Source organism: Pseudomonas sp. NPDC087639 (genome assembly GCF_044743385.1).
In the GTDB taxonomy this organism is placed as follows: Bacteria; Pseudomonadota; Gammaproteobacteria; order Pseudomonadales; family Pseudomonadaceae; genus Aquipseudomonas.
This window is the reverse complement of record NZ_JBIUWI010000024.1, coordinates 33,976-74,765: the sequence shown is the minus strand read 5'-3', so window position 1 is coordinate 74,765 and position 40,790 is coordinate 33,976. Positions and strand designations below refer to the sequence as shown.

37 protein-coding genes and 1 pseudogene are annotated in these 40,790 nt (G+C 60.3%); 20 read left to right on the top strand and 18 right to left on the bottom strand.

Annotated elements, in window-relative coordinates; all coding sequences use genetic code 11:
- The 6 genes from ACIOVB_RS12945 to fdhA all read left to right on the top strand — a co-directional run.
- The coding region (locus tag ACIOVB_RS12945) for an FAD-dependent oxidoreductase (protein WP_401268214.1) at nt 1-258 on the top strand (258 nt) is incomplete at its 5' end.
- Nucleotides 259-272: 14 nt separating this feature from the next.
- Nucleotides 273-602, top strand: coding sequence for a sarcosine oxidase subunit delta (locus ACIOVB_RS12940; RefSeq protein WP_401268212.1), 330 nt, complete (start codon nt 273-275; stop codon nt 600-602).
- Nucleotides 599-3,616, top strand: coding sequence for a sarcosine oxidase subunit alpha (locus ACIOVB_RS12935; RefSeq protein ID WP_187679648.1), 3,018 nt, complete (start codon nt 599-601; stop codon nt 3,614-3,616). Before ACIOVB_RS12940 ends, ACIOVB_RS12935 begins: the two co-directional genes overlap by 4 nt.
- Nucleotides 3,617-3,673: 57 nt before the next feature.
- Nucleotides 3,674-4,306, top strand: a complete 633-nt coding sequence (locus ACIOVB_RS12930) for a sarcosine oxidase subunit gamma (protein WP_401268209.1) — start codon at nt 3,674-3,676, stop codon at nt 4,304-4,306.
- 223 nt (nt 4,307-4,529) lie between these two features.
- Nucleotides 4,530-5,387 (top strand): formyltetrahydrofolate deformylase, encoded by an 858-nt coding sequence (gene purU / locus ACIOVB_RS12925; RefSeq protein WP_401268206.1) that lies wholly within the window; start codon nt 4,530-4,532, stop codon nt 5,385-5,387.
- 153 nt (nt 5,388-5,540) lie between these two features.
- Complete coding sequence (fdhA, locus tag ACIOVB_RS12920; protein ID WP_042561444.1) at nt 5,541-6,740, top strand: formaldehyde dehydrogenase, glutathione-independent; 1,200 nt, start codon at nt 5,541-5,543, stop codon at nt 6,738-6,740.
- Nucleotides 6,741-6,789: 49 nt separating this feature from the next.
- On the opposite strand, the gene ACIOVB_RS12915 is transcribed toward fdhA, so the two are convergent.
- The 3 genes from ACIOVB_RS12915 to ACIOVB_RS12905 form a co-directional block, all read right to left on the bottom strand.
- On the bottom strand, nt 6,790-7,110 hold the full coding sequence (locus tag ACIOVB_RS12915) for a hypothetical protein (protein WP_401268204.1): 321 nt from the start codon (nt 7,108-7,110) through the stop codon (nt 6,790-6,792).
- Between the two features lie 142 nt (nt 7,111-7,252).
- Nucleotides 7,253-7,927, bottom strand: coding sequence for an anti-sigma factor domain-containing protein (locus ACIOVB_RS12910; RefSeq protein WP_401268202.1), 675 nt, complete (start codon nt 7,925-7,927; stop codon nt 7,253-7,255).
- Nucleotides 7,924-8,559: a sigma-70 family RNA polymerase sigma factor gene (locus ACIOVB_RS12905; RefSeq protein WP_401268199.1), complete on the bottom strand. Its 636-nt coding sequence runs from the start codon at nt 8,557-8,559 to the stop codon at nt 7,924-7,926. Before ACIOVB_RS12905 ends, ACIOVB_RS12910 begins: the two co-directional genes overlap by 4 nt.
- A gap of 149 nt (nt 8,560-8,708) precedes the next feature.
- Between ACIOVB_RS12905 and ACIOVB_RS12900 the strand changes: the two genes are divergently transcribed.
- Nucleotides 8,709-9,266 (top strand): DUF2780 domain-containing protein, encoded by a 558-nt coding sequence (locus ACIOVB_RS12900; protein WP_401268198.1) that lies wholly within the window; start codon nt 8,709-8,711, stop codon nt 9,264-9,266.
- A 1-nt stretch (nt 9,267) separates the two neighbouring features.
- Here ACIOVB_RS12900 and ACIOVB_RS12895 read toward each other — a convergent pair whose 3' ends face one another.
- Nucleotides 9,268-10,155 carry an acyltransferase gene (locus ACIOVB_RS12895; protein WP_401268195.1) on the bottom strand — a complete coding sequence of 296 codons (888 nt, stop codon included), beginning with the start codon at nt 10,153-10,155 and terminating at the stop codon, nt 9,268-9,270.
- 275 nt (nt 10,156-10,430) lie between these two features.
- Between ACIOVB_RS12895 and ACIOVB_RS12890 the strand changes: the two genes are divergently transcribed.
- The 4 genes from ACIOVB_RS12890 to creD all read left to right on the top strand — a co-directional run bounded on the left by ACIOVB_RS12890 (nt 10,431) and on the right by creD (nt 14,653).
- Nucleotides 10,431-10,937, top strand: a complete 507-nt coding sequence (locus ACIOVB_RS12890; RefSeq protein WP_187680766.1) for an ATP-dependent zinc protease — start codon at nt 10,431-10,433, stop codon at nt 10,935-10,937.
- A 73-nt stretch (nt 10,938-11,010) separates the two neighbouring features.
- Nucleotides 11,011-11,691 (top strand): two-component system response regulator CreB, encoded by a 681-nt coding sequence (gene creB, locus ACIOVB_RS12885; RefSeq protein ID WP_401268192.1) that lies wholly within the window; start codon nt 11,011-11,013, stop codon nt 11,689-11,691.
- Complete coding sequence (gene creC / locus ACIOVB_RS12880; RefSeq protein WP_401268189.1) at nt 11,691-13,109, top strand: two-component system sensor histidine kinase CreC; 1,419 nt, start codon at nt 11,691-11,693, stop codon at nt 13,107-13,109. Before creB ends, creC begins: the two co-directional genes overlap by 1 nt.
- 173 nt (nt 13,110-13,282) lie before the next feature.
- The gene (creD, locus tag ACIOVB_RS12875; protein ID WP_401268186.1) at nt 13,283-14,653 is read left to right on the top strand and encodes a cell envelope integrity protein CreD; all 1,371 of its coding nucleotides are present in this window, start codon (nt 13,283-13,285) and stop codon (nt 14,651-14,653) included.
- A gap of 178 nt (nt 14,654-14,831) precedes the next feature.
- Here creD and ACIOVB_RS12870 read toward each other — a convergent pair whose 3' ends face one another.
- The 8 genes from ACIOVB_RS12870 to ACIOVB_RS12835 form a co-directional block, all read right to left on the bottom strand.
- Entirely contained in the window at nt 14,832-15,461 is a 630-nt protein-coding gene (locus ACIOVB_RS12870) for a glutathione S-transferase (RefSeq protein WP_401268184.1), read from the bottom strand.
- A 175-nt stretch (nt 15,462-15,636) separates the two neighbouring features.
- The gene (locus tag ACIOVB_RS12865; protein WP_401268181.1) at nt 15,637-15,816 is read right to left on the bottom strand and encodes a hypothetical protein; all 180 of its coding nucleotides are present in this window, start codon (nt 15,814-15,816) and stop codon (nt 15,637-15,639) included.
- Nucleotides 15,813-16,943 carry a PepSY-associated TM helix domain-containing protein gene (locus tag ACIOVB_RS12860; protein ID WP_401268179.1) on the bottom strand — a complete coding sequence of 377 codons (1,131 nt, stop codon included), beginning with the start codon at nt 16,941-16,943 and terminating at the stop codon, nt 15,813-15,815. Before ACIOVB_RS12860 ends, ACIOVB_RS12865 begins: the two co-directional genes overlap by 4 nt.
- Before the next feature lie 74 nt (nt 16,944-17,017).
- Nucleotides 17,018-19,444: a TonB-dependent siderophore receptor gene (locus tag ACIOVB_RS12855; protein WP_401268176.1), complete on the bottom strand. Its 2,427-nt coding sequence runs from the start codon at nt 19,442-19,444 to the stop codon at nt 17,018-17,020.
- 208 nt (nt 19,445-19,652) lie between these two features.
- On the bottom strand, nt 19,653-20,627 hold the full coding sequence (locus ACIOVB_RS12850) for a FecR domain-containing protein (protein WP_401268174.1): 975 nt from the start codon (nt 20,625-20,627) through the stop codon (nt 19,653-19,655).
- Nucleotides 20,624-21,100, bottom strand: coding sequence for an RNA polymerase sigma factor (locus tag ACIOVB_RS12845; RefSeq protein ID WP_222944273.1), 477 nt, complete (start codon nt 21,098-21,100; stop codon nt 20,624-20,626). Before ACIOVB_RS12845 ends, ACIOVB_RS12850 begins: the two co-directional genes overlap by 4 nt.
- Nucleotides 21,101-21,258: 158 nt before the next feature.
- Entirely contained in the window at nt 21,259-21,966 is a 708-nt protein-coding gene (locus ACIOVB_RS12840; protein WP_401268171.1) for a PolC-type DNA polymerase III, read from the bottom strand.
- Nucleotides 21,963-23,903 carry a putative nucleotidyltransferase substrate binding domain-containing protein gene (locus ACIOVB_RS12835; protein WP_401268169.1) on the bottom strand — a complete coding sequence of 647 codons (1,941 nt, stop codon included), beginning with the start codon at nt 23,901-23,903 and terminating at the stop codon, nt 21,963-21,965. Before ACIOVB_RS12835 ends, ACIOVB_RS12840 begins: the two co-directional genes overlap by 4 nt.
- Nucleotides 23,904-24,156: 253 nt before the next feature.
- Between ACIOVB_RS12835 and ACIOVB_RS12830 the strand changes: the two genes are divergently transcribed.
- Complete coding sequence (locus ACIOVB_RS12830; RefSeq protein ID WP_401268167.1) at nt 24,157-24,618, top strand: response regulator; 462 nt, start codon at nt 24,157-24,159, stop codon at nt 24,616-24,618.
- A gap of 248 nt (nt 24,619-24,866) precedes the next feature.
- Here ACIOVB_RS12830 and ACIOVB_RS12825 read toward each other — a convergent pair whose 3' ends face one another.
- A complete protein-coding gene (locus ACIOVB_RS12825) occupies nt 24,867-27,044 on the bottom strand; it encodes a malate synthase G (RefSeq protein WP_401268164.1) in 2,178 nt (725 codons plus the stop codon).
- A gap of 639 nt (nt 27,045-27,683) precedes the next feature.
- Between ACIOVB_RS12825 and ACIOVB_RS12820 the strand changes: the two genes are divergently transcribed.
- Entirely contained in the window at nt 27,684-28,202 is a 519-nt protein-coding gene (locus ACIOVB_RS12820; protein ID WP_187680780.1) for a glycine cleavage system protein R, read from the top strand.
- 222 nt (nt 28,203-28,424) lie between these two features.
- On the opposite strand, the gene rarD is transcribed toward ACIOVB_RS12820, so the two are convergent.
- The 5 genes from rarD to ACIOVB_RS12795 form a co-directional block, all read right to left on the bottom strand.
- Nucleotides 28,425-29,312, bottom strand: coding sequence for an EamA family transporter RarD (gene rarD / locus ACIOVB_RS12815; protein WP_187680781.1), 888 nt, complete (start codon nt 29,310-29,312; stop codon nt 28,425-28,427).
- Between the two features lie 161 nt (nt 29,313-29,473).
- Nucleotides 29,474-30,448, bottom strand: a complete 975-nt coding sequence (locus tag ACIOVB_RS12810; RefSeq protein WP_187680782.1) for a serine/threonine protein kinase — start codon at nt 30,446-30,448, stop codon at nt 29,474-29,476.
- A 166-nt stretch (nt 30,449-30,614) separates the two neighbouring features.
- Nucleotides 30,615-32,516: a PhoX family protein gene (locus ACIOVB_RS12805; protein ID WP_401268161.1), complete on the bottom strand. Its 1,902-nt coding sequence runs from the start codon at nt 32,514-32,516 to the stop codon at nt 30,615-30,617.
- A gap of 70 nt (nt 32,517-32,586) precedes the next feature.
- Complete coding sequence (locus tag ACIOVB_RS12800) at nt 32,587-33,351, bottom strand: TOBE domain-containing protein (RefSeq protein ID WP_187680784.1); 765 nt, start codon at nt 33,349-33,351, stop codon at nt 32,587-32,589.
- Between the two features lie 192 nt (nt 33,352-33,543).
- The gene (locus ACIOVB_RS12795; RefSeq protein WP_401268158.1) at nt 33,544-34,284 is read right to left on the bottom strand and encodes a ComF family protein; all 741 of its coding nucleotides are present in this window, start codon (nt 34,282-34,284) and stop codon (nt 33,544-33,546) included.
- 91 nt (nt 34,285-34,375) lie between these two features.
- On the opposite strand from ACIOVB_RS12795, the gene bioB reads away from it, so the two are divergent.
- The 7 genes and pseudogenes from bioB to ACIOVB_RS12760 all read left to right on the top strand — a co-directional run.
- Nucleotides 34,376-35,431, top strand: a complete 1,056-nt coding sequence (gene bioB / locus ACIOVB_RS12790) for a biotin synthase BioB (protein ID WP_064388191.1) — start codon at nt 34,376-34,378, stop codon at nt 35,429-35,431.
- A 138-nt stretch (nt 35,432-35,569) separates the two neighbouring features.
- Nucleotides 35,570-36,748 carry an 8-amino-7-oxononanoate synthase gene (bioF, locus tag ACIOVB_RS12785; RefSeq protein ID WP_401268156.1) on the top strand — a complete coding sequence of 393 codons (1,179 nt, stop codon included), beginning with the start codon at nt 35,570-35,572 and terminating at the stop codon, nt 36,746-36,748.
- Complete coding sequence (locus ACIOVB_RS12780) at nt 36,741-37,472, top strand: alpha/beta fold hydrolase (RefSeq protein ID WP_401268154.1); 732 nt, start codon at nt 36,741-36,743, stop codon at nt 37,470-37,472. The genes bioF and ACIOVB_RS12780 overlap by 8 nt, the downstream gene beginning before the upstream one ends.
- Nucleotides 37,465-38,277, top strand: coding sequence for a malonyl-ACP O-methyltransferase BioC (gene bioC, locus ACIOVB_RS12775; RefSeq protein WP_401268151.1), 813 nt, complete (start codon nt 37,465-37,467; stop codon nt 38,275-38,277). Before ACIOVB_RS12780 ends, bioC begins: the two co-directional genes overlap by 8 nt.
- Nucleotides 38,274-38,954: a dethiobiotin synthase gene (gene bioD, locus ACIOVB_RS12770; protein ID WP_187680789.1), complete on the top strand. Its 681-nt coding sequence runs from the start codon at nt 38,274-38,276 to the stop codon at nt 38,952-38,954. The genes bioC and bioD overlap by 4 nt, the downstream gene beginning before the upstream one ends.
- A 108-nt stretch (nt 38,955-39,062) precedes the next feature.
- Nucleotides 39,063-39,359: a pyrroloquinoline quinone biosynthesis protein PqqE gene (locus tag ACIOVB_RS12765; protein ID WP_187680790.1), complete on the top strand. Its 297-nt coding sequence runs from the start codon at nt 39,063-39,065 to the stop codon at nt 39,357-39,359.
- A 277-nt stretch (nt 39,360-39,636) separates the two neighbouring features.
- Nucleotides 39,637-40,790 (top strand): annotated as a pseudogene (locus ACIOVB_RS12760) (phenylacyl-CoA dehydrogenase); the annotation flags it as partial.

Below are 40,790 nucleotides of genomic sequence, written 5' to 3'. Positions count from 1 at the left end.
CTGCACCGTCAGTGGGGCGGCATCGTCGACACCACGCCGGACGCCTGCCCGATCATTTCGAAAACGCCGGTACCGAACATGTTCTTCAACTGCGGTTGGGGCACTGGCGGCTTCAAGGCCACACCTGGCTCGGGCAACGTGTTTGCCGCGAGTCTGGCCAAGGGTGAAATGCACCCATTGGCTGCACCTTTCTCCATCGACCGTTTCCACAACGGTGCGTTGATCGATGAACACGGCGCTGCTGCGGTTGCCCACTAACAGGAGAAATCCCCATGTTGCATATCTTCTGTCCTCACTGCGGCGAGTTGCGCTCCGAAGAGGAATTCCACGCATCCGGTCAGGCGCACATTCCGCGCCCGCTCGATCCTGGCGCCTGCACTGATGAAGAGTGGGGCGACTACATGTTCTTCCGTGACAACCCGCGCGGTCTGCACCACGAGCTGTGGGATCACGTCGCCGGTTGCCGTCAGTACTTCAACGTCACCCGCGACACCGTGACCTACGAGATTCTCGAAACCTACAAGATCGGCACCAAGCCGCAATTTACCGACAAGGCTGATCCTGCAAAAACAGCCACGACGGCGCTGGGAGAGAAGGTATGAGCCAGACCAATCGCCTGTCCAACGGTGGACGGATCGACCGCAACAAAGTGCTGAGCTTCACCTTCAACGGTCAGACCTACAAAGGCTTCGAGGGTGACTCGCTGGCCGCTGCGCTGATCGCCAACGGCGTCGACATCATCGGCCGCAGCTTCAAGTATTCGCGTCCACGCGGCATCTTCGCCGCTGGCGCCGAAGAGCCGAACGCCGTGCTGCAGATTGGCGCGACCGAAGCCACGCAGATCCCCAACGTGCGCGCCACGCAACAGGCGCTGTACCAAGGCCTGGTCGCCACCAGCACCAACGGCTGGCCGAACGTCAACAACGACATGATGGGCATTCTCGGCAAGGTCGGCGGCAAGCTGATGCCGCCGGGTTTCTACTACAAAACCTTCATGTACCCGCAATCGTTCTGGATGACTTACGAGAAGTACATTCGTAAGGCTGCCGGTTTGGGCCGTTCGCCGACCGAAGTCGATCCGGACACCTACGACTACATGAACCAGCACTGCGACGTGCTGATCGTCGGCGCCGGCCCTGCCGGTCTCGCCGCCGCTCTGGCGGCCGCGCGCAGCGGTGCCCGGGTGATTCTGGCTGACGAGCAGGAAGAGTTCGGCGGCAGTCTGCTCGATTCCCGCGAAAGCCTCGATGGCAAACCGGCGATGGATTGGGTTGCCAGTGTCATTGCCGAATTGAAGGACACCCCGGATGTGCTGCTGTTGCCGCGCGCCACGGTCAACGGCTACCACGACCACAACTTCCTGACCATTCACGAACGCCTCACCGATCACCTCGGCGACCGCGCACCGATCGGTCAGGTACGTCAGCGCATTCACCGTGTCCGCGCCAAGCGTGTAGTGCTGGCCACCGGCGCTTGCGAGCGTCCGCTGGTCTACGGCAACAACGACGTGCCGGGCAACATGCTCGCCGGTGCGGTCTCGACTTACGTGCGCCGTTACGGCGTGGCGCCGGGTAAAAAACTGGTGCTGTCGACCAACAACGATCACGCCTATCGCGTGGCTTTGGATTGGCTCGACGCCAGTCTGCAAGTGGTGGCCATCGCCGATGCGCGCAGCAATCCGCGCGGTGCATTGGTCGAAGAAGCCCGCGCCAAAGGCATCCGCATCCTCACCGGCAGTGCCGTGATCGAGGCCCGTGGCAGCAAGCGCGTTACCGCTGCCCGCGTCGCCGCGATTGATGTGAAGGCGCACGCCGTGACCAGCCCGGGCGAATGGCTCGACTGCGATGTGGTCGCGACTTCCGGCGGTTACAGCCCGGTGGTTCACCTGGCCTCGCACTTGGGCGGCAAGCCGACCTGGCGCGAAGACATCCTCGGTTTCATCCCCGGCGAAGCCCCGCAGAAACGCGTGTGCGTCGGTGGCATCAACGGCGTTTACGGTCTCGGCGATTCGCTGGCCGATGGTTTTGAAGGTGGCGTGCGCGCTGCCAGTGAAGCCGGTTTCGCGGCGGTCGAAGGCACGCTGCCGAAAGCCCTGAGCCGTCTCGAAGAGCCGACGCTGGCGCTGTTCCAGGTGCCGCATGAGAAGGGCACTGCCCGCGCGCCGAAGCAATTCGTTGACCTGCAAAACGACGTCACCGCCGCCGCCATCGAACTGGCGACCCGCGAAGGTTTCGAGTCGGTCGAGCACGTCAAACGCTACACCGCACTGGGCTTCGGCACCGATCAGGGCAAACTCGGCAACGTCAACGGTCTGGCCATCGCCGCCCGTTCGCTGAACGTGACCATCCCGCAGATGGGCACCACGATGTTCCGTCCGAACTACACGCCGGTGACGTTCGGCGCCGTGGCCGGCCGGCATTGCGGGCACATCTTTGAGCCGGTTCGTTACACCGCGCTGCATCAATGGCACCTGAAAAACGGCGCCGAGTTTGAAGACGTCGGCCAGTGGAAACGTCCATGGTACTTCCCGAAAAACGGTGAAGACCTGCACGCTGCCGTGAAGCGCGAATGCAAAGCCGTGCGCGACAGCGTCGGCCTGCTCGACGCCTCGACCCTGGGCAAGATCGACATTCAAGGCCCGGATGCCCGCGAGTTTCTCAACCGCGTGTACACCAACGCCTGGACCAAGCTCGACGTGGGCAAGGCCCGTTACGGTTTGATGTGCAAAGAAGACGGCATGGTCTTCGACGACGGTGTGACGGCTTGCTTGGCCGACAACCATTTCGTCATGACCACCACCACCGGCGGCGCCGCGCGCGTCCTGCAATGGCTGGAGCTGTACCACCAGACCGAATGGCCGGACATGAAGGTGTACTTCACTTCCGTGACCGACCACTGGGCGACCATGACCCTGTCCGGCCCGAACAGCCGCAAGCTGCTCAGCGCTGTGACCGACATCGATCTGAGCAACGAAGCCTTCCCGTTCATGACCTGGAAAGAAGGTCTGGTTGGCGGTGTGCCGGCGCGGGTGTTCCGCATCTCGTTTACCGGTGAGCTGTCGTACGAAGTCAACGTGCAGGCCGACTATGCGATGGGCGTGCTGGAGAAAATCGTCGAGGCCGGCAAGCAGTACAACCTGACCCCGTACGGCACTGAAACCATGCACGTTCTGCGCGCCGAGAAAGGTTTCATCATCGTCGGCCAGGATACTGACGGCTCAATGACCCCGGACGATCTGAACATGGGTTGGTGCGTCGGTCGCACCAAACCGTTCTCGTGGATCGGCCAGCGCGGCATGAACCGTGAAGACTGTGTGCGTGATCAGCGCAAACAGTTGGTAGGCCTGAAGCCGATCGATCCGACCAAATGGCTACCGGAAGGTGCGCAGTTGGTGTTCAACACCAAACAGGCGATCCCGATGACGATGGTCGGCCACGTGACCTCCAGTTATGCGCACAACTCCCTTGGCTATTCGTTTGCCATGGGCGTGGTCAAGGGCGGTCTGAAACGCCTCGGCGAGCGGGTGTTTGCACCGCTGGCCGATGGCAGCGTGATCGAGGCAGAGATTGTTTCTTCGGTGTTCTTCGATCCGAAGGGTGATCGCCAGAACATCTGACACTAATCGTTCCCACGCAGAGCGTGGGAACGATCAAGAATTCAGCAAAGGTGCTTTATGACCACAGCCAACGTGTACCAACAACGCCCGACCACCGGTGCCCGTGCCGAGTCGTCGCTGCACCATGCCGACCTCGCCAGTCTGGTCGGCAAGGGCCGCAAGAATGCCGGCGTGATCGTGCGTGAGAAAAAATTACTGGGTCACCTGACCATCCGTGGCGATGGCCACGATGCAGCGTTCGCCGCTGGCGTACACAAGGCCCTGGGCATTGAACTGCCGGGCGCCCTGAGCGTGATCGTCAAAGGTGAAACCAGCCTGCAATGGATGGGCCCGGATGAGTGGCTGCTGATCGTGCCGAGCGGCGAAGAGCTCGCCGCCGAGCAGAAGCTGCGTGAAGCGCTGGGTGATCTGCACATCGCGATCGTCAACGTCAGCGGCGGCCAGCAAGTGCTCGAACTGAGCGGGCCGAATGTGCGTCAGGTATTGATGAAGTCCACCAGCTACGACGTGCACCCCAACAACTTCCCGGTCGGCAAAGCCGTGGGCACGGTGTTCGCCAAGTCGCAGCTGATGATTCGTCATACCGCTGAGGACACTTGGGAGCTGCTGATCCGTCGCAGCTTCTCGGATTACTGGTGGTTGTGGTTGCAGGATGCTTCGGCTGAATACGGGTTGAGCGTGCAGGCCTGACACTGAATTGCCGTCGTGCGTGCTTCTGTGGTGAGGGGATTTATCCCCGACGGGGGGCGAAGCCGCCCCAAACCAGCCACAGTGTTTATCAGGTAGATCGAATACACAGGTTTTACGACTGCTTCGCAGCCGATCGGGGATAAATCCCCTCACCACAAAAGCAGTTCAGCATAGCCACAGAGTTCACTCTGCTCACAGATGTTGAAACAGGAGTCACCGCACCATGAGCCGCGCCCCAGACACATGGATTCTGACCGCCGACTGCCCCAGCGTTCTCGGCACCGTGGACGCGGTGACGCGTTTTCTGTTCGAGCAGGGTTGCTACGTCACCGAGCACCATTCCTTCGATGACCGCCTCTCCGGGCTTTTTTTCATTCGTGTGGAATTCCGCCAGCCCGACGGTTTCGACGAACAATCCTTCCGCGCCGGCCTCGCCGAACGTGGCCAAGCCTTCGGCATGATCTTCGAGCTGACCGCGCCGAACTACCGGCCAAAAGTGGTGATCATGGTCTCCAAGGCCGATCACTGCCTCAACGACTTGCTCTACCGCCAGCGCATCGGCCAGTTGTCGATGGACGTCGCGGCTGTGGTGTCCAACCACCCCGACCTCAAGCCGTTGGCCGACTGGCACCAGATTCCCTACTACCATTTCCCCCTCGATCCCAACGACAAACCGTCGCAGGAGCGTCGGGTCTTGCAGGTGATCGAAGAGTCTGGCGCCGAACTGGTGATTCTCGCTCGCTACATGCAGGTGCTGTCGCCGGAGCTGTGCCGCAAGCTCGATGGCAAGGCGATCAACATTCATCACTCTCTGTTGCCGGGCTTCAAGGGTGCCAAGCCGTATCACCAGGCCTATAACAAGGGCGTGAAACTGGTCGGCGCGACGGCGCATTACATCAACAACGACCTCGATGAAGGGCCGATCATCGCCCAAGGTGTCGAGGCGGTGGATCACAGTCATTACCCGGAAGACTTGATTGCCAAGGGGCGGGATATCGAGGGCCTGACATTGGCCCGCGCCGTTGGCTATCACATTGAGCGCAGGGTGTTTCTCAACGCCAATCGCACGGTCGTTCTTTAGATAGCTAAAAGATCGCAGCCTTCGGCAGCTCCTACAGGGGGATGCGATTCATGTAGGAGCTGCCGAAGGCTGCGATCTTTTGATTTACCGAGCATTTAACGCGCTGCCTGCCTGGGCAACGCGGTTTCATAAAAACAACAGCGAGGTGAAAGCATGTCTGGCAATCGTGGTGTGGTGTATCTCGGCGCTGGCAAGGTCGAAGTACAGAAAATCGACTATCCGAAAATGCAGGACCCGCGCGGTCGCAAGATCGAGCACGGGGTCATTCTCAAAGTGGTTTCCACCAACATCTGCGGCTCCGACCAACACATGGTGCGCGGCCGTACCACGGCGCAGACCGGTCTGGTACTGGGCCACGAGATCACCGGCGAGGTGATCGAAAAAGGCTCCGACGTCGAGAACCTGAAAATCGGCGATCTGGTCTCCGTACCGTTCAACGTGGCTTGCGGGCGCTGCCGTTCCTGCAAAGAACAACACACCGGCGTCTGCCTGACCGTCAACCCGGCCCGTGCCGGCGGCGCTTACGGTTACGTCGACATGGGCGACTGGACCGGTGGCCAGGCCGAATACGTGCTGGTGCCGTACGCCGACTTCAACCTGCTGAAACTGCCGGATCGCGACAAGGCCATGGAGAAAATTCGCGACCTGACCTGCCTCTCCGACATTCTGCCGACCGGTTATCACGGTGCGGTGACTGCGGGCGTTGGCCCGGGCAGCACCGTTTACATTGCCGGCGCTGGCCCGGTCGGCCTGGCCGCCGCCGCTTCGGCGCGTCTGTTGGGCGCTGCGGTGGTGATCGTCGGCGACGTCAACACCATCCGCCTGGCCCACGCCAAGGCTCAGGGTTTCGAAATTGTCGACCTGTCCAAAGACACCCCACTGCACGAACAGATCGCCGCACTTCTAGGCGAGCCGGAAGTGGACTGTGCGGTGGACTGCGTAGGCTTCGAAGCCCGCGGCCACGGTCACGACGGGGTGAAATCCGAAGCCCCGGCCACCGTACTCAACTCGCTGATGGGCGTGGTGCGGGTCGCCGGCAAGATCGGTATTCCGGGCCTGTACGTCACCGAAGACCCGGGCGCCGTCGACGCCGCCGCGAAAATGGGCAGCCTGAGCATCCGCTTCGGTCTGGGCTGGGCCAAATCCCACAGCTTCCACACCGGGCAAACGCCCGTGATGAAGTACAACCGCCAACTGATGCAGGCGATCATGTGGGATCGCATCAACATCGCTGAAGTGGTCGGCGTGCAAGTCATCAGCCTCGATCAGGCGCCAGAAGGGTATGGCGAGTTCGATGCGGGCGTGCCGAAGAAGTTTGTGATTGATCCGCACAAGTTGTTTAGTGCGGCGTAGGTTTCACCCCTATAAGAAGGGCAGCCCTCGGGTTGCCCTTTTTGGTTTGTTATTTCGCTACCTCGAACGCGCATTTGCGGGCATCACCGTCCTTGACAGAACAGTCATCGCCGCTCCAATTCGCAGGGATGGTCGCTTTTACCGGAGTATCGTTTCTGTAACCGATCGAGGCGGCGATGTCGTCCTTGCCTTCAAATCGGCAGATAACAACTGAATTGGAACTGTCTTTGTCTTTAAGGCGTGCAGAGGTGAAGGTTAGATCTTCGGCGTCTTGAGAATGGGTCACCGAGAGAGTCGGGCACGTTGCTGCATAGGCGGTGCTCATCATAGCCGCCGAAACCAGGACACCTGCGACAATTTTCAACTTCATCATTTGTACTCCGTTACGTAATGGGAGCACCAATGTTGGCGTTGTAGGGGACTGGCGCCAACTGTCAGATCTGACAGTTTTTTAGCTTTTTTTGAGATGGTGATGAGCCTGGTAAGAAGAATCTGAGCTAATGGATTCAAAGTCAGAGCGCCGCCAACGCCCCTTGATACAATACCGGCCCCGTCGGTTTGCCCGTCGGCGAGCCACCCTTCGGCTCAAGAGTCACCGCCAACGCAACCGGCTTGCCGATCAACACTTTCTGCGCCTCACTCAACTCAACTTTGCCTTTACCCCCGGCCGGGATCACACCCAGCGAAATCGGCTTGCCATCCGCCGGGATCGCCCACAGTTCCAGGCTGCGAGTTGGATCGATGGCGGCGAGGGTCAGCGGCTCGACTTGCAGATAATCAGCATGCGCCTCGACCTTGAGCGCCGGTTGCGCGTCGGCGCTCAGCAGGGTGGCGCGGTAGCGGGCGTCGTCGCGGTTGTACAGCGAGCCGAGGAACACCAGCACCACGATCGAACACAGCGCAGCCGTAACGCGCAGCCAGTTCCAGAACGGACGTTTTTCCGGCACGTGCAGGACTTGCGGCTCAATCCGCGCGGTAATGCCATGCCATACGCGGTCGGGCACCGGTTGCTCCGGCAGGGATTCGGTGAGGGTCGCCAGCGTATCTTGCCAGTGCGCCAGCTCGGCACGCAGTGCTGCGTCGTCGAGCAGCAATTGTTCGAAGCGTCGACGCGCAGCCGGGCTCATCAAGCCGATGGCGTAATCGGCTGCGAGGGAACGGCGCAGGGCAGGGGTCTGGTAGTTCATGATTCAAGGCACCGGCGCAGGCGTTCCATGCCCCGGCGGATCCACGACTTGACCGTGCCCAGCGGCGTGGCCAGATGCTCGGCCAGTTCGGTACACGACAGGCCCTGAAAGTAGGCCACGCTGATCGACTGGCGCTGCATGCTGTCGAGGGTTTCCAGGCAACGGTTCAGCGCCTGAGCCTCGCGGGCGCTGCTCAATTGTTCATGTGCCGAAGGACTTTCGTCCGGCAGTGCGTCCAGTTCGAGATCGCTCAGCGGCCGGTCGCGCTGTTTGCGCAGTTGGTCGATGGCCTGATTGCGGGTGATGTTGATCATCCAGGTCAGCGGCGCCGACAGATGCGCTTCGTAGCGCGAAGCGTTGTTCCAGATGCGCACGAAGCTTTCCTGCAACACTTCTTCGGCCAGATCGGGTCGGCCCATAAAACGCAAGGCAACGCCGTGCAGGCGCGGGCCGACGCTGCGGTACAGCGTTTCGAACGCGCGACGGTCGCCCAGTGAGCACTGGGCCAACAGGTGTCGCAGCTGATCGGTGTCGGCGATGGAAATGATGAGTCTCCAGGCAAGGCGTGGGCGACAAGGACTGATCTCGGGCTGTTCACAGGCTAGTTCAGTGATGGCGCTTGTGCCATTCATCGCGGCAATTCCAGGGTTTCACGTTTTATATACGTGGCTATGCTGAAAATGGATGCGCGGGCGAGGAACATGCCGGCGGATACCCGGTCAAACCGGCAGCTTCACCGCCCATTTGACGGGTGGTTTCCACAGCGCAAGAGGATGTCTGAATGAAGATTTCACGCGGTTTTGCTTTGGCATCACTCATGACCCTGGCGGCCGGCCCGGTGTTCGCCGGTTTCAGCCTGGACGATGTGACCAAGGCAGCTTCGAGCATGCAGGGCGGCGACAAGGCTGCCGCTGCGGCACCGACTTCGGAAACCGCTGGTTTGTTGAGCGCTCTGAGTGCGCTGAACGTTACCCCGCAGCAAGCCGTGGGCGGCACCAGTGCGATGCTGGGGCTGGCGAAGAACCAGCTGAGCAGCACCGACTATTCGCAATTGGCCAAGGAAGTGCCGGGCATCGACAAACTCTCCGGCGGCGGTGGCAATCTGGCTGCGCTGAGCGGTTTGCTCGGCTCGTCGGGCAAGTCGGCCGGGCTGGAAAATGCCTTGGGCAACGTCAAGGACACCAATGACCTGAACAATGCGTTCAGCGCCTTGGGCATGGACAGCGGCATGATCGGCCAGTTTGCCCCGGTGATTCTGCAATACCTCGGTCAGCAGGGCGTTGGCGGCTCGCTGCTGAGCAGTCTGGGCAGCATCTGGGGCACTGGCACCGGTAGCTGATTCAGCCGCGCCCGTTCTTCAGTTCAGCGATGCGCTGATCTTTCTCGGTCCAGAGCTGGTTGACCCAGTTCTGGACCTTCTGGCGAAACACCGGATCGTTTTCGTAATCGCCCTGCCACAGCGCCGGGTCGAGTTCGCGGGTCTTGATGTCGATGATCACTCGCGGCACGTTGCCGCTGATCAAATCCCAGAATCCTGGAATCGTCGCCTGTGGATAAACCACGGTGACGTCGAGGATCGCATCCAGTTGTTCACCCATCGCCGCCAATACAAACGCTACGCCGCCAGCCTTGGGCTTGAGCAAGTGGCTGAACGGTGACTGTTGTTGCGCGCTTTTCGCGGCGGTGTAGCGGGTGCCCTCCAGATAATTCACCACGGTCACGGGCTGACGCTTGAACAGCTCGCATGCCTGTTTGGTGATCTCCAGATCCTTGCCCGCCAGCTCCGGGTTCTTCGCCAGAAACGCCTTGGTGTAGCGCTTCATGAACGGGTAATCCAGCGCCCACCAGGCCAGGCCCAGAAACGGCACCCAGATCAGTTCTTTCTTGAGGAAGAACTTGAAGAACGGCGTGCGCCGGTTGAGGGTTTGGATCAGCGCCGGAATGTCGACCCACGACTGATGGTTGCTGACCACCAGATAAGAGGTGTCGCCGCGCAGGTTTTCGCCGCCACGAATGTCCCATTGAGTAGGAATGCACAGGCGAAAAATCAGCTTGTCGATTTCTGCCCAGGTCTCGGCAATCCACATTACCGCCCCCGACGCGTAATCACGCCAGCGCCCGGGCGCTACCAGTTTGAGCAGGGCAAAGATCATCAACGGCCCGATCAGAATCAGGGTGTTGAGCAACAGCAGCAGGGTGACGAAACAGCCGGTGAGCAGGCGGCGCATAAGCAACTCTATGAAAGCGGATGGACGCGCCATGATAAGTGGCTTCGGGCGACAGGCCAAATTTGCACTGACGAATGTTTCACTTTTGTACCGCTATGCTGCGGGTTGGATGATCGTTCCCACGCTCTGCGTGGGAACGCCGCCCGGGACGTTCCGCGTCCCTGTGACGCAGAGCGTCACTGGATGCATGCTCACGCAGAGCGTGGGAACGATCGGGTGGAACAAGGTCTAAAATCCCACGTCTGCCGCCCTCATTTTTCAAGGAAGCCCCTTACGTGAAATCCCTCCTTGCACTGTTTGCCCTCGTCGCCCTGCCAGTCATGGCCGCCGAGCCGACCCTGTACGGGCGTTACGAATACATCGCACTGCCGGAAATCGGCGGTGAAGTGCTCAAGGCCAAAATGGACACCGGCGCGCTGACCGCGTCGCTGTCGGCCAAGGACATCGAGACTTTCACCCGCGATGGCGACGACTGGGTGCGCTTCCGCCTCGGCACCAAGGACGCCAGCAACAAGGTCTACGAACACAAGGTTGCGCGCATCAGCAAGATCAAGAGCCGCTCCGATGAAGAAGACGAAGATCGCGAAGCCACCGAAGTCGCCAAGCGCCCGGTGGTCGATCTGGAGCTGTGCCTGGGCAACGTCAAGCGCACCGTGGAGGTCAACCTGACCGACCGCAGCAACTTCAACTATCCGCTGCTGATCGGTGCCAAGGCCTTGCGCGAGTTTGGCGCAGCAGTGAACCCAGCACGGCGCTTCACCGCCGACAAACCGGACTGTTAAGCCAAGTGGTCTCATTGACGTAACGTCAGGCTTGGGGCACCGTTCGCGCACTTAACCCACGGGCTCGGACGCCATGCCTCATATCCTGATTGTCGAAGACGAAGCGGCGATTGCCGATACGCTGATTTTTGCCTTGCAGGGCGAGGGGTTCACCACCACTTGGGTGAGCCTCGGCGCGGCGGCGCTGGAACATCAGCGCCAGACCCCGGCCGATCTGATCATTCTCGACATCGGCCTGCCGGACATCAGCGGTTTCGAAACCTGCAAACAGCTGCGCCGCTTCAGTGAAGTGCCGGTGCTGTTCCTCAGTGCGCGGGACGCCGAGATCGACCGTGTCGTGGGGCTTGAAATCGGTGCCGACGACTACGTGGTCAAGCCGTTCAGCCCACGGGAAGTGGCGGCGCGGGTTCGCGCGATTCTCAAGCGCATGGCGCCACGGCCCACGGTTGAGGTGTCCTCGGCGTTGTTTCGCATCGATCCCGAGCGCGTGCAGATTGCTTATCGCGGTCAGCCTCTGAGCCTGACCCGTCACGAATTCCGCCTGCTGCAATGCCTGCTCGACCAACCGGAGCGGGTCTTCAGTCGCGAGCAATTGCTCGATGCATTGGGTGTGGCGGCGGATGCCGGTTACGAGCGCAGCATCGACAGCCACATCAAAAGCGTGCGCGCCAAGCTGCGTCTGGTGCGTGCCGAAGCCGAGCCGATCCAGACCCATCGCGGTCTCGGTTACAGCTACAGCCCGGGGCACAGCTGATGTCGTTGGGGCTGCGGATTTTCCTGGTGTATGTGCTGTTTGTCGGCCTGACCGGTTATTTCGTGCTCAACACGGTGATGGAGGAAATCCGTCCCGGTGTGCGTCAGTCCACCGAAGAAACCCTGGTCGACACCGCCAACCTGCTGGCGGAAATCCTGCGCGACGATTTCAAGGCCGGTACCCTCAGCGAGAATCGCTGGCCCGAGTTGCTGCGCGCCTACGGCGAACGCCAGCCGCAAGCGACGATCTGGGGGCTGCCGAAGAATCAGGTCAACCATCGCATCTATGTCACCGACGCCAAGGGCCGGGTGGTGCTGGATTCCAGCGGTGTTGCGGTGGGCCAGGATTATTCGCGCTGGAACGACGTCTACCTGACTTTGCGCGGCGAATACGGCGCGCGTTCCAGCCGCAGCGATCCGGATGACCCGAGCTCGTCGGTGATGCACGTCGGTGCGCCGATCCGCGACAACGGCCAGATCATTGGCGTAGTGACCGTGGCCAAACCCAACAGCTCGTTGCAGCCTTACGTTGATCGCACCGAACGGCGTTTGCTGTTTTATGGCGCCGGTCTGATTGGCCTCGGTTTGTTGTTCGGCGCCTTGCTGTCATGGTGGCTGAGCCGCGCACTGCATCGCTTGACCGGTTATGCCCAGGCCGTCAGTGAAGGCCGGCGAGTGGAAGTGCCGCACTATCGCGGTGGCGAACTTGAGCAACTGGCCACAGCGGTCGAGCAGATGCGTACGCAACTGGAAGGCAAGGCCTACGTTGAACGCTATGTGCACACGCTGACCCATGAATTGAAAAGTCCGCTGGCGGCGATTCGCGGTGCGGCGGAGTTGCTGCAGGGCGATATGTCGCCGGTTCAGCGCCTGCGCTTTGTCGGCAATATCGACAGCGAAAGTGCGCGGATGCAGCAGTTGATCGAGCGCTTGCTGAATCTGGCGCAGGTTGAGCAGCGCCAGGGTCTTGAGGAACGAGTGGCCGTGCCGCTGGCGGTGTTGGTCGATGAGTTGTTGCAGGCTCAGACCGCGCGAATCGAAGGCAAGCAGCTGCGCATTGAACAGGCGATCTCGGCGAGTCTGCTGCTGATCGGCGAGCCATTTTTGCTGCGTCAGGCGCTGGGTAATCTGCTGGAGAATGCGCTGGATTTCACCCCGGTCGAGGGGTTGCTGCGGTTCAGTGCCGAGCGGGTTGGCGAGCAAATCGAATTTCGTTTGTTCAATGAGACGGCGGCGATTCCTGACTACGCTTTGCCGCGTTTGACTGAACGCTTCTATTCATTGCCGCGCCCGGACAGTGGACGCAAAAGTACCGGACTGGGACTCAACTTCGTCGAGGAAGTGGTCAAGTTGCATGGTGGGTCGATGAGTATTCGCAATGTTGAAAATGGCGTTGAAGTGACATTGCGCTTGCCTTGAGACCGAGTCGCTGCCTTCGCGAGCAGGCTCGCTCCCACAGGTGGCGCATTCCAATTTAGGAGCGAGCCTGCTCGCGAAGGGGCCGTTGAAGTCTCCACACAATCTCCACATTCCCCCCACAAATTCCCCATACAGCCCATCCAGACTCTGCCCATCAAAACAGGGAGAGTCCCATGAACAAGAATCTGACCATAAAGCTCGGGGCCATTGCCCTTTTGATCCTGCTGTTGCTGATACCACTGCTGATGATCGACGGGGTCATCGACGAGCGCCAGCAACTGCGCGACGGCGTGCTGCAAGACATTGCCCGCAGCTCCAGTTACAGCCAGCAGATCAGCGGCCCGGTGATGGTGGTGCCGTACCGCAAAGTGATTCACAACTGGAAGCTCAACGACAAAACCAACAAGCGCTATGACGAGCCGAGCGAAGAACGCGGGCGTTTGTACTTTCTGCCGGAACGGTTCGAACTCGATGGCCAGGTACAGACCGAACTGCGCGCCCGGGGCATTTACGAAGCGCGGCTGTTCCATGCCGAGAACCGCATCAACGGCAGTTTTTCGCTGCCAGCGCAATTGGGCATCAAGGAAGACTTCGCCGATTACCAGTTCGATGCGCCGTTTCTCGCGGTCGGCATCAGCGACATTCGCGGCATCGAAAATGCCTTGAAACTGGAACTCGACGGCCAGCGCCTGGACTTCGTTCCCGGGACTCAAGTCGGCTGGCTCGGCGAGGGTGTGCGAGTGACGCTGCCGCAGCTCGACACCAGCAAAACCAACGAACTGGCGTTCGGTTTCGACCTGCGTCTGCAAGGCACCGGTTCATTGCAGGTGCTGCCGGTGGGCAAGAGCAGCAGCGTCAGCCTGACCGCCAACTGGCCGCACCCAAGCTTCATCGGCAACTTCCTGCCGGCCAAACGGGAAATCAACGACGCCGGTTTCAGCGCCGACTGGCAGACCACGTTCTTCTCCACCAACCTGCAAGACGCCATGAGCCGCTGTGTCAGCAGCAATGATTGCGATGGCTTCAATGCCCGTAGCTTCGGCGTGAGCTTCATCGACCCGGTGGATCAATATCTGAAGAGTGACCGGGCGATCAAATATGCGCTGTTGTTTATCGTCCTGACGTTCGCCGGTTTCTTCCTCTTCGAAGTGCTCAAGAGTCTGGCGGTGCACCCGGTGCAATATGCGTTGGTGGGGGTGGCGCTGGCGTTCTTTTACCTGTTGCTGCTGTCGCTGTCGGAACACATCGGGTTTGCCCTGGCGTATCTGTTGTCGGCCAGTGGTTGTGTGTTGCTGATCGGGTTCTATGTCTGCCACGTGCTGCACAGCGTGCGTCATGGCTTGAGTTTTTCGGCGGGGTTGGCGGCGTTGTATGGCCTGCTCTATGGCTTGTTGAGTGCCGAGGATTACGCGCTGCTCATGGGTTCGCTGCTGCTGTTCGGCTTGCTCGGTGTGTTTATGGTGCTGACGCGCAAACTCGATTGGTACGGTATCGGGCAGAAGCCGGCCAAGCCGCTGGAGTTTGATATCGGGGCGGTGCAATGAGCGGGTTGCGTGAGGATCAGCGGGAGGCTGCGGTGTTGGTGACGCTGATCTTTGCGTCACTGCCGCCGGAACCGAGGTGGTGCCATCGCGAGCAGGCTCACTCCCACACTGTGCATGAACACAAATCACTTGTAGGAGCGAGCCTGCTCGCGAAGAGGCCGGAACAGGCGCCGCCGTTTTAAGGCTTGGGCATGGTCGCGATCATGGACGGTCGCTGACTGACTTCAAAGAACCAGTTGGCCAGTTGTGGGTTGGCCTCACGCCAGCCCAGGTCCGGGAAGCGCAGATCGAGGTAGCCAAGTGCACACGCCACGCTGATCGCCGCTACATCGAAATGGCTGGTCAGTTCGGCAATCGCGTCTTTTTCCAGCAGGGCGAGGGCGCGACGGATCTTGTCGCGCTGGGCTTCGAGCCATTCGTCCCAGTGTTTTTCCGGTGCACGCAGCACCTGCTCGTAACGCACCATCACCGAGGCATCCATGATTCCGTCGGCCATCGAGGCCAGGGTCAGACGCCGCCAGCGGGCCGAACCGTCGCGAGGGATCAGCGGGTTGCCGACGTGTTGGTGGTCGAGGTAATCGAGGATCACGCGGCTGTCATGGATGACATCGCCGTCGGCCAAGCGCAGGGCCGGGATCTTGCCCAGCGGGTTGTCGGCGTTGAGCTCGGCACTGGGGCTGACCGGGCTGAGCACACAGTCTTGCAACGCGACGCGATCCTGCTGGCCGGTCTCGTGCAGAAACACCATCACTTTGCGTACGAACGGGGAGAGCGTGTTGTGGAACAGGGTCATGCTGGGGACGGACATTGGCAGGGTCTCGATCAGGACAGTGATGGGGCAGCATAGCCTGTCAGTGCACGAGCTCAAGCCTTGCGCCGAACCAAATGTAGGAGTGAGCCTGCTCGCGATAGCGTAATGACATTCAATACCTATGTTGACTGACCCGCAGCCATCGCGAGCAGGCTCACTCCTACAGGGTTTTTCAGCTTCGCAGCAATAGACCTCTTATGGCCAGAAATGCCGGCACACCCAAGCCGATCCAACTCAGCGCATCCCAAACCCCATCCCCCAGCAACGCCGCAAACAACCCCGCCGCACTGAGTAGCGCGATCACCAGCGGCGTGCTGAACACCTTCCAGAAATTCGACTGACGCGGCTTCATGCAGAGGCCTCCGTCGTTTCCAGCACGGGCTTGGCCGCTCTGCGCCGTACTACCCACAAATACACGCCGCTGCCGAGCACGATGATTGTCAGTACATCGAGGGCGGCCCAGAGAATCTTCATCGGCATGCCGCCGTAGTCACCGAAGTGCAGCGGCTGGGACATGCCCATGGCGTCCATGTACCACGGTCGTTCCGCCACGGCGGTGACTTGCAGGGTCGTCGCGTCGATCAATACCGGCGTCAGCAGGTGAGAGGTCAAATGCGTGCCGCCCTTCATGAACACCGAGTAATGGTGCTCGCTGGAAAAGCGCGTGCCGGGGAAGGCGATGAAATCCGGCTTCATGCCCGGCGCGACTTCGCCGGCAATGTCGAGCAAGCGGGTGGCTGGCGCTAGATGAGTCAGCGGCGGCGCATCGCGATAGGGCGCGATCAAGGTATTGAGCGAGTCGTTGCGCCATGCAGCGATCAGCAAGTCGGCGCAGGCGCTGATCACACCGGTCACACCGACAACCAACGCCCACGTCAGCGTGACGACGCCGATCAGGTTATGCAGGTCGAGCCAGCGCAGGCGGGTGGATTTGTCCTGGCGCACGGTGCCGAATTTCAAACGACGCATGAACGGCAGGTACAGCACCGTCCCGGAAACTATCGCCACGACAAATAACAGCCCCATGAACGCCAGCAGCAACTTGCCCGGCAACCCGGCGAACATGTCGACGTGCAGGCGCAGGATGAACAGCATCAAACCGCCGTTCGCCGAGGGCGTTTCCAGCGCTTCGCCGGTGCGCGCATCGAGCATGAAGGTGTGCGAAGAATTGGGCTCGGTGCCGGCGGTTTTCGCCATGATCGTCAGCACGGCGTTCGGCTCATCGTCGTCGAAGCCGAAGTACTGCACGACGTCATCCGGGCGATGTTTTTCCGCAGCCTCGACCAGTTGCGCCAGATTCAGGCGCGGCGTGTCGGCCGGCATCTCGCGTACTACCGGAGCATCGCCGAGCAGGTGGTCGATTTCATGGCTGAAAATCAACGGCAGGCCGGTCAAGGCCAGCATCAGCAAAAACACGGTGCAGATCAGGCTGGTCCAGGTGTGGATGAACGACCAGCGGCGGATTGTTTTACTTTTCATTTCATGACCTTCAAAAACACCAAAGCCGTCCACGAAGGACGGCCGGGTGACATGACCTGTTTCAGCTCAATCGCTTACCACTTATAAGTGGCGCTGGCGACGACACTGCGCGTGTCGCCGTAGTAGCAGTAGAAGCTGTCGCAGGTGGAAATGTATTCCTTGTCGAACAGGTTGGTCGCGTTCAGTGCCAGCGACGCGCCCTTGAGGCTGTTGTCCAGACGGCCGAGGTCGTAATGCACGCTCGCGTCGAACACGGTGTAGGCGTCCGCCTTGCCCAGCCAGGTGTTGGCCTTGTCGCCGTAAGTGTTGCCGGTGTAACGCACGCCGGCACCGATGCCGAAGCCGTCGAGTACGCCGGTGTGCCAGGTGTAATCGGTCCACAACGACGCTTGCTGGTTGGGCATCAGTTGCAGGCGATTGCCCTTGTCGGTGCCGTTCTGCACTTCGGATTTGGCCAGGGTGTAGGCGGCGATGACTTTCAGGTTATCGGTAACGTCCGAGACCGCTTCCAGCTCAAGGCCTTTGACTTTCACTTCGCCGGTCTGGCTGGTGATCGACACGCCGTCGACGAAGGTGTTGACCGAGACGTTTTTCTGGGTGAGGTCATACACGGCGGCGCTCAACAGCGTCTTGCTGCCCGGCGGCTGGTACTTGATGCCCAGCTCCCATTGCTTGCCTTCGGTTGGCTTGAGCGAACCGGTGGAGGTAGCGTCGGCGCCCGTGGTCGGCTGGAAGGATTCGGCGTACGACAGGTACGGCACGAAGCCTGAATCGAACACATAGCTGAGTGCCGCGTTGCCGCTGAACGCCTTGTCGCGCTGGGTGTTGGTGGCGTCTGCTTTGTTGATGAATCGCGTGCTGGTGTGAACCCAGTCTTCACGGCCGCCGAGGGTCAGGCGCCATTGGTCGAGGGCCATTTGATCTTGGACGTAGAGGCCGGTCTGGTAGGTCTTCTGGTTGTAGTCGTAAAACGCTGTGGAGCGCGCCGGACGCACGATCGGCTGGCCGTAGATCGGGTTGATCACGTTGGTTTGAAGACCATCACCAAATATAGAGGTGTAGTTGGTGTTGCTGCGCTGGTGATCCAGACCCAGCAGCAAGGTGTGGCGGATATCGCCAGTGGCGAAATCGGCCTGGAAGTTGTTGTCCACGGCGAACTGGCTGATGTCTTCGTCGACGCTGGTGCTGGTACGGCCGACGTTGCCCTGATCATCCACTTCGGTGAACGGGTACGAGCCAACGGTCAGTGCCTGGAACGACAGATCCGACTTGGTGTAACGCAGGTTCTGCTTGAACTGCCAGGTATCGTTCAAGCGATGTTCGAACGCGTAGCCCAGCGCGTAGTAAGTGCGGTCGTAATATTCCCAATCCGGGTCACCCAGATTCTTGTGATGGGAAATGTCACCCAGCGGCGACTTGATCTTGGTGCCCTGAATCGGCAGGAACTGGCTGGTGATGCCGGTATCGTCGCGGGTGAACTGGCTCAACAGGGTGAATTTGGTGTCGTCGTCGATGTTCCAGGTCAGGCTCGGCGCGATGTTGTAGCGCTTGTTGTCAACGTGGTCGACCTGAGTACCGCTGTCACGTACGACGCCGCTGATGCCATAGAGAAACTGACCCGCCTCATCGATCTTGCCGGTGCTGGCGAAGTTGATCTGGCGATGGTTGTCGCTGCCGTATTGCAGCTGAATTTCGCTGCTGGCGATGTCACTTGGACGGCGGCTGACCATATCCAGCAGGCCGCCCGGCGGGGTCTGGCCGTACACCGAAGAGGCCGGGCCACGGAGCAGGGCGAGGCGGTCGAGGTTCCAGGTTTCCTGTTTCGGGTTGGCGTACACGCCTTTTGGCAGTGGCAGGCCGTCGAGGAACTGGGTCGGCTCGAAGCCGCGTACGCGCAGCCAGTCCGCGCGGGTGTCGCTGCCGTAGCTGCTGGCGGTGATGCCCGGCATGTAGCGCACGGCGTCATCGAGGCTGTGCACGCTACGGTCGTCCATTTGCTGGCGGGTGGCGACGGAGATCGAGCGCGGTGCTTCGACCAGCGCGGTGTCGGTCTTGGTGCCGGCGGCGGTGCGCGTGGCGGTGTAGCCCTCGACAGGGCTCCAGGCGGTTTCCAGATTTTCCACACCGATCACCGATGTTTCCGGCAGCGCCATCACACCCTCAGGCACAGCGACCAAGGTGTAAGTGCCGGTGCTGCTTTGTTCCAGTTGCAGGCCAGTGCCTTGCAACGCTGCACGCAACGCGCCAGTGGCGTCGTACTGGCCGTTCACCGGGGCCGAGGTCTTGCCTGCCGCCAGCGACGGATTCAGCGACAGCGCGAGGCCACCCTGGCTGGCGATCTGGTTCAACGTGGTGGACAGAGGCGCGGCCGGCAGGTTGTAGGCTCGCACGCTGGACGCTTGTTCAGCGGCGAACAACGGGCTGCTGATCAGCGGGGCGCCCAGAGCGATGGCGACAGCCAACAGACTGGGGCGCAACAAGGTGTCTAGCGAACGGGACATACGGCGGCTCCTGAATGGAAACATTTCTCAATTGCCTGTGTGCCGGACGAGATCGGAAAAGTGATAGGGCTGGATGAAAATAATTTCGATTAACTGAAAGGCGAGTTGTGGCAGATGACGTCTTCGCGAGCAGGCTCGCTCCCACAGCGGTAACGCATCCCAATGTGGGAGCGAGCCTGCTCGCGAAAGCTAAAGCTCAGGCACCACATTAATCAGGTTTGGTATCAGCCTTCGCCACGGTGACCCAAAATGGCGTGTGCTGTTCGATCTGCACCGGCAGGGTCGGCAGCAGGGCGCTCAAGGCTTTATCGGTGTCGTGCAACGGGAAGCTGCCGGTAATGCGCAAGTCAGCTACTTCCGGTGCCACGCCCAAATGTCCGCGTCGATAACGCCCCAACTCGTGCACCAGATCCCCCAGTCGCGCGTTATCGACCACCAGCATCCCGCGCGTCCACGCATCGGCGCCAGGGTTGAGCGCGACAATGGCGTCCAGTCCGTCATGGCGCAGCAGCACTTGTTGGCCTTCACGCAGGATCTGTTCTTCAGGTTTCGATTGCGTATGCGCAGCGACTGCCGACTGCAACACGCTCAGGCGCGTCCCTTCTTCTTCGCGCTTGACCAGGAATCGCGTGCCCAATGCACGCATGCTGCCCTCGCGTGTTTCCACAATGAATGGCCTCGCGTCACCGTGGCCGGTTTCGACGAGGATTTCGCCTTCCTGCAAAACAATCAGGCGTTGCTTTTCATCGAAGCGCACATCCACAGCGCTGTGGGTGTTGAGATTGAGCACGGTGCCGTCGGCCAGGCGCACGGTGCGCTGTTCGCCAGTCGCAGTGCGCTGATCCGCCAGCCAGTAATCCAGCGGCAGATAACGATCGCCCGCAAACAGTGCCAGCCCCACCACCGCCACCACACTGGCCAATCCGCTGCCCAGCTTGCGCACTCGACGACGAATGCCCTCGCGCGATTGCAGCAAGGCGCTGCGGGCTGGCCCTTTGGCCACGCTGAAACGCTGATCGAGCATGCCCAACTGGCGCCACGCCCGCGCATGTTCTTCATGGGCCGCGTGCCATTTGGCGAATTCCTCGCGCTCCAGCGGGCTGCTCGAATCAAGCGTCAGTTGCCAGGCAATCGCCGCGTCCAGCACATGCGCCGGCACCGGTCTGGAACTGGCCGGGCTCATGTCGGCTCACCGTACAGGGCGATGTAGCACTGACGAATCCCTTGCGCCAGATACTGGCGCACACGCGGTACTGACACGCCGAGCTTCTCGGCGATCTCGGCATGGCTGAGGCCGTCGAGGCGGTTATAAAGGAAAGCGGCGCGGGCCTTGGTCGACAGTTTGCCGAGCAGACGGTCGATGGCTTTGAGGTCTTCGAGGATCAGTTGCTGTTCTTCCACCGATGGCTGTTCGCCTTCGGGAATCAGCATCAGTTCGGTGAGGTAGGCCTGTTCCAGCGCGGCACGGCGGAAGTAATCGAACAGCAGACCCTTGGCGATCGCCACCAGGAAAGCCCGGGGCTCGCGCGGCGATGGCAGTTCATCGCGACCGAGCAGACGCACGAAGGTGTCCTGACTCAGGTCTTCGGCACGTTGCGGACACGCCACATTGCGCCGCAGCCACGCCAGCAGCCAACCGCGATGGTCGCGATACATCGCACCGACGAGCTCACTGTGAGGGCTTGGGACTGACGACACCAGACGCACCGATTGGGAAATGTTAACCAACGAGAATTGTTCGCGATTCTGGCAGAGGTGGGAATGGTTAGCAATTGGCCACTGGTCGGGTGGGAGGGACGCAGCTCCTACGGGGGTTAGAAAGAGTGGGTTTGTTGCCTGCGCTTCCATTGACTCAACCGCTGCTGCAAATTCAGCGGGCTATGAATCTGCTGCCCCCGCGCCCGACTGAACAGGATCAACGCCAGCTCCGCCGTCGCCAGCGCATCGGCACTCGCGTTGTGCCGCTCGAACACTTCAAGCTTGAACCAGTCGATCCACTCATCCAGCCCGGCCTCGCGAATGTTCGCCTGCGGGCACACCAGCGGCGCAATATCCGCGACATCCAGAAACGTCTGCTGCAACTTGTATCCCAGGTGCTCCTTCAGCGCCCGCCCAAGCATGTGCTGATCGAACGGCGCATGAAACGCCAGCACCGGGCTGTCACCGACAAACTCCATGAACTCCAGCAACGCCTCGGCAGGTTCGCTGCCAGCGGCAATCGCATTCGGCCCCAGCCCATGAATCAACACGCTGGGGCTGAGCTTCAATTCACGACATTGCAGCGTGCGTTCGAACTGCTGGCTGAAATCGATAGCGCCGTCCTCGATCACCACCGCGCCAATCGACAACACTCGATCCTTATTCATATTCAGCCCGGTGGTTTCCAGATCCAGCACCACCCAGCGCTGTTTACGCAGGCTGCATTCGCCCAGCTCAGCGATCGCCGGCAGCTTCTTCAGACGCTGTTGCAGGTCTGCCGGCACCACTGGACTTGCCGGACGCAACCACGAGAACAGGCTCATAGCTGATACCGCAGGCTCAGGCTGCTTTGCAGGCGCTGAGCCTGACGCAAGGATTCGCGCAGGATGCGTCGGTCGAGATGATTGAGGCTGTCGGGATCGACCCGATTGGAATACGGCTGATTCTCCCGGGTCTGGAGCTGATGCTGCTGCATGCGCGTTTGCTGGATGAAGTGATAAGCCTCTTCATAAGCCGCGCCGTCCAGCCGCTCGATGACTTCTTTTTCCACCAGTTGGCGGAAGCGTTCAAGGGTGTTGTTGGCGTCGATGCCGTTGGCCAGCGCGAGCAGGCGCGCGCCATCCACGAACGGCGTCAGGCCCTGGACTTTCAGATCCAGTGTGGCTTTTTCACCGTTCTTGCGCGCCAGCACGAACTCGCGGAAACGCCCGACCGGCGGGCGATTGCGCAAGGCGTTGTCGGCCATCATGCGTTGGAACAAACGGTTGTCGCCGACCTGATCGAGAATCCCCCGGCGCAATTGCGCGCAGCCCTGTTCATCACCCCAGACCACCCGCAGATCGAAATAGATGCTCGAGCCCAGCAGGTTCTCCGGCGTTGCCTCGCGAATAAACGCCGCAAAGCGCCGCGCCCACTCCGCCCGGGACAAACACAGCTCCGGGTTGCCGGCCATGATGTTGCCCTTGCACAGGGTGAAGCCGCACTGCGCCAGGCTCTGGTTGATCTGCTGCGCGATGGGCAGCAGCTTGCCGCGAATCTCCGCCGCGTGCGCGGCATCGCGGGCGTCGAACAGAATGCCGTTGTCTTGATCGGTGTGCAGCGTTTGCTCGCGCCGGCCTTCGCTGCCGAAACACAGCCAACTGAACGGCACGCCGGGGTCGCCTTTTTCGGCGAGGGTCAGTTCGATCACCCGGCACACGGTGTGATCGTTGAGCAGGGTGATGATGTGGGTGATCTGCGTCGACGACGCGCCGTGGGCGAGCATGCGTTCGACCAGTTGGCCGATCTCGCCGCGCAGGGTTACCAGTTGTTCGACGCGCTGGGCGCTGCGGATGGTCCTGGCCAGATGCACCAGATCGACCCGCTGCAAGGAAAACAGATCACGCTCGGACACCACGCCGCACAGGCGCTGATCCTTGACCAGACAAACGTGGGCGATGTGCCGTTCGGTCATGGCAATCGCTGCGTCGAAGGCGCTGTGATCCGGCGAAAGATAGAACGGCGCACGGGTCATGTGGCGTTCAATGGCTTCGCTGAAATCGTCCACCCCTTCGGCCACCACATGGCGCAGATCGCGCAGGGTGAAAATCCCCAGCGGCGCCTTGTGCTCATCCACCGCGACGATGCTGCCGACCTGCTGCTCGTGCATCAATTTCACCGCTTCACGCAGCGGCGTTTCAGGGCTGCACGTCACCGGATGCCGCATCGCGAGCTCACCGAGGCGGGTATTCAGCGAATACTGGGTGCCGAGGGTTTCCACGGCTTTTTGCTGGACTTGCTGGTTGACCTGATCGAGCAGGCTGCTGACCCCGCGCAAGGCAAAATCGCGAAAGATGTTGGACAGGGCGAACAGTTTGATGAACGCCGGTTTGTTCAGTTGCAGGCAGAAGGTATCTTCCCCGGCCAGATGCTCGGTGCGGGTCGCTCGCTCACCCAGCAACGCGGCGAGGGGAAAGCATTCGCCGGTGGTGATTTCAAACGTGGTTTCGGTGCCACCCTTGGCCGTGTGCGGACGCTCGCCGACAACGCGGCCCTGTTTGACGATATAGAAGTGTTCAACCGGGCCATCGGCGGGTTTGATGATGCTCTCGCCCTGGCCGTAGAAGCGCAGCTGACATTGCTCCACCAGATAGGCGAGGTGGGCGTGTTCCATCTGATTGAAGGGCGGGAAGCGCTGGAGGAATTGCAGAGTGCCCTGAATGTTCTGCAACACCGCGGTTTTCCCTGCCTGGGTGAAGGCGTCCGCTTTACTCATAACCATTACCGCAGTCTTTTTCGAATTGTTGTTGTCGGATCGTTGCAGCCATGGTCGACCCCTCTGGCCGGGGTGCCCATTGGACGTAAGTCTAGGTTTGCCATGCCGTTGAGCACATTTGGGAAGAACCCTACAAAAACAGTCGGAAATTCGACCGCTCGGCTATTGGAAAAAAATCCGACGAAGTGCACATTGAAGCTCTGCCTGGCGATGTCTGACGACTGTGCCAGGTGATTGATTTGAAAACGTAGAGAACGCCATGCCCGACCACGATATTTTGAGCGACGCCGAGCGCGAAGCACTCAGCGCTGTGATGCTCGAACCTGATCTGCCTCCGCAGCGAGTCCTGATCGTCGATGACGACAAGGATGCCCGGGAGCTGCTCTCGGAGATTCTGGCGCTCGACGGCATTCGCTGCATGACCGCAGCCAGCGGTGAAACCGCACTGAAGATGTTGGCCGAGAAACCCTCGATCGGGCTGGTGATCACTGATCTGCGCATGGGCAATGTCGATGGCCTGGATCTGATTCGTCAGGTGCGTGAATCGGTAAGGGCGGCGCTGCCGATCATCATCGTTTCCGGCGATGCCGATGTAAAAGACGCCATTGCGGCGATGCACCTGAGCGTGGTGGATTTTCTGCTCAAGCCGATTGATACGGGAAAGTTGCTCGGTCTGGTCAAACACGAATTGGGTATTGAGTCTACTAGCCCCTCACCCTAGCCCTCTCCCAGAAGGAGAGGGGACTGACCGCGGTGGATGTGCAAGGTACACCGACCTGAAATTCCTCAGTCGAACTCCGGTTATGAAAAGCACAAAGATCGGCTCCCTTTCCCCCTCGCCCCCAATGGGGGAGAGGGCTGGGGTGAGGGGGATCGATCTAAAGTCCTCCACAAATCCCCCACACCGCACAAACAAAAAAGCCCTGATCTCTCGATCAGGGCTTTTTCATGTCCGGCATCTACGCAAATTTACAGGCCGTTGGCAGCCTTGAACTCGCGACGACGACGGTGCAGCACCGGCTCGGTGTAACCGTTCGGCTGTTTGGTGCCTTCGATCACCAGTTCGACCGCCGCCTGGAAGGCGATGTTGCTGTCGAAGTTCGGTGCCAGCGGGCGGTACAGCGCGTCGTTGGCGTTCTGACGATCCACCACCGGCGCCATGCGCTTGAGGCTTTCCATCACTTGCGCTTCAGTCACGATGCCGTGGCGCAGCCAGTTGGCGATGTGCTGGCTGGAGATACGCAGCGTTGCGCGGTCTTCCATCAGGCCGACGTCATTGATGTCCGGCACTTTCGAGCAACCCACGCCCTGGTCGATCCAGCGCACCACGTAACCAAGAATGCCCTGGGCGTTGTTGTCCAGTTCGTTCTTGATCTGCTCCGGCGTCCAGTTCGGATTGACTGCCAGCGGGATGGTCAGGATGTCGTCCACCGAAGCGCGGGCACGTTTGGCCAGTTCGGCCTGACGGGCGAACACGTCAACCTTGTGGTAGTGCAACGCGTGCAGCGCGGCGGCGGTCGGCGATGGAACCCAAGCGGTGTTGGCACCGGCCAGTGGATGGGCGATTTTCTGTTCGAGCATCGCGGCCATCAGGTCGGGCATCGCCCACATGCCTTTACCGATTTGCGCACGACCTTGCAGGCCGGTGCTCAGACCGATATCGACGTTCCAGTTCTCGTAGGCGCCGATCCACTTCTCGGCCTTCATGTCGGCTTTGCGCACCATCGGGCCGGCTTCCATGGAGGTGTGGATTTCGTCGCCAGTACGGTCGAGGAAACCGGTGTTGATGAATACCACGCGCTCGCTGGCTGCCTTGATGCAGGCCTTGAGGTTGACCGTGGTGCGGCGCTCCTCGTCCATGATCCCGACTTTCAGCGTGTTGCGTTTCAGGCCCAGCACGTCTTCGATGCGGCCGAACAACTCGTTGGTGAACGCCGCTTCTTCCGGGCCGTGCATCTTCGGTTTAACGATGTAGACGGAACCGGTGCGGGTGTTCTTGCGCGAGGTGTTGCCGTTGAGGTTGTGCATGGCCGCGAGGCAAGTGATCAGACCGTCGAGGATGCCTTCCGGCACTTCGTTGCCTTGGCTGTCGAGGATCGCGTCGATGGTCATCAGGTGACCGACGTTGCGCACGAACAACAGCGAGCGACCATGCAGCGTCACTTCACCGCCATCGACTGTGGTGTAGCTGCGATCCGGGTTCATGGTGCGGGTGAAGGTCTTGCCGCCCTTGGCAACTTCTTCCGACAGATCGCCCTTCATCAGGCCGAGCCAGTTACGGTAGATCACCACCTTGTCGTCGGCATCGACGGCGGCGACGGAGTCTTCGCAGTCCATGATGGTGGTCAGCGCCGCTTCCATCAGGACGTCTTTGACGCCGGCTGCGTCGGTCTGGCCGACCGGGGTGCTGGCGTCGATCTGGATTTCGAAATGCAGACCGTTGTGTTTCAGCAGGACTGCGATTGGCGCGTTGGCGTCGCCCTGGAAACCGATCAACTGAGCGTCGTCGCGCAAGCCGCTGTTGCTGCCGCCCTTGAGGGTGACAATCAGTTTGCCGTCAGCAATTTTGTAGCCGGTGGAGTCGACGTGGGAGCCGGCGGCCAGTGGCGCGGCTTCGTCGAGGAAAGCGCGGGCGAAGGCGATGACTTTATCGCCGCGCACCTTGTTGTAGCCTTTGCCTTTCTCCGCGCCACCTTCTTCGCTGATCGCGTCGGTGCCGTAGAGGGCGTCGTACAACGAACCCCAGCGGGCGTTCGAGGCGTTGAGGGCAAAGCGAGCGTTCATCACCGGTACAACAAGTTGCGGGCCGGCGGTACGGGCGATTTCGTCATCGACGTTTTGCGTCGTTGCCTGGAAATCGGCCGCTTCTGGCAGCAGATAACCGATTTCTTGCAGGAAGGCTTTGTAGGCCACGGCGTCGTGTGACTGACCGGCACGGGACTGGTGCCAGCCGTCGATACGGGCCTGGAAGTCATCGCGTTTGGCGAGTAGGGCTTTGTTCTTCGGTGCCAGGTCGTGAATGACCTTGTCGGCACCTTCCCAGAATTTTTCGGCGGTGAGGCCGGTACCGGGAATGGCTTCGTTGTTCACGAAGTCGAACAGGACTTTGGCGACCTGCAGGCCACCGACTTGAACGTGTTCAGTCATTGCTTGCCTCACTCTGCTCAGCTATTTCGCTTTTCAGCTCTTCAATTTGACAATGAAGCCTCTGGCCATTTAAACCACAAACCTTCCGACCAGTACATGCCATTGCTGGCGGCTGGGCTGGGACCAATCAACGGCTTGGGGCCTTGATGACGGGGCTTTCAGGGTTGCGAACATGCCTTGGGCAGACATCGATTCAGCGTTATGTAGTGCGTGCCGAGGCATACTACATGATGAGTTGCGCTTGTGAAAATCAGACTAATTACGTCGTTCTGCGACCACATGACGCATTGCGGTCACAGCGCGGAACGGGATGTTCTCAAAAAACCATTGGATTGTTCCAGCTAAATATAAAAAGTTGTACACATAAATGCTGTGGGGCTGCTAAGGGATAGTCCGGGTGTACCCGCTTTTGTGGTGAGGGGATTCATCGGAATGCCGCACCACCCCGATCGGCTGCGCAGCAGTCGTGAAACCTGCCTGCACGGTGTATCTGCCAGAAAGCGGGGGGCGGCTTCGCCACCCATCGGGGATAAATCCCCTCGCCACAGGTATGCGCTCACTTGGAGCATTGCTGCTCAATTCCGGGGCTTGCCTATACTTGCCCTTCGATAACAAAAGTCATGACAAGAGGGCTGCGCCATGGACCATCTCGTACTCACCGTCTTCGCTCCGGACAAGCCCGGGCAGGTCGAGCGCATCGCCCAATGCATCGCCGAACATGGCGGTAACTGGCTGGAAAGCCGCATGTCGCGGATGGCCGGGCAGTTCGCCGGGATTCTTCGAGTGGGCGTACCGGCGGAGGCTTACGACGAATTAGTCGATTCCCTACAAGCGCTGTCGGCTCACGGCATTCGTGTGTTGATCGCTGAGAGCGGGATCGAGCAATCCTGCACCTGGAAACCAATCGCCATGGAGTTGGTGGGCAATGATCGTCCGGGAATTGTTCGCGACATCACTCGGCTGCTGAGCGAGCAGGGCGTCAACCTCGAACGGCTTATAACCGAAGTGCGCCCGGCACCGATGAGCAGCGAGCCGTTGTTCCACGCCGAAGCGATTCTCGCGGTGCCGTTGACGCTGTCACTGGATGTGCTGCAATCGCGCCTGGAAACCCTGGCCGATGATTTGATGGTGGAACTGGTGTTACGCACAGACGTTTGAGCGGAGTCAGGTTATCCAGTTTAAAGGTGAGCCTGCCTGTGGATAACCTGTAGAGACTGATCGCCAGCCCACGTCGGCCGTGGCTTTGCTTAAGTTGATCAAAAAACCGCCAACATTCAGTGACTTGCGCACAAACGGCGGGGATCACGCTGTGGATAACCTTGGGAAGGAACGATGCAGGCCACGAGAACCGTGGCCTGTGAGGGTTTGTACGTTTTTTGATCAGGTGCGGCGGCGTAAACTTATCCACGCATCGACGCTGTACACGGCCAGACCGGCCCAGATAAACATGAACGCGATCAGCGTGCTCGACGACAAGTGCTCGCCGAACAGCAGCACCGCTTGCAACAACACCAGTGTCGGTGCGATGTATTGCAGGAAGCCGATGGTGGTATAGGGCAGGTGCCGGGTGGCGGCGTTGAAGCACACCAGCGGTACCAAAGTCACAGGGCCGGCCGCGACCAGCCACCAGGCTTGCGACGTTGTCCAGAATTCCGGTTGAGCGCTGGTCGCGGTCTGATTGAACAGCAACCAGGCGATGGCGATAGGCACCAGCATCCAGGTTTCCACCACCAGCCCCGGCAACGCCTTGACCGGCGCCTGCTTGCGGATCAAGCCATAGAAACCGAAGGTCAACGCCAGCACCAGCGACACCCACGGCAGACTGCCGACCTGCCACACCTGCTGCGCCACACCGACCGCCGCCAGCCCTACCGCGAGCCACTGCATACGCCGCAGACGCTCGCCAAGAATCATCATCCCCAGCAACACGTTCACCAGCGGGTTGATGTAGTAACCGAGGCTCGCTTCAAGCATGCGCCCGTTGTTCACCGACCACACATACGTCAGCCAGTTGGCGGCGATCAGCGTGCCGCTCAACGCCAGAATCGCCAGACGCTTGGGGTTGTCGAGCAATTCGCGCAACCAGCCAGGGTGCTTCCAAACCATCAACAGCAGCGCGCCAAACAGCGCCGACCACAGCACCCGATGGATGATGATCTCGACCGCCGGCACTTCGGCGATGGCTTTGAAGTAAATCGGGAACAGGCCCCAGATGATGTAGGCACTCAGACCCAGAATGTACCCGCGACGCGGGTTGGCGGCTTGCATGCAGAATCCTTGCTTAGGCAGCTAACAAAGCAGGGATTGTAAGGAGGTTGTATAGATGTGTCGTGTCAGAAAGGAAAAAGATCGCAGCCTTCGGCAGCTCCTACAGGGGAAATGTATTCCAGGGTAGGAGCTGCCGAAGGCTGCGATCTTTTGATCTTTAATCAGAAAAGTTTCAGTGGCTCTTCATTCAGTGCCGAAAGCTGCTCACGCAACGCCAGCACCTGATCGCCCCAGTAGCGCTCAGTCCCGAACCACGGAAAGCTGTGCGGGAACGCCGGGTCATCCCAGCGCCGCGCCAGCCAGGCGCTGTAGTGCATCAGACGCAACGCGCGTAGCGGCTCGATCAGCGCCAGTTCGCGCGGATCGAAATCGTGGAATTCGTTGTAGCCGTCCATCAGTTCCGACAATTGCCCCATGCATTCCTGCCGGTCACCGGCGAGCATCATCCAGATGTCCTGCACCGCCGGGCCCATGCGGCAGTCGTCGAGGTCGACGATGTGGAACATCTCGTCGCGGCACATCATGTTGCCGGGGTGGCAGTCGCCGTGCATACGGATGTTCTGGTGTGGCGTGGCGGCGTACACATCTTCCACGCGCTTGAGCAAGTCACGGGCGACGGACTCGTAGGCCGGCAGCAGGCTTTTGGGGATGAAGTTGCCTTCGAGCAAAGTGGTCAGCGAGGCATGGCCGAAGTTTTTCACGCCCAGCGCTTCGCGGTGTTCGAAGGGCTTGGTCGCGCCGACCGCATGAATGCGCCCGAGCAACTGGCCGAGGCGATACAACTGATCAAGATTGCCCGGCTCTGGCGCCCGACCGCCACGGCGGGGAAACAGGGTAAAGCGGAAGCCAGCGTGCTCGTGCAGGGTTTCGCCGTTGTGGATCAGCGGCGCGACCACCGGGATCTCGACGTCGGCCAGTTCAAAGGTGAACTTGTGTTCTTCGAGGATGGCTTCGTTGGTCCAGCGCTGCGGACGATAGAACTTGGCGATCAGCGGTTCGGAGTCTTCGATGCCGACCTGATAGACGCGGTTTTCGTAGCTGTTGAGCGCCAGAATGCGCGCATCGCTCAGGAACCCGATGCTTTCGACGGCATCGAGTACAAGGTCTGGTGTAAGGGTTTCAAACGGGTGGGCCATGCTGACTCCTGCGCGCAGCAGGCTGCCGCGTCCGGCCCAGCATGGTAGCGCAGATGGCAGCGGGGAAGTTGGTTGGTGTCTTTGCTGACGCCATCGCTGGCAAGCCAGCTCCCACATTTGGAATGCGATCCCCTGTGGGAGCGAGCCTGCTCGCGAAAGCGGTCTATCAGGCGCCGACGATTCCGCCATCTTCTCGGCTAATCGCCATCACCGAAGACCGCGGCTTGCCATTCGGCAAATGCTCAGGGAAGGTCGACCCGCCGTTCTCTCCCGGATGCTGGATCCCGACAAACAACGTCTTCTGATCCGGCGAGAAGCTGATCCCGGTCACTTCACAACCAATCGGCCCGACCAAGAACCGGCGAATCTCCCCGGTCTTTGGATCGGCGCAGAGCATCTGGTTGTTACCCATCCCGGCGAAATCCCCGGCATTGCTCGAATCGCCGTCAGTCAGAATCCACAACCGCCCAGCCTTGTCGAAGCCCAGACCATCGGGGCTGTTGAACATGTTTTGCGGGGTGATATTCGACGAACCAGCCTTCGGCGTGCCGGCATGCACGCCCGGGTTGCCGGCGACCACGAACAAATCCCATGAGAACGTCTTCGACGCATGATCGTCGCGGTCGGTGCGCCAGCGCAGAATCTGCCCATAGACGTTCTTCTCGCGCGGGTTCGGCCCGCCCACCGGTTGGCCATCCTCGCCGCGTTTGGCGTTGTTGGTCAGGGTGCAATAAACCTGGCCGTCTTTCGGACTGACCACGATCCATTCCGGGCGGTCCATGCGCGTGGCGCCAACGACACTGGCAGCGAGGCGCGCGTGGATCAGCACTTCGGCCTGATCGGCGAAACCGCTGCTGGCGTCGATGCCGTTCTTGCCGTGGGTCAGTTCGATCCACTGGCCCTGGCCTTTCGGGTGGTCGGGATTGCTGTCGCCGTTATCGAACTTCGCCACGTACAGCGTGCCGTGATCGAGGATGTCGCGGTTGGCTTTGGCGTTGCGGTGGTTGATGCGGTCGCGGCTGACGAACTTGTAGATGAACTCGCCACGCTCATCGTCGCCCATGTACACCACGGCGCGGCCGTCGTCGGTTTCGGCCAGAGCAGCGTTTTCATGCTTGAAACGGCCCAGCGCAGTGCGTTTGACCGGGGTCGACTGCGGATCGAACGGGTCGATCTCGACCACCCAGCCGTGACGGTTGAGTTCGTTAGGGTTTTTGGCCATGTCGAAGCGCGGATCAAACGGATGCCAGTTGATCTCGCGGCTGGCGGCCGAGACGCCGTAGCGTTTCTGCGCCGGGTCGAATTGCTGCTGGGCGTTGCTGCTGCCGAAGCAGTCGGTGAAGTTCTCTTCGCAGGTCAGATACGTGCCCCACGGGGTTTTACCGTTGGCGCAGTTCTGGAACGTACCGAGGACTTTTTTGCCGTGCTTGTCGGCGCTGGTTTTCATCAAGTCATGGCCAGCGGCCGGGCCACCGATGCGCAGCGGCGAATTGCCGTGGATGCGACGGTTGTAGCGCGAGCCCTGGACGAACTGCCACTGACCGTTTCTGCGCTGCACTTCAATCACCGACACGCCTTCGCAGGCCAGCGCCTTGCGCACGTCTTCGGCCGATTGCGGCATGCCGCCATGCGGGTAGAGGTAGCGGTAGTTGGTGTATTCGTTGTTGATGGCCATCAACGCGCGGTTTCTGTCGTCGGGGAATTCGAACAGGCTCATACCGTCGTTGTTGTCGCCGAACTGCACTTCCTGTGCGGCAGCGGTGCCATTGCCGCTCGGGTCGAAAGCCGGGCCGTTCTTTTGCAACGGCTGGCCCCAACTGATCAACACCGAGGATTTGTAGCCCTTGGGCAGGCTGATGACGTCGGTGGTCGCCGCCGGAATGCTCTCGAAGCCGAGCAAACGGCTGTTGCCGGCGCTGACACCCGCAGCCAGTGCGCTGCGGGTCAGCAGGTTGCCACCGAGAAACATCGCCGCGCCGCACAGCGCGCCGGCGCTGATGAAACCGCGACGGCTGAGGCCGACCATTTTTTCCAGATCAGTGGATTGGTTTTCTTCTAATAGGCTCACATCAGGCTCCCTGCTAGGTTTTGGCAGCTACCTTAATGAGCGTCGATGACGCTTTCGTTGCAGGGGCAGATTAAAGCGGTGTGCCGATCAGCACGTTGGACGGCGAAAACTGCACCTGCACCGGTTGTTCGACGGTCAGCCCGCGAGTGCGCAAATCGATCGGCTCGGCCAGCGCGCAGAGAGTGTGGCCGTTGGGCAGGGAGATACGCACTTCGCTGGGGCCGTCTTCAGCGTCGAGAATCGCTTCGATGGTGCCCTTGAGAAGATTGTGTCCGGACGTTGCCGGTTGATCGCTGGCGAGCAATTCGAGCCAGCCGGCCTTGATCAGCGCCACCACTTCGGTGCCGTTTTGCAGCTCAAGATGAAGGGTGCTGTCGTGGGTGATTTGCGCGTCAAGGCACAGGCCCTCGGCCAGTTGCAGGCGGATCAGGTCATTGCGTCCCTGGCTTTCGATCGCCACGACTTTGCCGTGCAACTGGTTGCGCGCGCTTGTGCGCAGCATCAAGCGACCGAGCAGATCAAGGTCGCTGGCATCTTCAGCCGCTTCCAGCACTTGGGCCTGCAAGGCTTGCAGCTTTTGATAGAGGCGCAACACCCGCTCGCCTTCGCTGGAGAGTCTGGCGCCGCCGCCGCCCTTGCCGCCGACCGCACGTTCGACCAGCGGTTTCTGCGCGAGGTTGTTCAGCTCATCGATAGCGTCCCACGCCGCTTTGTAACTCAGGCCTGCGCTTTTCGCAGCACGGGTGATCGAGCCCTGTTCGGCGATATGTTGCAACAGGGCAATACGCTGCGGACGGCGGACGATGTGCTGGGACAACAGGGTGGGCAGGGACATGAATGGATGCTTTTTTTGCTGTGGCTGTGGGAGTTGAAGTTGGCCGCTTGCGACGCGCGAGTCAAGCCGGACAAAGATCCCTGTAGGAGTGAGCCTGCTCGCGATAGCGGTGGATCAGCCACCATGGATGTTGGCAGTGATGACGCTATCGCGAGCAGGCTCACTCCCACAGGGAGTTGCAGTGTTCTCAAGTCAGGTGGCATCACCCGGTTTTGGAGTGCGGGCCAGGCAATACACGTCGACTCTTGCAGCGCCCGCATCCCTTAGCAATCGAGCGAGAGCGCGGGTGGTCGCTCCAGTGGTCAGCACATCATCAATCAACGCCAGATGCCGGCCTTTGACGTCTGCATCCGGCGCCAGGGCGAAGGCACTACGCAGATTTTGCTTGCGCGCCTTGGCATCGAGTTCCTGCTGGGCGTTGGTGTCCTTGATTCTTCGCAGTACGTTTTCCTCGCACGGCAAATCCAACTGCCGGCTCAACCACCGCGCCAACATCGCCGCTTGATTGAACCCACGCTGACGCAGACGTTTGCTGGCCAGTGGCACCGGCAACAACATATCCGGGCGCGGCAAATCTTCATCGAAGCGATATAGCAGGTATTGTCCGAGAACGTCGGCGAGCAGGTGACCAAACGGCCATTTTGCGTTGTGTTTAAAACGCGTAATCAAACTGTCCACCGGGAAGCTATAAAGCCAGGGCACGGCGACCTGTTCGAACGCCGGCGGCTCTAGCAGGCACTCGCCACAGGTCAGGCCCGCTGCGGGAAGTGGCAGGGCGCAGGTCTGACAGTGGTCGCCGAGCCAGGGCAATTCGGTTTCACAGGGGACGCAGATTGGCGTTTCTGCATCTACCGGTTCATCGCACAGCAAACAGGTCTGTACGTTTTTTAAACAGATGTAAACCTGTCCTTCGTATCGTGGTTGACAGCGCATGACTCTTCCTTAAATATGCCGAACATCCGTGTAGCGCCTGTGGGTATTCCGTTTACCCACACGCCAGCCAAGCATAACCAAGGAAATACCCATGAGCGCGAGCACCACCGCCACCCTGCGTCACGATTGGTCATTGGCCGAAGTCAAAGCACTCTTCGTACAGCCATTCAACGACTTGCTGTTTCAGGCACAGACGGTGCACCGCGCCCATTTCAACGCCAACCGCGTTCAGGTTTCCACACTGCTATCGATCAAGACCGGCGCCTGCCCGGAAGACTGCAAATACTGTCCGCAGTCCGGTCACTACAACACTGGCCTGGAAAAAGAAAAGTTGATGGAGGTGCAGAAAGTCCTCGAAGAGGCTGCCCGCGCCAAAGCCATCGGCTCGACCCGTTTCTGCATGGGCGCGGCGTGGAAACATCCGTCGGCCAAAGACATGCCTTACGTGCTGAAGATGGTTGAAGGCGTGAAAGCCATGGGCCTGGAAACCTGCATGACCCTCGGACGTCTCGATCAGGACCAGACCGAAGCGCTGGCCAAGGCCGGTCTTGATTACTACAACCACAACCTCGACACCTCGCCTGAGTTCTACGGCAGCATCATCACCACCCGCACTTACAGCGAGCGCCTGCAAACCCTGGCCTACGTGCGTGAATCGGGGATGAAGATTTGCTCCGGCGGCATTCTCGGCATGGGCGAGTCGCTCGATGACCGCGCCAATCTGCTGATCCAGTTGGCCAACCTGCCGGAGCATCCGGAATCGGTGCCGATCAACATGCTGGTGAAAGTCGCCGGTACGCCGCTGGAAAATGCCGAAGACATCGACCCGTTCGACTTCATCCGCATGCTCGCCGTGGCGCGCATCCTCATGCCGCAATCCCATGTGCGCCTGTCCGCCGGCCGCGAAGCGATGAACGAACAGATGCAGGCCCTGGCGTTCTTCGCGGGTGCCAACTCGATTTTCTACGGCGACAAGTTGTTGACCACCGCCAACCCGCAGGCGGACAAGGACATGCAACTGTTCGCGCGCCTGGGCATTCAACCGGAAGCCCGCGAAGAACATGCCGATGAAGTGCATCAGGCTGCCATCGAGCAGGCGTTGGTGGAGCAGAAGAGCAGCGAGCAGTTCTACAACGCCGCGGTGTGAATTTTTTGATGCGATACAAACCCCTGTAGGAGCTGCCGCAGGCTGCGATCTTTTGATCTGGTTTTAAAAACCAAAGTCAAAAGATCGCAGCCTGCGGCAGCTCCTACAGGAGGATATTTTTCAAATTGTGAGGCCTGCATGTCTTTCGATCTCGCCGCACGCCTTGCTGCCCGCCGTGCCGAAAATCTCTATCGGCAGCGGCCGCTGCTCGAATCCCCGCAGGGGCCTGAAGTGGTGGTCGACGGTCAGCCGTTGCTGGCGTTCTGCAATAACGACTACCTGGGCCTGGCCAATCACCCGCAAGTCATCGAAGCCTGGCGCGCCGGTGCCGAACGCTGGGGCGTGGGCGGTGGTGCGTCGCACCTGGTGATCGGCCACAGCGGCCCGCATCACGCCTTGGAAGAAGCGCTGGCCGATCTCACCGGTCGCCCGCGTGCGCTGCTGTTTACCACCGGTTACATGGCCAACCTCGGCGCGGTCACGGCGCTGGTCGGGCAGGGCGACACGGTGCTGGAAGACCGGCTCAATCACGCTTCGTTGCTCGATGCAGGGTTGTTGTCCGGCGCGCGTTTCAATCGTTACCTGCACAACGATGCCGACAGTCTGGCCAAGCGCCTGGAGAAAGCCACCGGCAATACATTAGTGGTCACCGACGGCGTGTTCAGCATGGACGGCGATATTGCCGATTTGCCGGCGCTGGCCCGTGAGGCCAAGGCCAAAGGCGCGTGGCTGATGGTCGACGATGCGCACGGTTTCGGCCCGCTGGGCGCCAATGGCGGTGGCATCGTCGAGCACTTCGGCTTGAGCCAGGACGATGTGCCGGTGCTGGTCGGCACCCTCGGCAAAGCCTTCGGCACGGCCGGTGCGTTTGTCGCCGGCAGCGAAGAGCTGATCGAAAGCCTGATCCAGTTCGCTCGGCCCTACATCTACACCACCAGCCAGCCGCCGGCACTGGCCTGCGCAACGCTGAAAAGCCTTGAGTTGCTGCGCGGCGAACATTGGCGACGCGAGCATTTGCAGACGTTGATCCGGCAGTTCCGCCACGGCGCCGAACAGATCGGTCTGGAGCTGATGGACAGCTTCACGCCGATCCAGCCGATCATGATCGGCGACGCTGGTCGCGCGGTGCGTCTGTCGCAAATGCTGCGTGAGCGTGGGCTGATGGTCACTGCAATCCGTCCGCCGACCGTACCCGCCGGCAGTGCGCGACTGCGGGTGACCCTGACCGCCGCCCACAGTGAGGCGCAGGTACAGCTATTGTTGGAAGGACTGGCCGATTGCTTTGCCCAACTGTCGTCGGAGCCAAGCCATGCGTGATCGCCTGATTCTGCTGCCCGGCTGGGGCCTCGGTGTTTCGCCGATGGAACCCTTGGCCGCCGCATTGCAAGGCCTCGACGAACACCTGCATGTCGAGATAGAGCCGTTGCCGGAGCTCGACTCCAGTGACCTGCGAGACTGGCTCGATGAGCTCGACGAGCGAATTCCTCAAGACGCGTGGCTCGGCGGTTGGTCGCTGGGTGGCATGCTCGCCTCCGAATTGGCGGCGCGTCGGGGCGAACGTTGCTGTGGGTTGCTGACGCTGGCGAGTAATCCTTCTTTCGTCGCCCATGAGCAGTGGCCGAGCGCGATGCCCGGCGAGACATTCGATGCGTTTCTTGCCGGATGTACAGCTGATCCCCGGATGACCCTCAAACGATTTTCTTTGCTGTGTGCCCAAGGCGCGCAAGACCCGCGTGGCTTGTCTCGGCTGTTACTTGGCGCTGCTCCCAGTGCTGCGCCGGCAACACTGATGGCCGGGCTGGAGCTGCTCGCGCAACTGGACACGCGCGAAGCCTTGCAGGCGTTTCGCGGCCCGCAGTTGCATCTGTTCGCCGGGCAGGACGGATTGGTGCCGGCAGAGGCGGCGGGCGAATTGTTCGCCCTGTTGCCGGATATCGAAATTGGTCTGATCGAACAGGCCAGCCATGCGTTTCTTCTGGAAGACCCCCATGGAGTGGCGGGTGCAATCCAGGCTTTTTTACATGAGTGCGGTGATGACTGATTTGTCCCTTGTTGCGCTGCCCGGTGGCTTGCCTGACAAGCGCCAGGTCGCGGCCTCTTTCTCCCGCGCGGCGGCCAGCTACGACAGTGTCGCCGAGTTGCAACGTGATGTCGGTACACAGTTGCTGCAGCGCTTGCCGATGGATTTTGTACCGGCGCGTTGGCTGGACATGGGTTGCGGCACCGGTTATTTCACTCGCACATTGGCCGAGCGTTTTGCCGATGGACAAGGGCTGGCGCTGGATATCGCCGAGGGCATGCTTGACCACGCCCGTCCGTTGGGCGGCGCTGAGCATTTCATCGCCGGTGATGCGGAACGTCTGCCGTTGCAGGATTCGACCTGTGATTTGATCTTCTCCAGCTTGGCGGTGCAGTGGTGTGCGAATTTCGATGCGGTGCTCAGCGAAGCTTTTCGCGTGCTGAAACCGGGCGGTGTTTTCGCGTTTGCTAGTCTTTGTGTTGGAACGTTGTACGAATTGCGTGACAGCTGGCGTCAGGTCGATGGTCTGGTACACGTCAACCGCTTCCGCGAGTTCGCCCGTTATGAACAGTTGTGTGCGGCCAGTGGTTTGCGCACAGTGAGTCTGGAGAAGCAGGCGCATGTGCTGCATTACCCCGATGTGCGCAGTCTGACCCATGAATTGAAGGCATTGGGTGCGCACAATCTGAACCCCGGGCGCCCGGGCGGATTGACCGGGCGGGCGCGGATTCTGGGACTGGTCGAGGCTTACGAGCAATTCCGTCAGGCACAGGGACTGCCGGCGACTTATCAAGTGGTTTATGCCGTGTTGGAGAAACCCGTATGAGCGCAGCCTATTTCATCACCGGAACGGACACCGACGTCGGCAAAACCACCGTCGCTGCTGGATTACTGCACGCGGCGCGCTCGGCAGGCTTGAGTACAGCGGCGGGCAAACCGGTCGCCTCCGGTTGCGAAGTCACGCCTAAAGGATTGCGCAACGCTGATGCGTTGGCGCTGTTGGCCGAGTGCTCATTGCCACTGAGTTATCAACAGGTCAATCCGGTGGCGTTCGAACCGGCGATTGCGCCGCATCTGGCGGCGCGCGAGGCGGGTGTCGCGCTGACGGTGCAATCGTTGTTGGCGCCGATGCGCGAGATTCTGGCGATGAATGCCGATTTCACTTTGATCGAAGGGGCGGGCGGCTGGCGGGTGCCGCTGGCGGATCAGGATAATCTTTCGGATCTGGCCATTGCGCTGAAGCTGCCGGTGATTCTGGTGGTCGGCGTGCGGTTGGGTTGTATCAGTCATGCGCTGCTGACGGCCGAGGCGATTGCCCGGGATGGCCTGCAACTGGCGGGGTGGGTGGCGAATATCATCGATCCGAAGACATCGCGACTGGAGGAAAACCTGGCAACACTGGCCGAGCGGATTCCGGCGCCGTGCCTGGGGCGGGTGCCGAAATTGAAAGCGATGAGCGCTGAGGCCGTGGCTGAACATTTGCAACTGGATCTGCTCGACTAAGCTTTTAACTATGAACAGGCACTGTGCCATTAGTGTTTTTGACGGGTGTTTTTCTGGCGCCTCTGGTTCAATGGCGGCAATTGATCCTTCCCAAGGATGAGAACTGTTATGGAAATCTCCGGTAACACAGCTTTTTATGCGGGTTTGAGCTCCATTCAGACCGGGCAGAATCGCGTCGATCAGGCAGCCAGCCAGATCGCCAATAACACCATCGAACGTTCAGTTACCAGCCAGTCTTCCGAAGTACAGGTTGATCGTCTGCGTGGCGTGGATCGCAGCCAGCAGTCAGATTTGGCCAGTAACATGGTCGAGATGTCTCAGGGCAAGATTCAGGCAGAGCTGGGTGTGAAAGTCGCCAAAGCATCCGATGAAATGCTTGGCACGATTATCGACACGTTCGCCTGATTTTTTAAGCTCCGTGCATGTTAAACGCCGCGCCTTGTCGCGGCGTTTTTCGTTCTAAGTCCTTCTCTCTCAACTAATCTTTATTTATCGCCCCGTGGCTCGTTCGAGCCCATGGCGGTTTGTTGTGTCCGGCGTTTGAAAAATGCGATGACGAACGGCAAAAGATCGACGCTTGACAAGATTTCGGCGTAAACGTATGTTTCAAACAACTGTTTGACCGTCACAACAAATCAACACGGTCGTTCATTCCCGGTTACATCAGCAGAGGTTTATCGCTATGCCTGACTACAAGGCCCCCTTGCGTGATATTCGCTTCGTTCGTGACGAACTGCTCGGCTACGAAGCGCACTATCAGAGCCTCCCGGCTTGCGCAGACGCAACTCCGGACATGGTTGACGCCATTCTCGAAGAAGGCGCCAAGTTTTGTGAGCAGGTACTGGCGCCGCTGAACCGCGTGGGCGACATCGAAGGGTGCACCTGGAGCGAGTCCGGCGTGAAAACCCCGACTGGCTTCAAAGAGGCTTACAAGCAATTCGTTGAAGGCGGCTGGCCAAGCCTTGCCCATGACGTCGAGCACGGCGGTCAAGGTCTGCCTGAGTCGCTGGGTCTGGCGGTCAGCGAAATGGTTGGCGAAGCCAACTGGTCGTGGGGCATGTACCCAGGCCTGTCGCACGGCGCGATGAACACCATTTCCGAGCACGGCACCCCTGAGCAGCAAGAAGCCTATCTGACCAAACTGGTTTCCGGCGAGTGGACCGGCACCATGTGCCTGACCGAACCGCACTGCGGCACCGACCTGGGCATGCTGCGCACCAAGGCCGAACCTCAGGCCGACGGTTCCTACAAAGTTTCCGGCACCAAGATCTTCATCTCGGCCGGTGAACACGACATGGCCGACAACATCGTCCACATCGTACTGGCCCGCCTGCCGGACGCACCGGCTGGCACCAAAGGCATTTCCCTGTTCATCGTTCCAAAGTTCATGCCGAATGCCGATGGCACCGTTGGTGCGCGCAATGCTGTGACCTGCGGTTCGCTGGAACACAAGATGGGCATCCACGGCAACGCTACTTGCGTGATGAACTTCGACGGCGCCACCGGTTACCTGATCGGCCCGGCGAACAAAGGTCTGAACTGCATGTTCACCTTTATGAACACCGCACGTCTGGGCACCGCGCTGCAAGGTCTGGCCCACGCCGAAATCGGCTTCCAGGGCGGCCTGAAATACGCTCGCGATCGTCTGCAAATGCGCTCCCTGACTGGCCCGAAAGCGCCGGACAAAGCCGCTGACCCGATTATCGTGCACCCTGACGTACGCCGCATGCTGTTGACCATGAAGGCATTCGCCGAAGGCAACCGTGCGATGGTGTACTTCACCGCCAAACAGGTCGATATCGTCAAATACGGCGTGGACGAAGAAGAGAAGAAGAA

Bases quoted from the DNA above. Each gene is read 5' to 3' on its own strand.
- ACIOVB_RS12905 (WP_401268199.1), bottom strand. From the start codon at position 8,559: ATGAATGGCACAAGCGCCATCACTGAACTAGCCTGTGAACAGCCCGAG.
- bioD (WP_187680789.1), top strand. From the start codon at position 38,274: ATGAGCGCAGCCTATTTCATCACCGGAACGGACACCGACGTCGGCAAA.
- creD (WP_401268186.1), top strand. From the start codon at position 13,283: ATGAACAAGAATCTGACCATAAAGCTCGGGGCCATTGCCCTTTTGATC.
- ACIOVB_RS12910 (WP_401268202.1), bottom strand. From the start codon at position 7,927: ATGAACTACCAGACCCCTGCCCTGCGCCGTTCCCTCGCAGCCGATTAC.
- ACIOVB_RS12780 (WP_401268154.1), top strand. From the start codon at position 36,741: ATGCGTGATCGCCTGATTCTGCTGCCCGGCTGGGGCCTCGGTGTTTCG.
- creB (WP_401268192.1), top strand. From the start codon at position 11,011: ATGCCTCATATCCTGATTGTCGAAGACGAAGCGGCGATTGCCGATACG.
- ACIOVB_RS12830 (WP_401268167.1), top strand. From the start codon at position 24,157: ATGCCCGACCACGATATTTTGAGCGACGCCGAGCGCGAAGCACTCAGC.
- ACIOVB_RS12825 (WP_401268164.1), bottom strand. From the start codon at position 27,044: ATGACTGAACACGTTCAAGTCGGTGGCCTGCAGGTCGCCAAAGTCCTG.
- ACIOVB_RS12895 (WP_401268195.1), bottom strand. From the start codon at position 10,155: ATGCGCCGCCTGCTCACCGGCTGTTTCGTCACCCTGCTGCTGTTGCTC.
- ACIOVB_RS12855 (WP_401268176.1), bottom strand. From the start codon at position 19,444: ATGTCCCGTTCGCTAGACACCTTGTTGCGCCCCAGTCTGTTGGCTGTC.
- ACIOVB_RS12915 (WP_401268204.1), bottom strand. From the start codon at position 7,110: ATGAAGTTGAAAATTGTCGCAGGTGTCCTGGTTTCGGCGGCTATGATG.
- ACIOVB_RS12845 (WP_222944273.1), bottom strand. From the start codon at position 21,100: ATGTATCGCGACCATCGCGGTTGGCTGCTGGCGTGGCTGCGGCGCAAT.
- ACIOVB_RS12930 (WP_401268209.1), top strand. From the start codon at position 3,674: ATGACCACAGCCAACGTGTACCAACAACGCCCGACCACCGGTGCCCGT.
- ACIOVB_RS12900 (WP_401268198.1), top strand. From the start codon at position 8,709: ATGAAGATTTCACGCGGTTTTGCTTTGGCATCACTCATGACCCTGGCG.
- ACIOVB_RS12935 (WP_187679648.1), top strand. From the start codon at position 599: ATGAGCCAGACCAATCGCCTGTCCAACGGTGGACGGATCGACCGCAAC.
- ACIOVB_RS12795 (WP_401268158.1), bottom strand. From the start codon at position 34,284: ATGCGCTGTCAACCACGATACGAAGGACAGGTTTACATCTGTTTAAAA.
- ACIOVB_RS12810 (WP_187680782.1), bottom strand. From the start codon at position 30,448: ATGGCCCACCCGTTTGAAACCCTTACACCAGACCTTGTACTCGATGCC.
- ACIOVB_RS12865 (WP_401268181.1), bottom strand. From the start codon at position 15,816: ATGAAGCCGCGTCAGTCGAATTTCTGGAAGGTGTTCAGCACGCCGCTG.
- ACIOVB_RS12860 (WP_401268179.1), bottom strand. From the start codon at position 16,943: ATGAAAAGTAAAACAATCCGCCGCTGGTCGTTCATCCACACCTGGACC.
- bioC (WP_401268151.1), top strand. From the start codon at position 37,465: ATGACTGATTTGTCCCTTGTTGCGCTGCCCGGTGGCTTGCCTGACAAG.
- ACIOVB_RS12835 (WP_401268169.1), bottom strand. From the start codon at position 23,903: ATGGTTATGAGTAAAGCGGACGCCTTCACCCAGGCAGGGAAAACCGCG.
- purU (WP_401268206.1), top strand. From the start codon at position 4,530: ATGAGCCGCGCCCCAGACACATGGATTCTGACCGCCGACTGCCCCAGC.
- ACIOVB_RS12800 (WP_187680784.1), bottom strand. From the start codon at position 33,351: ATGTCCCTGCCCACCCTGTTGTCCCAGCACATCGTCCGCCGTCCGCAG.
- ACIOVB_RS12820 (WP_187680780.1), top strand. From the start codon at position 27,684: ATGGACCATCTCGTACTCACCGTCTTCGCTCCGGACAAGCCCGGGCAG.
- creC (WP_401268189.1), top strand. From the start codon at position 11,691: ATGTCGTTGGGGCTGCGGATTTTCCTGGTGTATGTGCTGTTTGTCGGC.
- ACIOVB_RS12840 (WP_401268171.1), bottom strand. From the start codon at position 21,966: ATGAGCCTGTTCTCGTGGTTGCGTCCGGCAAGTCCAGTGGTGCCGGCA.
- ACIOVB_RS12850 (WP_401268174.1), bottom strand. From the start codon at position 20,627: ATGAGCCCGGCCAGTTCCAGACCGGTGCCGGCGCATGTGCTGGACGCG.
- fdhA (WP_042561444.1), top strand. From the start codon at position 5,541: ATGTCTGGCAATCGTGGTGTGGTGTATCTCGGCGCTGGCAAGGTCGAA.
- bioB (WP_064388191.1), top strand. From the start codon at position 34,376: ATGAGCGCGAGCACCACCGCCACCCTGCGTCACGATTGGTCATTGGCC.
- rarD (WP_187680781.1), bottom strand. From the start codon at position 29,312: ATGCAAGCCGCCAACCCGCGTCGCGGGTACATTCTGGGTCTGAGTGCC.
- ACIOVB_RS12765 (WP_187680790.1), top strand. From the start codon at position 39,063: ATGGAAATCTCCGGTAACACAGCTTTTTATGCGGGTTTGAGCTCCATT.
- ACIOVB_RS12870 (WP_401268184.1), bottom strand. From the start codon at position 15,461: ATGTCCGTCCCCAGCATGACCCTGTTCCACAACACGCTCTCCCCGTTC.
- ACIOVB_RS12940 (WP_401268212.1), top strand. From the start codon at position 273: ATGTTGCATATCTTCTGTCCTCACTGCGGCGAGTTGCGCTCCGAAGAG.
- bioF (WP_401268156.1), top strand. From the start codon at position 35,570: ATGTCTTTCGATCTCGCCGCACGCCTTGCTGCCCGCCGTGCCGAAAAT.